Annotated in this window: 59 protein-coding genes (2 of these 59 only partly in view); 22 read left to right on the forward strand and 37 right to left on the reverse strand. The window is 62.2% G+C overall.

Annotated features, from left to right (window positions below; all coding sequences use genetic code 11):
* The 16 genes from ACQK2M_RS00585 to ACQK2M_RS00660 form a co-directional block, all read right to left on the reverse strand.
* Positions 1-514 carry the 5' portion of a flagellin gene (locus ACQK2M_RS00585; RefSeq protein WP_223478947.1) on the reverse strand. It extends 407 nt beyond the left edge of the window, so the window shows 514 of its 921 coding nt (coding positions 1-514); the start codon lies at positions 512-514; its stop codon lies off the left edge, out of view.
* Positions 515-1,014: 500 nt separating this feature from the next.
* Complete coding sequence (locus tag ACQK2M_RS00590) at positions 1,015-1,935, reverse strand: flagellin (RefSeq protein WP_425416177.1); 921 nt, start codon at positions 1,933-1,935, stop codon at positions 1,015-1,017.
* A 208-nt stretch (positions 1,936-2,143) separates the two neighbouring features.
* Complete coding sequence (fliP, locus tag ACQK2M_RS00595) at positions 2,144-2,884, reverse strand: flagellar type III secretion system pore protein FliP (RefSeq protein ID WP_223478949.1); 741 nt, start codon at positions 2,882-2,884, stop codon at positions 2,144-2,146.
* Positions 2,881-3,426 (reverse strand): flagellar basal body-associated FliL family protein, encoded by a 546-nt coding sequence (locus ACQK2M_RS00600; RefSeq protein ID WP_425416178.1) that lies wholly within the window; start codon positions 3,424-3,426, stop codon positions 2,881-2,883. Before ACQK2M_RS00600 ends, fliP begins: the two co-directional genes overlap by 4 nt.
* 12 nt (positions 3,427-3,438) lie before the next feature.
* Positions 3,439-4,146 carry a flagellar basal body L-ring protein FlgH gene (gene flgH / locus ACQK2M_RS00605; RefSeq protein ID WP_425416179.1) on the reverse strand — a complete coding sequence of 236 codons (708 nt, stop codon included), beginning with the start codon at positions 4,144-4,146 and terminating at the stop codon, positions 3,439-3,441.
* Positions 4,143-4,691, reverse strand: a complete 549-nt coding sequence (locus ACQK2M_RS00610; protein ID WP_425416180.1) for a MotE family protein — start codon at positions 4,689-4,691, stop codon at positions 4,143-4,145. Before ACQK2M_RS00610 ends, flgH begins: the two co-directional genes overlap by 4 nt.
* A complete protein-coding gene (locus ACQK2M_RS00615) occupies positions 4,688-5,788 on the reverse strand; it encodes a flagellar basal body P-ring protein FlgI (protein WP_425416181.1) in 1,101 nt (366 codons plus the stop codon). The genes ACQK2M_RS00610 and ACQK2M_RS00615 overlap by 4 nt, the downstream gene beginning before the upstream one ends.
* Positions 5,785-6,258 carry a flagellar basal body P-ring formation chaperone FlgA gene (gene flgA / locus ACQK2M_RS00620; protein ID WP_223478953.1) on the reverse strand — a complete coding sequence of 158 codons (474 nt, stop codon included), beginning with the start codon at positions 6,256-6,258 and terminating at the stop codon, positions 5,785-5,787. The genes ACQK2M_RS00615 and flgA overlap by 4 nt, the downstream gene beginning before the upstream one ends.
* Position 6,259: 1 nt before the next feature.
* Complete coding sequence (gene flgG, locus ACQK2M_RS00625; RefSeq protein WP_425416182.1) at positions 6,260-7,048, reverse strand: flagellar basal-body rod protein FlgG; 789 nt, start codon at positions 7,046-7,048, stop codon at positions 6,260-6,262.
* A gap of 10 nt (positions 7,049-7,058) precedes the next feature.
* On the reverse strand, positions 7,059-7,373 hold the full coding sequence (locus ACQK2M_RS00630) for a flagellar hook-basal body complex protein FliE (protein ID WP_425416183.1): 315 nt from the start codon (positions 7,371-7,373) through the stop codon (positions 7,059-7,061).
* Positions 7,373-7,789, reverse strand: coding sequence for a flagellar basal body rod protein FlgC (gene flgC, locus ACQK2M_RS00635; RefSeq protein ID WP_223478956.1), 417 nt, complete (start codon positions 7,787-7,789; stop codon positions 7,373-7,375). The genes ACQK2M_RS00630 and flgC overlap by 1 nt, the downstream gene beginning before the upstream one ends.
* On the reverse strand, positions 7,789-8,169 hold the full coding sequence (locus tag ACQK2M_RS00640) for a flagellar basal body protein (RefSeq protein WP_425416184.1): 381 nt from the start codon (positions 8,167-8,169) through the stop codon (positions 7,789-7,791). Before ACQK2M_RS00640 ends, flgC begins: the two co-directional genes overlap by 1 nt.
* Positions 8,170-8,240: 71 nt before the next feature.
* Positions 8,241-8,774: a hypothetical protein gene (locus tag ACQK2M_RS00645; protein ID WP_425416185.1), complete on the reverse strand. Its 534-nt coding sequence runs from the start codon at positions 8,772-8,774 to the stop codon at positions 8,241-8,243.
* Entirely contained in the window at positions 8,761-10,095 is a 1,335-nt protein-coding gene (locus tag ACQK2M_RS00650; RefSeq protein WP_425416186.1) for a FliI/YscN family ATPase, read from the reverse strand. The genes ACQK2M_RS00645 and ACQK2M_RS00650 overlap by 14 nt, the downstream gene beginning before the upstream one ends.
* A gap of 5 nt (positions 10,096-10,100) precedes the next feature.
* A complete protein-coding gene (gene flgF / locus ACQK2M_RS00655) occupies positions 10,101-10,823 on the reverse strand; it encodes a flagellar basal-body rod protein FlgF (RefSeq protein WP_425416187.1) in 723 nt (240 codons plus the stop codon).
* Between the two features lie 9 nt (positions 10,824-10,832).
* Positions 10,833-11,612 (reverse strand): DUF1217 domain-containing protein, encoded by a 780-nt coding sequence (locus ACQK2M_RS00660; protein WP_223478961.1) that lies wholly within the window; start codon positions 11,610-11,612, stop codon positions 10,833-10,835.
* A gap of 128 nt (positions 11,613-11,740) precedes the next feature.
* On the opposite strand from ACQK2M_RS00660, the gene motA reads away from it, so the two are divergent.
* From motA to ACQK2M_RS00690, 6 genes are read left to right on the forward strand one after another with little or no spacing between them, the layout of a single operon-like run.
* The gene (gene motA, locus ACQK2M_RS00665; protein ID WP_425416188.1) at positions 11,741-12,607 is read left to right on the forward strand and encodes a flagellar motor stator protein MotA; all 867 of its coding nucleotides are present in this window, start codon (positions 11,741-11,743) and stop codon (positions 12,605-12,607) included.
* A gap of 2 nt (positions 12,608-12,609) precedes the next feature.
* The gene (locus tag ACQK2M_RS00670) at positions 12,610-13,566 is read left to right on the forward strand and encodes a FliM/FliN family flagellar motor switch protein (protein WP_425416189.1); all 957 of its coding nucleotides are present in this window, start codon (positions 12,610-12,612) and stop codon (positions 13,564-13,566) included.
* On the forward strand, positions 13,559-14,011 hold the full coding sequence (locus ACQK2M_RS00675; RefSeq protein ID WP_425416190.1) for a FliM/FliN family flagellar motor switch protein: 453 nt from the start codon (positions 13,559-13,561) through the stop codon (positions 14,009-14,011). The genes ACQK2M_RS00670 and ACQK2M_RS00675 overlap by 8 nt, the downstream gene beginning before the upstream one ends.
* A 42-nt stretch (positions 14,012-14,053) precedes the next feature.
* The gene (locus ACQK2M_RS00680) at positions 14,054-15,055 is read left to right on the forward strand and encodes a FliG C-terminal domain-containing protein (protein WP_425416191.1); all 1,002 of its coding nucleotides are present in this window, start codon (positions 14,054-14,056) and stop codon (positions 15,053-15,055) included.
* 20 nt (positions 15,056-15,075) lie between these two features.
* Positions 15,076-16,146, forward strand: coding sequence for a flagellar biosynthesis protein FlhB (gene flhB / locus ACQK2M_RS00685; protein ID WP_425416192.1), 1,071 nt, complete (start codon positions 15,076-15,078; stop codon positions 16,144-16,146).
* A 5-nt stretch (positions 16,147-16,151) separates the two neighbouring features.
* Positions 16,152-16,625, forward strand: a complete 474-nt coding sequence (locus tag ACQK2M_RS00690) for a hypothetical protein (RefSeq protein WP_425416193.1) — start codon at positions 16,152-16,154, stop codon at positions 16,623-16,625.
* A 4-nt stretch (positions 16,626-16,629) separates the two neighbouring features.
* On the opposite strand, the gene ACQK2M_RS00695 is transcribed toward ACQK2M_RS00690, so the two are convergent.
* On the reverse strand, positions 16,630-17,094 hold the full coding sequence (locus ACQK2M_RS00695; protein ID WP_425416194.1) for a hypothetical protein: 465 nt from the start codon (positions 17,092-17,094) through the stop codon (positions 16,630-16,632).
* A gap of 267 nt (positions 17,095-17,361) precedes the next feature.
* Here ACQK2M_RS00695 and ACQK2M_RS00700 point away from each other — a divergent pair, with 267 nt between their 5' ends.
* Together ACQK2M_RS00700 and ACQK2M_RS00705 are read left to right on the forward strand one after the other, a co-directional pair.
* Positions 17,362-17,604, forward strand: coding sequence for a hypothetical protein (locus tag ACQK2M_RS00700; RefSeq protein WP_425416195.1), 243 nt, complete (start codon positions 17,362-17,364; stop codon positions 17,602-17,604).
* Positions 17,605-17,649: 45 nt separating this feature from the next.
* Complete coding sequence (locus ACQK2M_RS00705; RefSeq protein WP_425416196.1) at positions 17,650-18,318, forward strand: FAD-binding oxidoreductase; 669 nt, start codon at positions 17,650-17,652, stop codon at positions 18,316-18,318.
* A gap of 21 nt (positions 18,319-18,339) precedes the next feature.
* On the opposite strand, the gene ACQK2M_RS00710 is transcribed toward ACQK2M_RS00705, so the two are convergent.
* From ACQK2M_RS00710 to ACQK2M_RS00720, 3 genes are all read right to left on the reverse strand, one after another.
* On the reverse strand, positions 18,340-18,828 hold the full coding sequence (locus ACQK2M_RS00710) for an RrF2 family transcriptional regulator (protein WP_223478971.1): 489 nt from the start codon (positions 18,826-18,828) through the stop codon (positions 18,340-18,342).
* Positions 18,829-19,035: 207 nt separating this feature from the next.
* The gene (locus ACQK2M_RS00715) at positions 19,036-19,959 is read right to left on the reverse strand and encodes a helix-turn-helix transcriptional regulator (RefSeq protein WP_425416197.1); all 924 of its coding nucleotides are present in this window, start codon (positions 19,957-19,959) and stop codon (positions 19,036-19,038) included.
* A 19-nt stretch (positions 19,960-19,978) separates the two neighbouring features.
* The gene (locus tag ACQK2M_RS00720) at positions 19,979-20,719 is read right to left on the reverse strand and encodes an SDR family NAD(P)-dependent oxidoreductase (RefSeq protein WP_425416198.1); all 741 of its coding nucleotides are present in this window, start codon (positions 20,717-20,719) and stop codon (positions 19,979-19,981) included.
* Positions 20,720-20,966: 247 nt separating this feature from the next.
* On the opposite strand from ACQK2M_RS00720, the gene ACQK2M_RS00725 reads away from it, so the two are divergent.
* On the forward strand, positions 20,967-22,271 hold the full coding sequence (locus ACQK2M_RS00725; protein ID WP_425416199.1) for an SUMF1/EgtB/PvdO family nonheme iron enzyme: 1,305 nt from the start codon (positions 20,967-20,969) through the stop codon (positions 22,269-22,271).
* A gap of 16 nt (positions 22,272-22,287) precedes the next feature.
* On the opposite strand, the gene ACQK2M_RS00730 is transcribed toward ACQK2M_RS00725, so the two are convergent.
* Genes ACQK2M_RS00730 through ACQK2M_RS00750 form a run of 5 tightly spaced genes read right to left on the reverse strand, consistent with a single transcriptional unit; the run spans position 22,288 to position 26,574 of the window.
* On the reverse strand, positions 22,288-23,595 hold the full coding sequence (locus tag ACQK2M_RS00730; RefSeq protein ID WP_425416200.1) for a TRAP transporter large permease: 1,308 nt from the start codon (positions 23,593-23,595) through the stop codon (positions 22,288-22,290).
* On the reverse strand, positions 23,592-24,074 hold the full coding sequence (locus ACQK2M_RS00735; RefSeq protein WP_223478976.1) for a TRAP transporter small permease: 483 nt from the start codon (positions 24,072-24,074) through the stop codon (positions 23,592-23,594). Before ACQK2M_RS00735 ends, ACQK2M_RS00730 begins: the two co-directional genes overlap by 4 nt.
* A 57-nt stretch (positions 24,075-24,131) precedes the next feature.
* Positions 24,132-25,196 carry a TRAP transporter substrate-binding protein DctP gene (gene dctP, locus ACQK2M_RS00740; protein WP_425416201.1) on the reverse strand — a complete coding sequence of 355 codons (1,065 nt, stop codon included), beginning with the start codon at positions 25,194-25,196 and terminating at the stop codon, positions 24,132-24,134.
* A gap of 29 nt (positions 25,197-25,225) precedes the next feature.
* The gene (locus ACQK2M_RS00745) at positions 25,226-26,023 is read right to left on the reverse strand and encodes an alpha/beta fold hydrolase (protein ID WP_425416202.1); all 798 of its coding nucleotides are present in this window, start codon (positions 26,021-26,023) and stop codon (positions 25,226-25,228) included.
* A gap of 2 nt (positions 26,024-26,025) precedes the next feature.
* On the reverse strand, positions 26,026-26,574 hold the full coding sequence (locus ACQK2M_RS00750; protein ID WP_425416203.1) for a hypothetical protein: 549 nt from the start codon (positions 26,572-26,574) through the stop codon (positions 26,026-26,028).
* A 145-nt stretch (positions 26,575-26,719) separates the two neighbouring features.
* Between ACQK2M_RS00750 and ACQK2M_RS00755 the strand changes: the two genes are divergently transcribed.
* The 6 genes from ACQK2M_RS00755 to ACQK2M_RS00780 all read left to right on the forward strand — a co-directional run bounded on the left by ACQK2M_RS00755 (position 26,720) and on the right by ACQK2M_RS00780 (position 34,306).
* Positions 26,720-27,640 carry a LysR family transcriptional regulator gene (locus ACQK2M_RS00755; RefSeq protein ID WP_425416204.1) on the forward strand — a complete coding sequence of 307 codons (921 nt, stop codon included), beginning with the start codon at positions 26,720-26,722 and terminating at the stop codon, positions 27,638-27,640.
* A gap of 212 nt (positions 27,641-27,852) precedes the next feature.
* Complete coding sequence (locus ACQK2M_RS00760; RefSeq protein WP_223478981.1) at positions 27,853-28,812, forward strand: TAXI family TRAP transporter solute-binding subunit; 960 nt, start codon at positions 27,853-27,855, stop codon at positions 28,810-28,812.
* A 93-nt stretch (positions 28,813-28,905) separates the two neighbouring features.
* A complete protein-coding gene (locus ACQK2M_RS00765; RefSeq protein WP_425416205.1) occupies positions 28,906-31,653 on the forward strand; it encodes a TRAP transporter permease in 2,748 nt (915 codons plus the stop codon).
* A 15-nt stretch (positions 31,654-31,668) separates the two neighbouring features.
* On the forward strand, positions 31,669-32,094 hold the full coding sequence (locus tag ACQK2M_RS00770; protein WP_425416206.1) for a universal stress protein: 426 nt from the start codon (positions 31,669-31,671) through the stop codon (positions 32,092-32,094).
* A 110-nt stretch (positions 32,095-32,204) separates the two neighbouring features.
* Positions 32,205-33,524: an aspartate aminotransferase family protein gene (locus ACQK2M_RS00775; protein ID WP_425416207.1), complete on the forward strand. Its 1,320-nt coding sequence runs from the start codon at positions 32,205-32,207 to the stop codon at positions 33,522-33,524.
* A gap of 2 nt (positions 33,525-33,526) precedes the next feature.
* The gene (locus ACQK2M_RS00780) at positions 33,527-34,306 is read left to right on the forward strand and encodes a 3-keto-5-aminohexanoate cleavage protein (RefSeq protein ID WP_425416208.1); all 780 of its coding nucleotides are present in this window, start codon (positions 33,527-33,529) and stop codon (positions 34,304-34,306) included.
* Positions 34,307-34,447: 141 nt separating this feature from the next.
* On the opposite strand, the gene ACQK2M_RS00785 is transcribed toward ACQK2M_RS00780, so the two are convergent.
* The 4 genes from ACQK2M_RS00785 to ACQK2M_RS00800 all read right to left on the reverse strand — a co-directional run bounded on the left by ACQK2M_RS00785 (position 34,448) and on the right by ACQK2M_RS00800 (position 38,046).
* Positions 34,448-35,734, reverse strand: a complete 1,287-nt coding sequence (locus ACQK2M_RS00785; protein WP_425416209.1) for a TRAP transporter large permease — start codon at positions 35,732-35,734, stop codon at positions 34,448-34,450.
* Position 35,735: 1 nt separating this feature from the next.
* Complete coding sequence (locus ACQK2M_RS00790) at positions 35,736-36,218, reverse strand: TRAP transporter small permease (protein ID WP_425416210.1); 483 nt, start codon at positions 36,216-36,218, stop codon at positions 35,736-35,738.
* A gap of 79 nt (positions 36,219-36,297) precedes the next feature.
* Positions 36,298-37,323: a TRAP transporter substrate-binding protein DctP gene (gene dctP / locus ACQK2M_RS00795; protein ID WP_425416211.1), complete on the reverse strand. Its 1,026-nt coding sequence runs from the start codon at positions 37,321-37,323 to the stop codon at positions 36,298-36,300.
* A 21-nt stretch (positions 37,324-37,344) separates the two neighbouring features.
* Positions 37,345-38,046 carry a GntR family transcriptional regulator gene (locus ACQK2M_RS00800; RefSeq protein WP_425416212.1) on the reverse strand — a complete coding sequence of 234 codons (702 nt, stop codon included), beginning with the start codon at positions 38,044-38,046 and terminating at the stop codon, positions 37,345-37,347.
* A 342-nt stretch (positions 38,047-38,388) separates the two neighbouring features.
* Here ACQK2M_RS00800 and ACQK2M_RS00805 point away from each other — a divergent pair, with 342 nt between their 5' ends.
* The 3 genes from ACQK2M_RS00805 to ACQK2M_RS00815 are packed head-to-tail and all read left to right on the forward strand — an operon-like array spanning position 38,389 to position 43,029.
* Complete coding sequence (locus ACQK2M_RS00805; RefSeq protein ID WP_425416213.1) at positions 38,389-40,470, forward strand: hydantoinase/oxoprolinase family protein; 2,082 nt, start codon at positions 38,389-38,391, stop codon at positions 40,468-40,470.
* A complete protein-coding gene (locus ACQK2M_RS00810) occupies positions 40,463-42,247 on the forward strand; it encodes a hydantoinase B/oxoprolinase family protein (protein WP_425416214.1) in 1,785 nt (594 codons plus the stop codon). The genes ACQK2M_RS00805 and ACQK2M_RS00810 overlap by 8 nt, the downstream gene beginning before the upstream one ends.
* On the forward strand, positions 42,244-43,029 hold the full coding sequence (locus tag ACQK2M_RS00815) for an SDR family NAD(P)-dependent oxidoreductase (RefSeq protein WP_425416215.1): 786 nt from the start codon (positions 42,244-42,246) through the stop codon (positions 43,027-43,029). Before ACQK2M_RS00810 ends, ACQK2M_RS00815 begins: the two co-directional genes overlap by 4 nt.
* Before the next feature lie 57 nt (positions 43,030-43,086).
* Here ACQK2M_RS00815 and aldA read toward each other — a convergent pair whose 3' ends face one another.
* Entirely contained in the window at positions 43,087-44,658 is a 1,572-nt protein-coding gene (gene aldA, locus ACQK2M_RS00820; RefSeq protein WP_425416216.1) for an aldehyde dehydrogenase, read from the reverse strand.
* Between the two features lie 153 nt (positions 44,659-44,811).
* Here aldA and ACQK2M_RS00825 point away from each other — a divergent pair, with 153 nt between their 5' ends.
* From ACQK2M_RS00825 to ACQK2M_RS00835, 3 genes are read left to right on the forward strand one after another with little or no spacing between them, the layout of a single operon-like run.
* Positions 44,812-45,786 carry a dihydrodipicolinate synthase family protein gene (locus tag ACQK2M_RS00825; protein ID WP_425416217.1) on the forward strand — a complete coding sequence of 325 codons (975 nt, stop codon included), beginning with the start codon at positions 44,812-44,814 and terminating at the stop codon, positions 45,784-45,786.
* A 42-nt stretch (positions 45,787-45,828) separates the two neighbouring features.
* The gene (locus ACQK2M_RS00830; RefSeq protein WP_425416218.1) at positions 45,829-46,584 is read left to right on the forward strand and encodes an aldolase; all 756 of its coding nucleotides are present in this window, start codon (positions 45,829-45,831) and stop codon (positions 46,582-46,584) included.
* Positions 46,585-46,630: 46 nt separating this feature from the next.
* On the forward strand, positions 46,631-47,524 hold the full coding sequence (locus ACQK2M_RS00835) for a dihydrodipicolinate synthase family protein (RefSeq protein ID WP_425416219.1): 894 nt from the start codon (positions 46,631-46,633) through the stop codon (positions 47,522-47,524).
* 79 nt (positions 47,525-47,603) lie between these two features.
* On the opposite strand, the gene ACQK2M_RS00840 is transcribed toward ACQK2M_RS00835, so the two are convergent.
* Both ACQK2M_RS00840 and ACQK2M_RS00845 read right to left on the reverse strand, forming a co-directional pair.
* Positions 47,604-47,804 (reverse strand): 4-oxalocrotonate tautomerase, encoded by a 201-nt coding sequence (locus ACQK2M_RS00840; protein ID WP_425416220.1) that lies wholly within the window; start codon positions 47,802-47,804, stop codon positions 47,604-47,606.
* A 74-nt stretch (positions 47,805-47,878) separates the two neighbouring features.
* Positions 47,879-49,381, reverse strand: coding sequence for a UxaA family hydrolase (locus ACQK2M_RS00845; protein WP_425419961.1), 1,503 nt, complete (start codon positions 49,379-49,381; stop codon positions 47,879-47,881).
* Positions 49,382-49,643: 262 nt separating this feature from the next.
* Here ACQK2M_RS00845 and ACQK2M_RS00850 point away from each other — a divergent pair, with 262 nt between their 5' ends.
* A complete protein-coding gene (locus ACQK2M_RS00850; protein WP_425416221.1) occupies positions 49,644-50,300 on the forward strand; it encodes a hypothetical protein in 657 nt (218 codons plus the stop codon).
* 180 nt (positions 50,301-50,480) lie between these two features.
* On the opposite strand, the gene ACQK2M_RS00855 is transcribed toward ACQK2M_RS00850, so the two are convergent.
* The 5 genes in view from ACQK2M_RS00855 to ACQK2M_RS00875 are tightly spaced (at most 50 nt apart) and all read right to left on the reverse strand, a layout consistent with a single transcriptional unit that may run on beyond the window.
* Entirely contained in the window at positions 50,481-51,914 is a 1,434-nt protein-coding gene (locus ACQK2M_RS00855) for an aldehyde dehydrogenase family protein (protein WP_425416222.1), read from the reverse strand.
* Positions 51,915-51,957: 43 nt separating this feature from the next.
* Positions 51,958-53,031, reverse strand: coding sequence for an ABC transporter ATP-binding protein (locus ACQK2M_RS00860; protein WP_425416223.1), 1,074 nt, complete (start codon positions 53,029-53,031; stop codon positions 51,958-51,960).
* Positions 53,032-53,081: 50 nt separating this feature from the next.
* On the reverse strand, positions 53,082-53,765 hold the full coding sequence (locus ACQK2M_RS00865; RefSeq protein WP_425416224.1) for a GntR family transcriptional regulator: 684 nt from the start codon (positions 53,763-53,765) through the stop codon (positions 53,082-53,084).
* A 40-nt stretch (positions 53,766-53,805) separates the two neighbouring features.
* Positions 53,806-54,666: a carbohydrate ABC transporter permease gene (locus ACQK2M_RS00870; RefSeq protein ID WP_223479002.1), complete on the reverse strand. Its 861-nt coding sequence runs from the start codon at positions 54,664-54,666 to the stop codon at positions 53,806-53,808.
* A protein-coding gene (locus tag ACQK2M_RS00875) for a carbohydrate ABC transporter permease (RefSeq protein WP_223479003.1) crosses the window boundary here: on the reverse strand, positions 54,663-55,574 show its 3' portion. The gene runs 15 nt beyond the window's last position; only the last 912 of its 927 coding nucleotides appear in the window; its start codon lies beyond the right edge, outside the window; its stop codon occupies positions 54,663-54,665. Before ACQK2M_RS00875 ends, ACQK2M_RS00870 begins: the two co-directional genes overlap by 4 nt.

The raw sequence follows: 55,574 nt of genomic DNA on the forward strand, positions 1-55,574 counted from the left end.
CGGTGATGTCGATGGCGATCGTCGAAACAGACACCGTGCCGTCATTGGCGCGGGTGAAGGATGAGACGATGTTCTTGGTCGCGGAGTAGTCGGCCGCGCCAGTGTCGACGGAAAGCCAGTTCTCGCCGGAGAACGATGCCGATTCCGCGATCGCGGTCAGCTGATTCTGAAGCTCCTTGATTTCCGACTGGATCTTCGTGCGGTCCACGCCGGGCTCTCGCGCGGCGACCAGTTTTTCCTTGATCTCGCCGGTAACCTCGATGGCGCTGTTCATGGCCGTGTAGGCGACGTCAACCTTCGCGGAACCGAGACCCAGAGCGTCCTGGACGGTGGAAAGCGCGTTGTTGTCGGAGCGCATCGTGGTTGCGATCGACCAATAGGCGGCGTTGTCGGATGCCTCGGCGACCGAATAACCCGTCGAAATACGAGACTGCACCATCTCGATATTCCGGGTTGTGGCTTGCAGCGACTTGAGTGCGGTCATCGCTGCCGTGTTGGTCATAATACTGGACATTGCGTGTCCCTCTCAAAATCTCGAAACAAGGGACATTCCGGGTCAGCCGGTACAGTGGCCGGGCATCATGCCCTATCGTTCGATATCCACTGTGCTTGGCCTGCAGCGTGGCCAATATGCGGTTCCATTCGCAACTAATTCGAATGTCACTCGACGCCGAACTTTCCCGGACCGGTTGGCAACCCTGCGTTCCATGCGGATATGCGGACGCGCTCCCAAAGTGCGGGAACGGTGAAATCGCTGGAACTCAAACAGATTACCAGGCCGAAACAGGGCCACTCGGCGAAACGCGTACTAATCCAACCGGCAGGTTACGCACCGAAACTTGCGCGAGACTAATCGCCACAAGGAAACTCAAAACACTGTCGCCGACGCCCGAAGGCCTATGCGGCGGAAAACAACACTAGGATTTAAGGAAAATGCTTAACAAATCGCAAAGAAAAGGCCGCCCGGAGGCGGCCTGATCGAAAATCCAGCGAAAAACTCGCGTTTTCAGGCTGTTAGCGGAAGAGCGAGAGGATCGTCTGAGCGTTCTGGTTGGCCATCGACAGAGACTGGATGCCGAGCTGCTGCTGGACCTGGAGGGCCTGCAGGCGAGTCGATTCCTCGCTCATGTCGGCGTCGACGAGCTGGCCGACACCGCGGTCGATGGCATCCATCAGGTTGCCGACGAAGTCGCTCTGCATGTCGATGCGCTTCTTGGAAGCACCGAGCGTCGTGCCAGCCTCCGTCATTTCGGTCAGGGCCGCATCGACAACTTCGATCATGTCGTCGAGTTCGGCATCCGTGGTCGTTCCGTCGATCGTGATGTCGTTGGCGCCGCCGGCAATCGAAATGACGTTGGCGTTCGTGCCGGTCCGATCCTGGGACAGGATGCCGTTCGCGGCAGTGTCGACATCGGTGAGGACGGTGGCCGTCGTGTCGACGTCGATGGTCTCGATGGAAACATTGCCCGATGCATCACGCGTGAAGGACGCGACGACCGATTCCGTACCTGCGGTCAGGCCTGTCGCCGTGTGCAGGTAGTTTTCACCGTTGAACGATGCCGAAGTCGCGATGCCTTCGAGCTGAGCCTGCAGTTCGGTGATTTCGGACTGGATCTTCGCCTTGTCGACGCCCGGCTCTTTCGCGGCGACGAGCTTCGTCTTGATCTCGTCTACGACCTCGATGGCCGATTCCATGCCGGTGTATGCGACGTCGAGCGTGGCAGCGCCAAGACCGAGAGCGTCCTGAACAGTACCGAGAGCCGAGTTGTCGGAACGCATGGTGGTCGCGATGGACCAGTAGGCAGCGTTGTCGCTGGCGGAAGAAACCGCGTAGCCGGTCGAGATCCGGGTCTGGGTGGTTTCGATTGCTTTATTGGTGGCGGCGAGGGTCTTCAGAGCCGTCATCGCCGAGGTGTTGGTCATAATACTGGACATAGTGTCCCCTTCCCAAAAACTAACAAAGGAGGGACATTCCGGATCTTCCGGTACAGCGGCCGGGCATCATGCCCCTATCATCACGGATAGCCGATGTGACTGGGCGCAAGATGCCGGGGAAACATTAAAAAAGCATTGAGTCCGCTTTTTCTGAGAAATCCGGGCCTAATTACTAATATTTATGGTAAATAAAAGGTAAATACTGTCTTTAAACGACAGACCGAACCATGCTGCCGACGAGAACGTTCCAGCCGTCGATCATCACGAAGAAAAGGATCTTGAACGGCAGGGACACGACGGAGGGCGGCAACATCATCATCCCCATCGCCATGACGATGGTGGCGACGACAAGGTCGATGACGAGGAACGGAAGAACGACGAGAAAGCCGATCTCGAAGCCGCGCCGGATTTCCGAGATCATGAAGGCGGGCACGACGACGCGGATATCGATGTTCTCATCGACGGTCACCGTCTGGCCGCGCTCGCGGGCAAGATCAGCGAAGAGCTTAAGGTCCTGATCGCGCACATTGTTGAGCATGAACTCGCGAAATGGCTGCGCAATGCGGGGGAACGCCTCCTGCTCGGATATCTCTTCGTTGACCAGCGGCTGGACGCCATCGCTCCAGGCGCGGTCGAAAACCGGCGCCATGACGTAGAAGGTCATGAAGAGCGCAAGGCTGACCAGGACGATGTTGGCCGGCGTCGTTTGCAGGCCGATGCCGGACCGCAGGATCGAGAACACAATGACGAACCGTGTGAAGCTCGTCACCATGATCAGTAGTCCCGGCGCGACCGCGAGTACGGTCAGCAGACCGAAAAGCTGCACGATGTAGCCGCTGGTCTGGCCGGTCAGCCCCTCGGGGAGGGCAAAGCCCGGCTGGTTCTGCGCAAGAGCTGGAAACGCGACCAGCGCCATCACGACAGCAAGAAGAACGGCGCAGCGTCTCATTCGAGGATCAGCGAGCGGACCAGCACCCGCTTGACGCGTCCTTCGGTGCGGATAGCGGCACGTTCCTGCAGATCCTCGATCAGGTGCTGATAGCCGCTTCCTCCTCGCAGATTGTAGAGTTTCATCGTGTGGACATAGGCGAGGATATCCTGATGAACCTCCATCGCGACTTCCTGGTCGGCCTTCTCGGTAAAGACCAGTGACAATTCCATGCGGATCCAGGCATCCGAAGGATCGACAAGGTTGGTGGTGATCGAGGGGATGTCGACGACGACATATTCATGTGCCGGTTTTCCGGAATCGGCACTTTCCGCGCCGTGGCCGGACGCCGGCGCGCCATGCCCGCTTTCGCCGCCATCGAAGGCCGCTCCGCCATCGTTCGCCACCTCCGAGGACGGGAACGTCGCCGGTCCGATCATCGTCGCGCTGACGCCAAATCCCGCGCCGGCCGCGACGAGCGTGATGACCGCGCATGCGATCAGGAACGCGACCATGGAAGGTCCGCTCTCGCTGTCCGTCTGGTGTTCAATGGTTGATGCCATCGCCGCGCGCCGTCAGAAGGGAAGATAGAGATCGAGCGCCTGCTGGCCGTAGGGCGGCTGCTGTACCTCGGTGATCCGGCCCTTGCCGCCATAGGAGATGCGCGCTTCGGCGATGCGATCGTAGTTGATTGTGTTCGCCGGCCCGATGTCGGAAGGCCGCACGATGCCCGAGATCGTCAGAACCCGCATCTCGGCATTGACCCGCACTTCCTGGGAGCCCTGGATCAGAAGGTTGCCATTGGCCAGTTCATCGACGACGACGGCGGCCACCGACAGATCGATGGTTTCCGCCCGTGTCGTGCCGCCGGACCCGGCGAAGTCGGTCGAGGAGTTCATCGAGGCGTCGGCGGAGAGGCCGCCGGTTATCGCATCGGTGCCGTATCCGGCGCCCAGACCGATCTTCTTGTTCGCGGTGCGGTTGCGCGCGCTCTGATTGTCCAGCTTCGCGCGGTCGTTGATCGCGATCTTGATGGAGACGATATCGCCCTTGGCAACGGCACGGTGCGCGGTGAACAGGCTCGCGGCGCGATCGTTCCAGACCGAGTAGCGATGCCCGGATGGCTTGGCAGGATACTCCGTCGGCTTGACGACCATCTGATCGGCCGCCAGATCGCCGCCCACCGGCGACAGCGCAGGTGTCTTGCCGATTTCGCGCGGATGGGTCGCACAGCCGCCGAGCGCAACGGCCCCGGCCAACAAAAGAAGAAGCACCGGCCTCATTTCCGCGTTTCTCCCTTGTCGGCGACGGCCGCCATGATCACGGCCACCAATGCGGCGCGGTCGGGCGACATTTCGTTGAGGATCGTTCCGGCCGTTCGCGCACTCAGCTTGGTCAGCAACGCGGCCGTCAGTTCACCCGGCAGTTTCTCCATGCGCTGCGCGGCGGCGTCCGGGCGCATCTTCGCAAAGACCTCGACGAGCCCTTCATTGGCCGCGTCGGAAAAACGTTCCCGCTTCTCGACCCATTGCTGAAGTTCGGTCCGCTTCTTTTCGAGAACGACGATGCGATCCTCGATCTCCGTCTGCAACGCCTCGAGTTCCTCGCGCTGGATCGCATAGCGGCGTTCGCGGGCGGCGTCGGCGATGTTGGAGCAAAAACGCTGGATTTCATCCGAACTGGCGCGTGGTGGCGGCGCATCCAGCAAGGTCGGCAACGAAGATTGCGCCGATGCCGGCGCGGCAAGGGCCAGGATCGCGGCCGCCGCGAAGGCCGGTCCGATGTGGAACGCGCCGGGCTTCATGGAAATCGGGCATAGCCGGGTCATTGCACCACCACTTCGGCCTGCATGGCGCCGGCGCTCTTGATTGCCTGAAGGATGGCGATGATGTCGGTCGGACCGACACCGAGCCTGTTCAACCCTTCGACCAGATTTTGAAGGTCGGTGCCATCGACGGTTCCGAGTTGCGTGCCGACCTCGGAGACATCGATGAAAGTGTTTGGCTCGACGGCGGTTTCGCCATCGGAGAATGGCCCTGGCTGGACGACTGTCGGTGTCTCGGTAACCCGCACCGTCAGCGTGCCATGGCTGATGGCCACCTTCGAGATGCGAACATCCTGACCGATGACCACGGTACCGGTGCGCTCGTCGAGCACAACGCGGGCCGGCGAGGCCGTCTGCACCGTCAGATTCTCGATTCCCGCGATGAACCGCGCTGCGGATATGTTCTTCGGCTTGGTGATCGCGATGGTGCGCGAATCGATCTCGCGGGCCGGGTTCATGCCGTATTGCACGGTACCGAAGCTGTTGATCGCGTCGGTGATGGCGATCGCCGTGGTGAAATCTGGATTGCGCAGTTGCAGGGTCAGCGCGTGTTCGGCGGAGAAGTCGGCCTCGACCTCCCGTTCCACGATCGCGCCGCCGGAAATGAGTCCGGCGGTCGGCGTTCCGCGCGAAACGGTCTCGGCCTGACCCTGGGCCTGGAAACCGGAGATCGAGACAGGGCCCTGAGCGACGGCATAGATCTCGCCATTGGCGGCGCGCAGCGGCGTCATCACCAACTGGCCGCCGCCAAGCGATGTCGCGTCGCCGAGCGAGGAGACAGAAACGTCGATCCGCGAGCCCTGACGGACGAAGGCAGGCAGGTTTGCGGTCACGATCACCGCGGCGATGTTCTTCAGGCGCGCCCGGCCCTCGGCTGTCGCGATGCCGAGATTATCCAGCATCGAGCGCATCGACTGTTCGGTGAACGGCGCGTTGCGCAGGCTGTCGCCGCTGCCCTGTAGACCGACGACGAGACCATATCCGACAAGCTGGTTGTCGCGCGCGCTTTGCAGCGTGGCTATATCCTTGACGCGCGACTGCGCCCAGGCGGCGGGCGCAGTGACGGCGAGCATGGCGAGCATGAGAACAAAGCGTTTCATCGCGCCTCCACGAGCACGTCGCCATCCGGCATCACAATACCGGTCACGGTGCGCCCGCTCGAAATGTTGCGCATGCGAACCGGCTTGCCGAAGCCGGCGGACTGAAGGGCGACCGCATCCATCGCGATGGTCAGCGACCCCTTTCGATAGTAAATCGTTGCCGTCTCGCCGGCCTCGACCGCATAGGCCTCGCGCAGCGCGCTCGGCGCGATCAGCCGGCGCGGGAGGATGGTTTTCGCGGCAACCATGCCGATCACCTCTCCGGCGTCGTGAATGGCGACCGTGCCACGGCGCAACGGCTTGCGCAGCCGCGTCTCGACGACAGCATCGGCGGGAACGGTCTGGCCGGGATAGATGACGCGGTTGACGGTGATCACGATATCGGCGTTTTCCGAAGCGGTCGCGGGACCGCTCCAGACCAGCAGCGCCGCCAGGACGGCGACAACAGTGCCTTTCCACCGATCAATCATTCTAGCGCAACCCGGTCGAGACGACGCTGGCCATCTGGTCGGCCGCCTGGATCACCTTAGAGTTCATCTCGTAACCGCGCTGGGCGGCGATCAGTTCGGTGATTTCCTTGACCGGATCGACATTGGACGCCTCGAGATAGCCCTGTTCGACAGTGGCGAAGCCGGGATCGCCGGGAATGCCGACCACCGGTGCGCCCGACGCTTCGGTCTCGGAGAACAGATTGCCGCCGAGCGGCTTCAGGCCGGCGTTGTTGGCGAATGTCGAAAGCGTCAACTGCCCGATATCCTGCAGGGCGACCTGGTCCTCGAGGCGTGCGAAGACCTGGCCCGTCTTGTTGACGATGACCTCCACGGACCCCTCGGGGATCGTGATCGCCGGCGTCACGAGGAACCCGTCGACCGTGACCAGCTGGCCGAGCGCATTCGTATTGAAGGCACCGGCACGGGTATAGACGGTTTCGCCGGCCGCGCCCTCGACCTGGAACCAGCCCTCGCCGGTCAAAGCCATGTCGAATCGGTTGCCGGTGCTGGTCAGCGCGCCCTGAATATGAACGTTGCGGATGGCGGCGGTGCGGACGCCGAGGCCGATATTGGCGCCTTCGGGGATCACGGCCTGGTTGCCGCTGTTCGGCGTGCCGGCCAACCGCTCCGTCTGGTACAGCAGATCGGAGAACTCGGCGCGGGCGCGCTTGAAGCCGGTGGTGTTCACATTGGCGATGTTGTTCGCGATGACCTCAAGATTGGTCTGCTGCGCGGTCATGCCGGTGGCGGCGATGGACAGGGCCTTCATGGCTTACTCCTCAGATTTGCATCCGGCTGACTTCAAGGAAGGCAGTCACGATCTTGTCGCGGATGGATATGGCCGTCTGCAGTTTCTGCTCGGCACTCATGACGGCGTCGGTGACATCGCGAATGTCGGCCTCACCGGACAGGGCCTGCAACGAAATGCGCTCGGCGCCCTGCAACTCGCCGATCGTGCCCTGCGCCACGTTCTGCAGCGTCTCGGCGAAACTTGGCCCGGTCTGCCGCACAACCGATGTTGCCGCGGCGGTCGTTCCGGTTTTACCGGTGGAAGCGAGGGAGCTCAGAGCCCCAATGGTAAAATCGACTGCCATCAGCGCGCCCTCATCAGGTCGATCGTCATCGAGATCAGGTCACGCGCCTGTTTGAGAACCTGCAGATTGGCCTCGTAAGACCTGTTGGCATCGCGCATGTCCGCCATCTCGACGAGCAGATTGACGTTCGGAAATTTGACGAAGCCCTCGGCATTGGCGGCCGGGTGGGCCGGATCGTATTCCAGCTGGAAATCGCTCAGGTCGCGCTGCACGTTGCTGACGCTGACCTCGGCGGTATTGGAAGCGCGATCCACTTCGGAGGCAAAGGCGACAACCTTGCGCTGGTAAGGATCACCGCCCGGGATGTTGGATGTCGACTGGGCGTTGGCGATGTTCTCGGAGACGACACGCAGCCGGACGTTTTCGGCGTCCAGCCCCGATGCGGCTACCTTGATGGCGGAACTGAGATAATCCATTACGACCCCTTCGCCGTCATCAGGATCATGCGGTGAAATGCCGATACGATCGCCGTGTTCATCTCATAGGCGTGGCGGATCTCGCTGGACTTGACCAGTTCGTCTTCCATCGAGACGGACTTGCCCGATGTGGTCAGGCCGGCCGGTTCTTCATCGAGAACCCGGAAGCCGCCATTGTCCTGCTGGTTGCCGAAATGTACGGAGTCGGTTGCCGCCAGCCGCACGGCCTCATTGGAGACCGCAGCCTCGAACGGCTCGACATCGACCGCGCGATAGCCTTGCGAGTTGGCGTTGGCGATATTGTTGGCGACCGTTGTCTGACGCAGCGAAAGCCATTTCGCCTGGGTCGAGGCCAGCTTGAAAAGATTGACGGCGTCCATGTCGTATCCTTCTCTCGGAGGGACACTAGTGGCCGTTTCTTGCGTGTGCCTTGTCGCAGTCGGTTCGCCGGTCAGTCCGGCCGCAAAATCGTCTCGCGCGACGTCACGATGTACCAGCCCTTTTCATCCTGCCGGAAGGCTTCGGCGATCGAGCCGTCGGGCAGGCGCGACATGGCGCGCACCAGGTAGACCCCGCCGGCATCGCCAACCAGCGCACGCGCGCCGTCGACCGCCAGCACCTTGAAGGTCTTGATCGCCTCCGGAAAGGGCTGCTCCGGTTCGACCGTGCGAACCTGGGTGCGGTCCACTTTGCCGGTCGTGACCGGGTCGAGAACCTGTCGCGGCAGCCGCGACGCGACGCGGTCAGACGTATCCGTCTCGCGAACCGGCCCGCGCGGTGACTGCGCGACAATCTCCTCCTCCGGAATCACGCCGCCACGCGAGAATGTCATGCGGGGCGGCCCGTATGAATCCGGATGAAGATAGACATGCCACGGAAACAGAGCGGCGGCCGTGCCGAGACACAGGCCGATGGCGCTCAGTATATAGTCTGCCGGCTCCATGTCGGTAAACCAGCGGCGGCGTTGCTTCTTAGGTTTTGCCATCGTCTCTCATTCGGTCTGCCAGTGCGGCGAAGGGGTCGCTGTCGGGCGGATCGGCGACGGACTGGGTCAGCGCGTCATAGATACGCGGCACCGCCATCACCGCCTGATCGAGGTCGGGATTGGTGCCCTGCTGCCAGCCGCTCATCATGCGCAGGTCACGGGTTTCCTCGAACAGCGAAATCATCGCGCGCAACTGGCCGACCAGCGCGCGCTGCTGTTCGCTCCACGCCTTGTCTGCGAGCCGCGATACGGATCCCAACGGATCGACGGCCGGAAAGCGGCCGCGATTGGCGATCGCTCGCTGCAGGACAAGGTGCCCGTCGAGGATGCCGCGCAAGGTGTCGGAGACCGGATCATTGTGATCGTCGCCATCGACGAGAACCGTCGCGACGGCGGTGATCGAGCCGCCTTCGGGCCCGCCGGGTCCGGCCCGTTCCAAAAGACGCGGAAGGTCGGTGAAGACCGAGGCCGGATAGCCGCGCGACACCGGCGGCTCTCCCACCGAGATCGCGACCTCACGCAGCGCATGGGCAAACCGGGTCACCGAATCGAGAAGCAGCAGGACCCGCTTGCCGCGGTCGCGAAACCATTCGGCGACGTCCATTGCGCTCGATGGCGCCCGTCGGCGCATGATCGCGCTTTCGTCGCTGGTCGCCACGACGGCCACAGCCTTCTTCATGCCGTCCGAACCGAGCGTGTCCTCGAGAAATTCACGCACTTCGCGGCTGCGCTCGCCGACAAGCGAGACGACGACGACATCGAAGGCGTTTGCCCGTGCGAGCATGGCGAGAAGCCTCGACTTGCCGACGCCCGACCCCGCGAAAACTCCGAAGCGCTGGCCAATGCAAAGCGGCGTGAAGATGTCGATCACGCGCACGCCAGTACGAAAATGCTCGCCTACCCGGCCACGCATCATCGGCGAGTGACGCTTGCTCTCGACCCGTCCTGTATCGGATGGAACCAGCGGCCCCATGCCATCGACCGGCTCGCCGAGCGCATTGACGACCCGGCCGAGCCATCCCGCATCGGGATGGACGTGAACGGGGCCCTTGTGCATCACCGCATCGTTGATCGAAAGCGCGTTGGCGTTGCCGCAGGGTGCGATCACGACGCGGCCCGGCTCGATCTGCACCACTTCGCCGCGCGTCGCGCGGGCGCCGCGTCCGATCGATACGAAGTCGCCCAGCGCCGAATAGCCGGCCATACCCTCGGCGACGACGACATTGGGATTGATCGCCGACACGATCCCGCCGCGTTCCAGCGGCCGGGTTTCGACGCCGGACGATTCGATGGCGTGGCGCAGCCGGACAAGAGCATTCATGCCGATCAGCCGCTGTTGAGGGCTCTAATGAGCTGCTTCATGGAATCCTCGGAGGTCTCCATCAGCGAGGCCGCCTCCTCGAAGGAACGCTGCACCATGATGAGCTGGGTCATCTCCTGCAGCGAATCGACGTTGGACAACTCGACATGCGCCTGGACGATGCCGACGTCGGGATTGTCGACGATCGGCTCGGGTTCGCCGCCGACAACGATGCCGGAATTGCCGAAGCGCTGGAAGTCGGGACCGGGCTCGAAAGCGAACAGGCCGAGCGCCGCGACCTGGCGGCCGTTCTGCCGGATGAAGCCGTCATCGCCAAGTTCCGGAACGCCACCGGCCGGATCGAGCGTGATCGGCGCGCCGCCCGGATCAAGCACCGGATAGCCGGACAGGGTGACCAGGTCGCCATTGTCGATCATGGTGAAGCGGCCGTCGCGCGTGACCACGGTACCCGCCGGGGTCTGGATGCCGAACCAGGCATTTCCGCGCACGGCGAAGTCCAGCGGATTTCCGGTCTGCTCGAGGCCACCGGATGCCGGATCGAGATATTCGACGCCGTCGGACGCGAAGGACACGTCCTCGCCGGACACTTCCTGCACGACCTCCTCGAAACGCACGAACCCGGCCTTGAAGCCGACCGTCTGGGAGTTGGCGATGTTCTCGGCGATGGTCGTCAGCCGCGCCTCACGCGTCATCTGCGCGGAAAGACTGACATAAAGCCCCGTTTCCATGATCCGTGCCTATCGTTTCATCTGTGCGATCTGCAGCATCAGATCCTGGCTGATGCCGAGTTGCGGGCCGGTATTGAAGAGCTGAGCGATCTGCGAGACCGCCTGCGACTCGGTGCTGTGATCCACGTCCCAGAGCGCGGTGAAACGCTCCAGCAATTTGTCCAGCTTGTCCGGATCGGCCAGCGTTTCGAGATCGATCCGGTCCGAGATGAGCTCCACCTGCTTGTCGATATCGACAGTGGCGAAGGACTCCGGCAATCCAAGCGTTGTACGCACAACCTGCGACAGGGCGGGGTCCGCCAGGATCTGGTAGAAATTCTCAATCGTGTCGGCCTTGCGCTCGAAGTAAAGCGCCAGTCGCACGCCCTGGTTCTCGTCGCCTGCCTGCTCTTCCAGCGTCTGGCGCAGATATTTGTCCACCACGCCCTGCTGGGTCTTGGTGAAGGATGTCGTCGCCTCTCCGAAGGATTTGAAATTGAAGGTCTTGGCGAACTCGGCGTAGCGTTTGTCGGACAGCGTATTGGCGAAGGCGCGGTCGTCGTCGATACCCTCTTCCAATACCTTTTCCATGAACGCCTTGGCATAGGTCATGTCGCTCAGGCCGTGCGCCTTCATGGCAAAGCTGAACAGCCGATAGTCCGAGGTCAGGTCCTCGATCGTGTCCACATTGCCGATGTTCTCAAGGTAATATTCGACGTCGCGCGACACCACCGGCTGTTCCGAGACGCGCTTGATCGTCGTGGCGATATCTTCGGAAGCGAGCTTGTAGGAAACCAGCGTGCTGATCATCGAATTGGTCCCGGTGGCCTTTGCCTTTCAATAGCCCGGGCATCTTGCGCGAGCCTGTCGCGACGCCTGCCAGCCCCGTGCAAGGTTTGGCCACTAGCTTGCCGGCAGGACAAGAGCGGAGATGGCCTGTGGGCGTTATTATCGGAATGGTCGTTACGCTGGGATGCGTACTCGGCGGGTTCATGGCCATGGGCGGCCATATCGAAGTCCTCATGCAGCCGTTCGAGTTCGTCATCATCGGCGGCGCTGCAATCGGAATCTTCATCATCGCCAACCCCATGTCCACGGTGAAGGACAGCGGCAAGGCCGTGATGGAAGCGGTCAAGAACAAGGTGCCGTCGCGCGAGGAGTATCTCGAACTGCTCGGCCTGCTCCACCAGTTGCTGCGCGAGCTGAAGACCAAGCCGCGCAACGAGGTCGAAAGCCATATCGACAATTCCGACGAATCACCGATCTTCCAGGAGTATCCGCTGGTCCTCGCCAACAAGGACCTGACCAGCTTCATCTGCGACTACTGCCGGCTGATCATCGTCGGCAATGCGCGCCCGCACGAGGTCGAGGCGCTGATGGAAGAGGAAATCGGCACGATCCGCCACGACAAGCTGAAATCGGCGCATGGCCTGCAGGGCATGGCCGACGGGCTGCCGGCCCTCGGCATCGTCGCCGCCGTTCTCGGCGTGGTGAAGGCGATGGGCGCGATCGACCAGAGCCCGGAAGTTCTCGGCGGGCTGATCGGCGCGGCGCTGGTCGGCACCTTCGTGGGCATCTTCCTCGCCTATGCCGTGGTCCAGCCGATCGCGACCAAGATCGGCATCATCCGCGAAAAGAACATCCGGCTCTATTTCGTCGCCAAGCAGACGCTGATCGCCTACATGAACGGCTCGCTGCCGCAGGTCGCGCTGGAATTCGGCCGCAAGACGATTTCCAACCACGATCGCCCGTCGCTCGATGACGTCGAGAACGAGGCGATGGGCGCCGGCGAAAAAGCCGCGTGACAATGAGCGTCTCCTCTTACCCGAAGGACTACGACCGCGAGGTCTTCGACCGAATACTCGGCCGGAAAGGGGATGCCGCGCGTCTTGAACCCGCCTGCAAGGCGATCAAGAAGTTCCTGGCGCAACGCCTGCAAGCCATTCTTCAGAAAAACGGGCTCGACGTCGCAGCGGAGTTCTCGGACTCCCACAATTCCAGCGCGACGGCGCTTTTCGCACGCTACAAGAGCGGCGCGGCCTGTGTCGTTCTGTCCGCTAAGCCGCCATCGGCGGCCGCCTATGTGATCTGCGACTATCCCGCTGCGGGCATCCTGTCGGAAATCATGCTCGGCGGCGACCCGGAGTTCGCGGCGCTGTCGTCCAACCGCAAGCCGACGGCGACGGAATGCGATCTCATGCGCCAGTTCGCCGATCTCGTCGGGCAGGCACTCCAGACCAGCTTGTCAACGAAGGACCTGCCCACCGGCGTGCGCGTCGCCTTCAATGCCGACGATTTGCGCGACGGCGGCAATGGCGGTTCGGTTGTTGCCTTCGACCTGACGCTTCAATTCGGGGACGCAAGACCCGTCATCTCCGTCGCCATCACCCATGCCTACATGCTGCAGATGGCGCGCGAAGAGCCGGAGACGATCCGCAAGCCCGCGGCGCGTGGCCATGCTTCGACCAATCGCAGCGCCCTGACGATCAAGGTTCCGGCGTCCGGCTCCGTGACGATGCCGCCGATGACGCTTGGCGAACTGGCAATGCTGCGACCTGGCGATGTGCTGCCGCTCTCGGAATCCGGCGACGCGACTGTTCGCCTGAGAGTGAAGGGTCAACCGCTTTACGAGTGCAGCCTCGGGCGCAAAGGCGCCAATTACGCACTGTGCCTGCAACGTCCGCACCGGGCGATGTCCGAGGCGCTCAATGGCATCGGAATTCCGCTGCCCGACGACGATTCAGAGGAGACTTACGATGAGTGAGCCTGAACTTTCCCCGCTCGAAGAGCTCGGGCTGACAGACGACCTCACGGCGGAAGGCGATCCGCTGAACGAGGCGATCGCCGAATTGCAAGGCGTGATGGACAAGGATCACGCATTGGGACCGCTCGAGGATATCGGACTGGACGACCCGTTCGAAACGCCGCCCGCACCGGCGGAGGAACCGCCTGCCAACCATGACAGCAACCTGCAGAAGCTGGTCATGTCTATCCCGGTGCAGCTGGACGTGGTGATCGGCTCGGCCGAGATGCCGGTGTCGGACCTGATCGGCATGGAGGCCGGTTCCGTCGTGATGCTCAACCGGAAGATCGGAGAAGCGGTGGATATCTGCGTGAACGGAACGAAAGTCGCCACCGGCGAGATACAGTCGATGGAAGACGATCCGTCGCGCCTCGGCGTGCGAATCGTCGCACTCGAGAAGTCCTGACACTGAGGGCCTGTGGGCGGTTGCGACCGCCAGGTGCATGAGATGGCGAAACGATACACCCTGACAAAACCGCAAAGAGCTGCAGCCGTGCTCGTGGCCATGGGGAAAACGCGTGCCTCGCAGCTTCTCAAGTTCTTCAAGAGCGAGGAGCTGCGTGTCATGATCGACGCGGCCCATACGCTCAAGAACATCCCGCAGCCCGACCTGGAAGAACTGGTCAAGGAGTTCGAAACCGAGTTTACCGTCGGTGTCGGATTAATGGATTCGGCGGAATCCATGGAGATGATCCTCAATGAGGGGCTGAGCGACGAAGAGCGCTACGCCCTGACCGGCATGTCGACGGAGACGGTTGAACAGGAACCGGAACAGACTGTCTGGGAATTGCTGACGAAGGTCGACATCGACGAACTGGACGCTTTCTTCGCCGGCGAATCGCCGCAGCTCTGCGCCGTCGTCCTGTCGCGGCTGAATTCGCGGACATCGGCATCGATCATCGAAAAGCTCGATCCGGAACTGCGCAAGGCCACGGTGGCGCGCCTCCTTTCGTCCAAGCCGGTGCCGCAGTCGGTGATCGAGGTGGTCGAGAAGCGTCTCGACGAGGCATTCAATCTCAGCGACCAGTCCGCGTCTAGCGGTGGCGAAGGCGCATCGCGGCTCGCAGATATTCTCAACGAGATGAAGAAAGACGTTTCCGACGATCTGCTTGCACAGCTTGCGCCGGTGATCGGCGACCGCAAGGTCGAGGGCGTCAAATCGAAGATTTTCCGTTTCGAGGATATTTCCAGCATTTCCAAGGAAGCGCGCACGCTTCTCTGCGACGGCCTGTCGACCGACGTGCTGACGCTGGCGCTGCGCGAGGCAGACGGCGACCTGAAGGAGGTCATCCTGTCCTCGATCAGCCAACGCACCCGCCGAATGATCGAGTCCGAACTCAGCGCCGGCAAGGCGAAGGTTTCGGACATCGAACAGGCACGCAAGTCGATCGCCGCACTGGCGCTGCGTATGGCCGCCGAAGGCCGTATCGAACTGCAAGCCGCCGCCTGACGGTCACATAAGAGAGCATCATGGCGGACGATCAGGACAAGGAAAGTAAAACCGAGGAGGCGACGGAGAAGAAGATCCGCGACGCTCTGGACAAGGGTCAGACACCCTTTTCCCGGGAAACGCCGATCCTGTTTTCTCTGCTCGCCATCCTGTTTGTCGCCACCTTCTTCATGCCGGGACGGATTTCGGCGACGGCGCAGCAACTTGCCGCCATGATGGACCAGTCCTTCGAATACCATCTCTACGGAAGCGGCGACGTCTACTGGCTGATCCAGCGCGTGGTCCTGATCGCATCGGCCGTAACCCTGCCCCTGTTCGCGGCACTCATACTTGCCGGCGTCGCCGGTTCGGCGGCGCAGAACACGCCGCGTTTCGTCGGCGACCGGATCAAGCCGCAGCTCTCGCGGATCTCGCTGATCAAGGGTTGGGAGCGGATCTTCAGTGCGAAGGGTTTCGCCGAGTTCCTCAAATCCGTGGCCAAGCTGCTGTTCGCCAGCGTCCTCGTCGCACTGATTCTGCATGACCTCGTGCCGCGCATGCTGGAAGGCATGGGCAGCGAGGTCGGCGCCTTCCTGTCGACCGTCAACGGGCTGATGCTGAAGATGTTCGGCGCGATCATTTTCGCGATGGTGCTGATCGCAACGGCAGACTGGTTCTGGACCCGCTTCCAGTGGCGCACCGACCTCAAGATGACCCGGCAAGAGGTCAAGGACGAGCTGAAACAGTCGCAGGGCGACCCGATCATCAAGGCGCGGCTCCGGTCGGTCGCCTATGACCGGGCGAGAAAGCGCATGATGAACGCGGTGCCCACCGCCTCATTGGTCATCGCCAACCCGACCCATCTGGCGATCGCGCTGCGCTACGAACCCGGCAAGGACGCCGCGCCGGTCGTCGTCGCCAAGGGACAGGACCTGATCGCGCTCAAGATCAGGGCCATCGCCGAGGAAAACGGCGTTCCCGTCTTCCAGAATGTCGAGCTTGCACGCGCCATGTACAAGCACATCTCGCTCGACCAGATCATTCCACCCGAGTTCTTCAAGGCCGTCGCGGAGCTGATTTCGGTTCTTCGCCGGCGAGCACGGAAAAGCTGATTACGATGCTGGCACAAGATATCTGTCTTGAACTTGAACCCCATGTCGCCGATGCGTTCGCGAATCTCGCGGCCGAACTGCGGCTCGTCGATATCAGCGATTACATCGCCTATCTGCGCATGGAACAATATGGCTGCGTCGCCGATATCGTGCGCGATGCCGCGGACCTCTATTTCACGCCCGGCTACGTCGAATTCGCGATGGATGGCGAGACCTCGGCGGAATGGGGCGTCGCGCCGGAAGTCACCCTCATGCTGGTGATCAACAGCGCCCGCGCCAAGGCGCATGTCGCGCTGAAATTGTGCGAGAACCACGCCGAGGTCAAAATGGGCTATGTCAGCTTCGCCTCGGAATTCGAGGCCCGCCATGACAGGGCCTGGATGCTGCTGAACGACATCGCCGTCAACAGGACGGGGCCAAGGGGCAGGCTGTCGCGACCCTGGCAGTATAACGGCTTTTCGGGTTATCCGACCGCCTGAACGTTCACGAATTTTCGGAGCGGACGGGCATGCGGTCATGTGCGCGCAGTTCGTGACGCGACATCAAAAGCGTTCCGCTCCAGTCGCCGCGCGATTGCCCGGCCTCGTTGGACGGGACGATGAAACCGTGAACGAACGCACCCTTCGGAAACGCCAGCCGGGCCGTGAAGTGAAACGGATGCCCCTTACCGGACAGCATTTCGAGCAGTTCGAGCAACTCCCGGCGGCAAGCGGGATCATAGGCCTGGATGAAGCGGCGTATCCCGACATGCTCTTCCTGCGGAGCGAAACCGTGGAATTCGCGTGCAACCGGGCCGACCGAAATCATCGCGCTGTCCAGGTCGAATGAAAACCAGTCCACCCGCACATGCGGCGAAAGTCGCTTCAGTTCGGTCTCGGTATCGATGGCAGTGTTCGTGTCGCCCGTGTTCATTGGAACGATCGCACCGCCGAATAACATGTGTGTCATCGGTCAGTCCTGTACTTGATATCCGCTGCATCGGTTTTTTGCTCGGCGCCGGCACATCATGCAGGCGGGCGCGCCCGGAAGTCGGAATACTATTGCGGCGCACTAATCCCGAAATGGGAATGTCCTGCAATCTTTATCCTTTGTTAACCTGAATACCGCGCATTTTAGGCGAATACCCGCTAGCGGCAGATTTCCCGCGCAGGCTGGAACCATGCGATTTCTGCTCCGTTGTGTCCGAATGAAATTCAGGACAGCACGGAGTGCGCCATGACCAGCAACAATCGAAAATCAGACAATGACCGGCTCAACCGGGCGGACATCGCCAATGAAGAAATGGGCCGCAACAGCCTGCAGGGGAACGATCAGGAGAACGTGCGCAATCAGCGCCAAGCGGTTCCCGACGTGAAGACCGAACCGGACTGGATCATGGAAAGCTTCAAGAAGCTCGACAAGGAAAAGCGGGCCCGCGAAGACCTTGGAAAAGGCAACCGGAGTTCGCGGGAAGGCTGAAACCGGCCACGACGTTCGAACGGGAAGTCAAGCAAGGAAAGCCATATGACCAGCACGGTAACGATCCGGGCGATCACGCCCGTCGCCCACAATGTATTTTCATACGACCTCGACAAGCCCGAGGGCTATTCCTTCGAGCCCGGACAGGCGACCGAAGTGGCCATCGACAAGGATGGCTGGCGCGACGAGAAACGTCCCTTCACCTTCACCTCGCTTCCCGGTGACGAGCGCCTTCAATTCACCATCAAGTCCTACCCGGACCATGACGGCGTGACCGACCAGTTGCAGAAACTGCCGGTTGGCGACCGGCTGATCATCGACGAGCCTTGGGGCACGATCTCCTACAAGGGTCCCGGCGTGTTCATCGCGGGCGGCGCCGGCCTGACGCCGTTCCTCGCGATCCTGCGCGAACGCAACAATTCCGAGGGGCACCTCGCCGACCACACACTGCTGTTTGCCAATCGCCGGGAGCGCGACATTATCCTGCGCGACGAGCTGGAAACCATCCCGGGCCTGACGGTACGGCATATTCTCAGCGAGGAGGACAAGAGTGGTCTCGATCACGGGATGATCGACCGGGCCTATCTGGAAAGCGTGATCGACGATCTCGACCAGACTTTCTACCTGTGCGGTCCGGACCCGATGGTGAAGGACCTCAAAGCCGTACTGAATGACCTCGGCGCCGACCCCGAAGGACTGGTCTTCGAGAAATAGGTCGAATGAGGCCCCGAGGGCTCAATTCATGACGGCCTGACCGCGACCGTCGCACATCACCGGCGCGAATTTGCGCTCCGGCATGTTGAGCAGTGTCTCCAACTCGCGATTGCCGTCCACGAGGTCCGCCAGGCAAATATCGTCGAGCGAGTTGTAGAAGGCCTCCACCGCCTTCTTCAGCGCTGGCCGCAGCCAGCAACTGCCGATCAGCGGACAATTGTTTTCCTTCTTGTCGAAACATTCGGCGAAAGGCAGATCGGACTCGAAGACGCGAAAGACGGACCCGACACGTATCTCCTCGGCAGGCCGGGCCAGATACATGCCCCCATTGCGGCCGCGCATGGCCCGGATATAGCCCAGATGAGCGAGTTGACGGATCACCTGGCCAAGATGGTTCTTGGAGGCGTTGCACTTCTCCGCGATTTCGGCCTTCGTGATACTGTAGCCGGGATTGACGGCACAGGTCATCAGCACGCGCATCGCGAGATTTGTTCTAATGGTTAGGCGCATGACTTCGTCGCGTCCAGCCGCATTGTTCCACCGTTTCAGTCTGGATCGTACACCGCCCGATACAAACGCTACTTGATCGAGATCATACGATCCTGTCCTCCCGACAAGCGGTAGCCGCTTTAAATAGCGGGGAACCGGCGGTTTTTCCAGTCTATTGCCGCAAATGGCGCCATTTGTAAGCCACGAGGGCTATGGCAAGGCGCAGGATCAGCCGTGTGAAATCTCCCGGAACGAAGTCGGCGTCATGTTACAGGCACGCAGGAAATCACGCTGAAAATGTGCCTGATCGGCATAGCCGCAGCAATAGCCGATCTCGGCAAGCGGCACCTCGGTCCGACGCAGCATTCGGCCCGCCTGTCCATAGCGGATTTCACGTACCACGCTGGAAAAGCTGCGATTATCGGCGGCAAGCGCCCTTTGCAATGTACGGCTGGACAAACCCAGTGCCCTCGCCGCCTCGCCGACATGCCAGTTACGACCCGGATCGCGGCCGAGAAGGCCGCAGAGACGCTGATGGAGAGAGCCGTCCGCATCACCGATCGGCGCTTCGGATGCGTCGCTTTCGATCGCTTCGAAGCTGCCCCAACGGACGTGAAACAGCGATGTTTTCGCGTCATCGAGCGGTCGCATTTCGAAATTCAGGGCCGATTCGGCCTGTCTTCCGCCGATCTCCACCACGATGGCGCGGGCCCCGATCATGGACAGGAGACCGGCGATCACACCGCAGATCAGGACATTCTCGCTTGCAGTCGGCATGCCGCTTTGCGCGCTGCGCCGGCAATCGAAGCCTTTCTCCCCGATCACGATCGCGGTCCGGTTGGCGGAGTGGTGATAGCTTTCGAAGCGCATCCATTTCTGCGCGAGTACCGCCGGATCGGGCGATGCGACGAGCGCGGCAATGGTGGGATCCCGTGCATGATCGGCCAGCGATCGCCCGACCCGCAGCAACGGCGCCGCGCCGCCCTTGCGATAGGCATGACCGATGATGGAGCGCTTGGCGGCGGGATCGACCAGCGCATCGCGCATCGGGTCGACCGGTAAGGCGTCCGGCGGCAGCAGGCCCCGGTCCTCTCGGGACAGCGCCGTGACGACGAGGGCGACAAGCTTCGCGCTGGCAAAATTACCGGGCATTCGCCGCGCCGCCATCGGCCTATTGCCGTCCGATGATGCGCGCCAGCAGGGCGGGCGCGATCCGGTTTAGGGCGAGCGCCATCCGTCCGATGCCCGGTGCGATCCTTTCCCTGTGATCGGCAAGGCCTTGAAGCAGCGCGGCCGCCATGTCCTCGGGCGTCAGTTTCCTCCGGCCGCGTCCCGTCGTCATCGCAGTGTCGACCAGCGGCGGCATCACCTCGACGACGCGAAGGCCGTGCGGCTGCACCTGCCGGCGGAGTGCTTCGGTGAAACGCTGAAATCCCGCTTTCGATGCCGAGTAAGCAGGCGCCGACGTCTTGGCCTGAAGAGCGACGAGCGAGGTGACATTGACGATCGTGCCGCCCGGCCGCGCCATGACGGGCATCAGCTGCGCCGTCAGACATATCGGCGCGACGAGATTGACCGCGATTTCGGTTTCCATCGCGTCGCACAGTGCACCGGGATCGTCACCGGTCAAGTCCAGCGACTGCTGGATGCCGGCATTGTTGACGAGGATATCGAGCGGTCTGCCGAGCGCGCGAATCGAATCAGCCAGAGCCGCACGCTGCACGCCGGATGCGATATCGCAGGCGATCCACGTCACATTCCTGTGCGATTTTTGACGGTCTCCATCGACCGGCGTGCTGCGGGCGACGGCCACGACGCGCGCGCCTTCGGCTAGGAATGCCTCGACGAGGGCGCGGCCTATACCCCGGCTAGCCCCGGTGACCAGAACCGTTTTTCCCTTGAATTCCGGCATGTCTCGTCTCCTGCAGTCGGTCGGCTTTTCCGTTCCGGCCGGAGATAAGACGGCCAGCCTCAAGCGTATTGAACAATCGCGCCAAAATCCGGGGCCGTCATGCCCGCCATCGCGACTTGACGGGGGCGCTGTTCAATCGGAAACTTCCGAAAAAAGGGACACTCGGGCCATGTTCGCGAGGACAGGGCGTTTCGGAATTGCCGAAACGCGAAGTGGTCTCGTACCCTCTCAATGACGGGAATATTCGATGCGTCCAGACCGCTTTTCAGCAATCCTTTTCACCATGATTTTCTGCGCGCTTTCCGCGTGCATCACCCCGGCGGGCGCCGCCGGCGCGGATACGCCCGAATTGCGCCAGGCGATCCAGCAAAACCTCAACGACAAAGGCTTCCCGGTCGGAACGCCGGACGGGATTTTCGGGCCGAAGACGGAAGCCGCGATCCGCGCCTACCAGGAGTCGATCGGCCAGCCGGCGACCGGTACGCTGTCGGACGGGCAGATCGACGTATTGCTCGGACGCGCCGCCGCGAAGGCAGAACCGAAGGCGCCGGAACCGCAGCCGGAGGTTACCGCGGGCACTGTCTTCCGCGATTGCGAGCAATGTCCGGAAATGGTCGAAATCCCGCCAGGCACCTTCGCCATGGGCGCGACCGACACGGAGCAGGAACATCCCTTTATCGGCTTCGTCCCGGAGGAGCAGCCACGCCATTCGGTGACGATCGAATATCCCTTCGCGATCGGGCGCTACGAAGTCACGGTCGCCGAGTTCGACGCCTATGTTCGCGAAACGGGCGCATCGGTCGGCGGGACATGCGGCGTGCGCCTGATCGAAAGCGGACCGCAGGAAGGCAAGTTCGAAGGTACCCGTCATCCTGAGTCCAGCAAGGAAATCTACGGGCCCTATTTCGTCTACATCACCGATGGCTCATACGCCCAGCCGGGCTTGCCCGTTACGCAGCGCCAGCCGGCAGTGTGCGTTTCGCGCAAGGAGGTCACGGCCTATATCGAGTGGCTGCGCGAGAAGACCGGGCGCGCATACCGGCTGCCGACCGAGGCGGAATGGGAATATGCGATGCGCGCAGGTACCGACACCGTGGCCTTCTGGGGCGATGACCTCGACCATGCCTGCGGCTACGCCAATTTCGCCGACAAGGCATCGGGCTACCAGGCCGGGGCGGCCGCGCCCTGCGCGGAGGCCGTGCAGCCGGAATGGACGGCTGAGGTCGGCAGTTACCGGCCCAATCCGTGGGGGCTCTACGACATGGCCGGCAACGCTCAGGAGATGCTGGAAGATTGCTGGAGCCCAGGCTACGAGGACGCTCCGACCGACGGCTCGCCGGTGCGCCGGAACCGCTGCCAGCTCTTCATTGCGCGCGGCGGCGACTACGAACACCTGCATGTCTCCATGCGTGCGTCACAACGGCTGACCTTCGGCTACGATCCGCAGGTCGACATGGTGCAGGGCCCGGACGAGGCGCTCGACATCCGCAGCAACGTCGTCGGTTTCCGGCTTGCCCTGTCGCTCGGCAGCCGTGCCTGGGACAGGCAGTAGCGGGGGAATATCCCCGCTACATGAGGGACGGAACGAATGTCGCCAGCGACGGGATGCAATAGACCGCGAGCGCGACGATCAGGATCATGATCCAGTAGGGTGCGAGCCCGACGAAAACTTCCGTCAGCCTCAGATCCCTGTCCGGTATCGCGGACAGGACCACGAACGCGCCGATCCCGAAGGGAGGCGTGAGCACGCCGGCCTCGATCACGAGGATGCCGACCAGCGCGAAGACGATCGGGTCGATGCCGGTCGCCTGCGCGACGGGCCAGAAGAGCGGCACCGTCAGCAGCATGATCGAGATGCTGTCGACGAAACAGCCAAGCAGCAGCCAGATGGCGCACATCACCAGGATGATGCCCGCCGGTCCGAGTTGCATCGCGTCGAAGAAGGTGCCGACAAGCTGCGGGATTCCGGCAAGGGCCAGCAGTTTCGAATACATGGCCGCGCCGAGAAGCAGCAGCAGGATCGGCGTCACCACCATTCCGGCCTCACGGGCCGCATCCCAGATTTCCCGGATGCTCATCTTCTTGACGAATCCGAGCACCACGGCACCCATCAGGCCGACCGCGCTGCCCTCCGTCGGCGTGAAGAAACCGCCCCAGATGCCGCCAAGCGTCAGGATCACGATCGCGGTCACGCCGAGGATGCCGACGGGGTCCGGCCGCTCGAGGTCGGGGCTACCGCCTGCCTCCGCGTCGCCGGCGATGACGGCGGGTGTAACGAGCGCACGGATCACGCAGTAGAAGCCGAAGAGCGACGCCAGCAATATGCCAGGCAGGAGACCACCCGCGAAGAGCCGTCCGATCGACTGTTCGGTCAGAATCGCCCAGACGATCATGAAGACGGAGGGCGGTATCAGAAGGCCCAATACGGACGACCCGGCGATGCACCCGGCCGCGAAATCCCGGCGGTACCCGTGCTTTTTCATCGGCGGATAGGCAATCTGGCTGAACGTCGCCGCGGCCGCCACGCCGACGCCGGTGACGGCAGCAAAAAACGCGTTGCCGGCGACAGTCGCGACGGCGAGGCGCGCCGGCACCATGCGCAAGGTTCCATTGGCGGCGGCGAACAGGTCATGCGCCGCCCCGGATCGCGCGATGATCAGCCCCATGACCGCAAAGAGCGGAATCACCATGAGATTGTAGTCGCGAAGGCCTTCGAAAGCCGTCTGTTCGAGGATGCCGAGCGTGATGCTCCAGTCGCCGAACAGCATGAAGAGGCCGGCTGTAGAGCCGATGACGAAGGCAAGCGCGATATGGACGCCGAGCAGGGCGAGACCGAAGATCAGGCCGAGCGCGACGATTGCGGAAAGTTCGATCATTGAGGTAGCTCCCGGCGACGGTCGAACGCCTTGACGAGAAAGGCGATGCCGAGCACGACCCACAACACGGCCACGCTGATGCGGATCGGCCACGCAGTGACCCGAAACGCATCGGTGCCGAAGAATTCATGGTTCTCGATCGACTGCCTGATCGGCTCGATCGAGATATAGGCGAGGCCGATGAAGAGACCGGCTCCGACGATATTCGCCGCGACCATGGCGGCCTGCTGCAGTTTCAAGGGCAGCTTGTCGAGGAGCAAGGTGATTTGCAGCAACCGGCCCTGCAGGAGGGCTTTGCCGGCCTGAAGGAATGTCACGAGCACGAGGGCAATCGCAACGAGGTCGGCGGTACCCGCGAAGGGAGAGCCGAACACCATTCTCAGGACGACGTCTACGACGATGAGCGCGCCGGCGACGAATACGAGGATCGCTCCGAGATCCGCGAAGAGGCTGCAGATCCACTCGACAGGTCTGTTCATGATTTCGCACTCTGGCTGGAGGCGGGAAGGCCGGGCCTTCCCGCCGTCACGCGATGATCAGAATTGGTAGTTCGTCGGGAAGGTATATCCTTCCTCGCCGAGAATGCGAATGTAGGTCTTGAGCACATCCACGGTGGGATAGTCACGATCCTTCAGGCCATCGACCGAGTTCGCCGGAAGACCCGCGACCGACCGCGCCCATTTCTCGCGCTCCTCGGGAGCGAGGTCGCGAACGATGATGCCTTCGCTCTCAAGCTTTTCGGCGACTGCCTTGTCGCGTTCCGCGCTTTTCTCGGCGATGATGAGGGCCGCTTCCCCGGCAACCTCGTCGATAATGGCAACGACGTCTTCGGGCAGCTTGGCGCGGGTCTTCTCATTCATGAAGGCAACGAAGGTCGCGAGCGATCCGAAACCGGTCCGTGTGAAAGTTGAAGAGACTTCCTTGAGGCGGAACGCCTCCATGCCGGAGATGAAGAACAGGCTTCCCTCGGCGAGGCCCGTCTGCATCGCCTGGTAGTGCTCGCCAATGCCCAGATTGACCGGTACCGCGCCGATCGGCAGGAAGAGCGGCGCATTGGTGCCGGCCATCGCGATGCGGCGACCTTTCAGTTCGTCGATCGTGGTCCAGTCGAAATTCGTCGCCAGTCCGTAGGCCTCTGTGACCATCATCGACAGGATATGGGCGCCGTAGGGCTCCATGCTTTCCTGCAAAGCGGGCACTTCATTGAGCATCCGCGTCGCGACACGACCCTGGAGGACCGGATCCGCGGTGGTGAACGGCACCATTGCGGAATAGTTCAGAAGCGCGGCGCGCGACTGCTCGAAACCGATCGGGGAGAGGCCGATGTCGAGCGTCCCCTTCTGGACTGCCTCGATGGCGCCATCGACCTTGGCGACGCTGCCGCCCCAGGCCGTGATGAAGCGGATCGTGTGACCGGTTTCCTCTTTCACCCGTTTCGTGACTTCCTCCTGGAAGAAGCCGTCATAGGTTGCGACATAGGTCAGTGCCGTCGTGTGACCGCCGCCCATGCGCAACAGGAACGTGTCTGCATGGGCCGCGCCGACCGCCAGCGCACAGACACAGCCGCCGAGAATAGCGGAGAGTGTGGATTTGAAGTTCATTGTGTTCCTCCCTGAACCCTGAACGCGCCTTACTCCAAAAGCGCGCTGACTGCCCGGACAAAACCATCCGGATTATTGACGTAGGGATAATGCCCGCCGCCGATTTCGATGTGTGGCGCCCCGGACCACGCAGTCCGGAAACGCGTTCTTGCCATTGCGCCGACCAGCGCGTCGTCTTCGCAATCGATGATCGCGGCCCTGCCAGAAGGTGCCTGTCGCGGTAATGCCTCAGATCGGGCCACATGCAACAGCCGGCCCTTCAGGTCTTCCGCCGGAAGCCAGGCGCTCATCGCCTGGCAAAGCAGATAGGCCAAAGGTCCCTGTTGTCCCTGCGCCCTTTCCAGCCACTGTACCTGCAATTCGTCAGCAGGCGTTGCGTCGATGATCGCCGCATCGAACAAGGGATTCGGCAAAAGGTCAGCGACTTCCACGAAGCCGTTGCTAAAGATCAGCGTCGCCTCTTGCGCGAACTCCGCGGGAAGAAGCTGCATCCACCAGGCGCTGTAGGAGCAACCCAGTATGACCGGCGCCTCGAGTTCGGCTGCCTTGACGAAATCCGCCAAGGCGGACGCCAGACGGCCGGGCGCGACGGTGCCCGCATAGTCGATCGTGATCGGGTCGAGCCCGAGTTCACGAAGCGGCTCCACCACGAGGCTGAAGAATTCCGCGGTACCGCTCGCACCCGGCATCAGCACGATGGGCCGGCCTTGCCGGCCGTCTTGGCGGCGAACCTTGAAAGGCGCGCCGTCCAATCCGTCCACCAGCGGGTAACGGTCCCGAAAACTCGCGACCGCGTCCTTCAGCGCTGCGTGCTGGTCGTGTTGCATGGTCAGGTGACCAGCCCTTTTTCGCGCAGTTCTTCCATCGCTTCCGGCGAGAACTCGGCCTTGGGGCCGTTGCCACCGATCACGAACATCAGCAGGTGCTCGTCTTCGGGTTCGTCGAAGGTGATGTTCTCGAAGCGGCGCTGAACGCCGGCGGGAAAGGAGATGACGTCGTGCGGCCCGAGTTCGAACGCCTCGACCTTGCCGTCGACTTCCCAGGAGCAGCGCCATTTGCCGGTCATGGGAATGAAGGTTTCGTTGGTGTCGTGATTGTGCATCATCGGGCCGCAGCCGGGTTTCGCCTTGCAGTAGCCCAGATTGAAGCCTTCGGAGATCTTGATGGCGGCGTTCTTGGCCGCGTCGTCGCCGACCGGCGAGGTTACAGCGCCCGAGTCGCGCTCCGGCGGCTGGAAGCCGACCACATTATAGAGGGTGCGCTTTGCCGACGGGTGGTTGCTGTCCGGCAGGCCGCCGTCGAAACCCTTGATCTCGGAGAAAAGTGCAACCCGTTTGCGCATTTCCTCGCGCGGCACTCTGATCGTCTTCAACGCCATTATCGTCTCCTCCTTGTGCGCTGTTGCGCCGGATCGCATTACGCCCGGTCGCTATAAAGAGATACGATAACGTCTGGATTTCACGCCCCACAATGCACTAGGAATGATATCGTTTATTACAAAATCGAATAATGCTGGGCCGGGAATGGACCGTAATTACAGCCTTAAAGACCTGAAAGCGCTGAACGTCCTGCTGAGCGAACGCCATGTCAGCCAGGCCGCCGACCGGCTGGGCATCAGCCAGCCCGCCATGAGCATGCTCTTGAAACGGCTGCGCGCAATGTTCGACGACCCGCTGCTGATCCGCAACGGAAACAGCCACTCCCTGACCGATGCCGCCGAGGATTTGCGCCCGCGCATCCGCGACATGATCAAGGACATGGAAGACCTGCTGGAGCACGGGAGCCATTTCCGGCCCGACCGATCCGACCGATCGTTCACGCTCATCCTGACCGATTATATCGACGCCATCCTGGTGCCCACGCTGCACCGGCGGTTTCGGGAAATCGCGCCGGGCATCGAACTCAAGATCGTCGGGCCCGACCCGTTTCGCCTCGGCCGCGCCTTCGGCGAGGGCCATGTCGACCTGACGGTGTCCTATTTCCCAAGCCCGCCCGGCGACCTGGTGACGCGAAGCGTCTTCACCGACCAGATGGTGTGCGTCACGCGCAAAGGCCACCCGGCGCTCGCCAAGACGATGGATCTCGACATCTTCTGCAAGCTGGACCACGTGGCCATCGAGCCCGGGCAGGCGTCGATGTACCGCGCCGTCCTCGACGAAGCGCTTGCGCGCGAGGGCTTCGCGCGGCGCGTGACGATTTCGAAGCCGGACTTCCTGGGCGTACCGTTCCTGCTTGAGGAAAGCGACTTCATCGCAACCATGCCGGAGAAACTCGCGACGCTGTTCACCCAGCGCTTCGACCTGGTGACCTTCCATCCTCCGATCCACCTGCCGAAGCTGGATATCCGGATGATGTGGAACCGCAGCACCCACCGTTCGGCGGCCCATGTGTGGCTGAGAGAACAGATCCTGGAAATCTGCCGGAAGAAATTTGCGGCAGGCTGACCACCATCGGGGCAACGGGCGGTATCGTTCACGTCGTGCGTGCCATGCGGCTCACCGTTGCGCTTTGAGCGGCCGTGTTTCACGTCCGAACCAAAATCACAACCAATTGAAATTGCTTTGCTTTTCCCTTGAAGAAACCAAAAGAAAAGGCGGAAGTTGCTTTCTCGGGACGTTCGCGCAATCCTGATCGTTTCATGCAAAGGGAGAAAGCCATGAAATTGTTACTTCGCACGATCGCCGCAGGCGCTCTGGCCCTCGGAGCCCAGTCCGCGGTTGCCGAGGAAACCTTCATCACAATCGGCACTGGCGGACAGACCGGCGTGTACTACGTCGTCGGCCAGTCGATCTGCCGGCTGGTGAACCGCGGAACGGCGGAGCACAACATCAAGTGCACGGCGCCTTCGACCGGCGGATCCATCGACAACATCAACGCCATCAAGAACGGCGACCGCCAGATGGGCGTCGCACAGTCGGACTGGCAGTTCCATGCCTATAACGGCTCCTCGCAGTTCGAAGGCGACAAGTTCGACAAGCTGCGCGCGGTCTTCTCCGTGCATGGCGAGCCCTTCACTGTCGTTGCCCGCGCCGATGCCGGCGTGAAGAACTTCGACGACCTGAAAGGCAAGCGCGTCAATATCGGCAATCCGGGTTCGGGCCAGCGCGCGACCATGGACGTCGTGATGGACGCCAAGGGCTGGTCGCTCGACGACTTCGCGCTCGCGTCCGAACTCAAGGCCGCCGAACAGGCCGGCGCTCTCGGCGACAACAAGATCGACGCCATGATCTACACCGTCGGCCACCCGGCCGGTGCGATCCAGGAAGCGACCACCACTACCGACGCCACGCTCGTCAATGTCGATGGCGATGCGATCGCCAAGCTGGTCGAAGACAATCCCTACTATGCATGGGCGACCATTCCGGGCGGCATGTACAAGGGTAACGACGAAGACACGACGACCTTCGGCGTGAAGGCGACCTTCGTCTCCTCCTCGGATGTTCCCGAGGATGTCATCTACCAGGTGGTCAAGGCGGTGTTCGACAATTTCGACCGCTTCAAGAAACTTCACCCGGCCTTCGAGAACCTGAAGCCGGAGGACATGATTTCCGCCGGCCTCTCCGCACCGCTCCATGACGGCGCTGCGAAATACTACAAGGAACAGGGCTGGATGTAAGCCTTGGTGACCCCGCGGGCTTTCGCCCGCGGGGTTCTTTTTTCGGGGGCGGACTATAGCCGCAATATGCGGCGTGATCGGGGATGATCGAACATGACGGATACGGCGCAATCGCGTGAACATGAGGGACTGACACAGGCGGAGATCGATGAACTCGTCTCGCAGGCCGATACGGGAGGCCGCTCGGCCGGACCGTTTATAGGACGCCTTATCGCCGGTATCGCCCTCGTCTGGTCGCTGTTCCAGTTGTGGTTCGCCTCGCCGCTGCCCTTCGCGTTCGGTTTTGGCGTCTTCAACGATACCGAAGCCCGGTCCATCCACCTTGCCTTTGCCGTCGTCCTGGCGTTCCTGGCGTTCCCCCCCGCCCATACCGCCGTCCAGACGGCGCTCGGGGTCATCGTTCCGCTCGTACTCGGCGGGCTTCTCGCCCTTTCGGCAGGCGATATCTTTCCGGTCTGGGTGGTGTTGCTGGTGACCATCGTCGTCGCCGGTGCCTGCGCGCTTCCGACCCGAAACGACCGCGTCGCCATCCACGAATGGGCCATGGCGATCGCCGGCGGTTTCTGTGCCGCTTATATCTTCCTGTTCTATCGCGACCTCGCCGACCGCGTCGGCCAGCCGATCTTCATCGACTACGTGGTCTCGATCGCCGGTCTGCTGCTGTTGCTGGAGGCCGCGCGGCGTTCGCTCGGCCCGGCGCTTGTCATCGTCGCCTCGGTGTTCCTGCTCTACACGGTGCTCGGCCCGTGGATGCCCGAGATCATCGCGCACAAGGGCAACAATCTGCGCGAAATCATCAACCACCACTGGATCACGACGGAAGGCGTGTTCGGCATCGCGCTCGGCGTGTCGACCTCCTTCGTCTTCCTGTTCGTCCTGTTCGGAGCCCTGCTCGACAAGGCGGGCGCGGGCAACTACTTCATCCAGGTCGCCTTCTCGCTGATGGGCCACATGAAGGGCGGCCCGGCCAAGGCCGCCGTCGTGTCCTCGGCCATGACGGGGCTGATCTCCGGTTCCTCCATCGCCAATGTCGTGACCACCGGCACCTTCACCATTCCGCTGATGAAAAAGGTCGGTTTCTCCTCGGAAAAGGCCGGCGCGGTCGAGGTCGCTTCATCGGTCAACGGACAGATCATGCCGCCGGTCATGGGCGCCGCGGCGTTCCTGATGGTCGAATATGTCGGCATTCCCTATTTCGATGTGGTCAAGCACGCCTTCCTGCCGGCGCTGATCTCCTACATCGCACTGGTCTATATCGTTCACCTGGAAGCCGCGAAGGCCGGCATGGAAGGCCTCCCGCGCGCCTATCAGCCCGGCCCGATCATGCGCCGGCTCGTCGGCTTCGTCTTCGGTGTGCTCGTACTGTGCGCAATCTCCTTCGCCGTCTATTACGGCATGGGCTGGATCCGACCGACCTTCGGTGCCGGCGCGCCCTATGTCATTTTCGCCGTCCTGACCGCAGCTTATGTCGCGCTGGTCGCCTTCGGTTCGCGGTATCCCGAACCCAAGATGGACGACCCGAATGCGCCGGTGACCTCGCTGCCGCTGCCCGGGCCGACGATCAAGTCGGGCCTGCATTTCATCCTGCCGGTGATCGTTCTCGTCTGGGCGCTCATGGTCGAGCGCCTTTCGCCCGGCCTGTCCGCCTTCTGGGCGTCGGCCTTCATGATCTTCATCCTTTTGACCCAGCGTCCGCTCTTCGCGATTTTCCGCGGCGAGAGCGACATGGGCGCGGCTCTCAAGCGCGGCTGGGACGAACTGATCGACGGCCTGATCTCGGGCGCCCGCAACATGATCGGCATCGGCATAGCGACCGCGACGGCCGGCATAATCGTCGGCGCGGTGTCGCAGACCGGCGTCGGCTCGGCGCTCGCCGATGTCGTCGAGGTGCTTTCCGGCGGCAACCTGCTGGCGATCCTGTTCCTGACGGCCATCCTGTCGCTGATCCTGGGCATGGGCCTGCCGACCACGGCGAACTACATCGTCGTTTCCGCGCTGCTGGCGCCGGTTATCGTGACGCTCGGCCAGGAGAACGGCCTGCTGGTGCCGCTGATCGCCGTGCACCTGTTCGTCTTCTATTTCGGCATCATGGCCGACGTGACACCGCCCGTGGGACTTGCCTCGTTTGCGGCGGCGGCCGTTTCGGGCGGCGACCCGATCAAGACAGGTTTCGTCGCCTTCTTCTATTCGCTGAGAACGGCGGCATTGCCCTTCCTTTTCATCTTCAACACCGACCTGCTGCTGATCGACGTAGACTGGATCCACGGAATATTCGTCTTCATCATCGCGACGGTGGCCATGCTGCTGTTTGCGGCAGGAACCCAGGGCTGGTTCCTGGCGCGCAACAGGATCTGGGAGACCGCCGCGCTGCTGCTGCTCGCCTTCACCTTCTTCCGGCCCGGTTTCTGGATGGACATGGCCTTCCCGCCCTATGAGGAGGTGCCGCCTGCCGAGATCGCGGCTGCGGCCGGAGAGGTGCCGTCCGGCGAGAGCCTGCGTCTGCGCATATCCGGCATGGATGCGGTGGGCGACGTACGCGAATGGGTCGTGCTCCTCGAGCTTCCGGACGGTGCGACAGGCGAGGAACGTCTGGAGGCCGCCGGCCTGACGCTGGTCGATCGCGACGGCAAGACGATCATCGACGATGTCGCGTTCGATTCCGCCGCCCAGAAAGTCGGGCTCGACTGGGATCAGGAAATCATGCGCGTGCTCAAGCCGGCGAACCCGCCGACGAAGTACCTGATCTACATTCCGGCCTTGCTGCTTCTGGCGCTTGTCGTGTGGGCGCAACGACGGCGTGCGCCCGCGCCGCCGAAGCGGGAACAGGAAGCGACGGCCTAGAGAAGGAACACCGAGATGTACAAAGCAATCATGTTGCCGATCGACCTTTCCCATGAAAGCTCATGGAAAAAGTCCATTCCGGTCGCAGTGAAGATGGCCGAAACATTCGGCGCCAAACTGCACGTCATCACCGTCGTCCAGGACATTCGCGATGCGATGGTGGCGCAGTATTTCCCCGACGACTACGAAACGACGATGGCGCGCCAGGCCGCCGAAAAGCTCTCCGATCTGGTCGGGCGCGAACTGGCGGGCGTCGAGGTAACCGAGCATGTCGCCGCCGGTCAGGTCTATCGCGAGATCGTCCGCGCCGCGGAAAAAAATGGCTGCGATCTGATCGTCATGGCGTCGCACCGGCCGGAGCTCGCCGACCTGCTGATCGGGCCGAACGCCGATCATGTCGCGCGCCACACGGCGGCATCGGTGATGATCGTCCGCGAGTAAGCGGCAATGACGTCTTCGCGCACGCATTTCGGCCCCAATTTCGGCGCATCCGCCGCCTTGCATCTGATCGGCGGAACTGCCTGCCGGATCGGTCTCAGGGGATGGCCTACATGACATCGCATATTTTCGGCCGCTCGACCGCGGGTTCGCTACCCGTGGCCGCGCGGGGTGACGGCTGCTACATCGTCGACACGAACGGCAAACGCTATTTCGACGGATCCGGCGGCGCGGCGGTTTCCTGCCTTGGCCACTCCGACCCGGACGTCACCGCCGCCATCAAGCAGCAGGTCGATCGCATCGCCTTCGCCCATACCGGCTTCTTCACCTCCGAACCGGCCGAAGATCTCGCCGACCTTCTTGTCCAGCATGCGCCGGAAGGGATCGACCGCGTCTACCTCGTCTCCGGCGGCTCCGAGGCCGTCGAGGCGGCAATCAAGCTGGCGCGGCAGTACTTTCTCGAGATCGGGCAGGACCGCTACCGCGTTATCGCACGCAGGCAGTCCTATCACGGCAACACGCTCGGCGCGCTCGCTGCCGGGGGCAATGAATGGCGCCGGCGCCAGTTCGCGCCGATGCTCGTCGAGACCTCGCATATTTCACCCTGCTACGAATATCGCGGCCGCGAGGACGGCGAGAGCGCGTTCGATTACGGCCAGCGCGTCGCCAATGAACTGGAAGCCGAGATCGAACGGCTCGGGCCGGAATCCGTGCTCGCCTTCATCGCGGAACCGGTTGTCGGCGCGACGGCCGGCGCGGTTCCGCCAGTCGAGGGCTATTTCAAGCGTATCCGCGAAATCTGCGACCGATACGGCATCCTCCTGATCCTCGACGAGGTCATGTGCGGCATGGGCCGCACGGGGACGCTGTTTGCCTGCGAACAGGAGGGTATCGCACCCGATATCGTCACGATCGCCAAGGGACTCGGCGCAGGCTACCAGCCCATCGGCGCAATGCTGTGCACGGAAAAAATATATGATGCGATCGCCACCGGCTCCGGCTTCTTCCAGCACGGCCACACCTATATGGGCCATCCCGTCGCGACCTCGGCGTCGCGCGCGGTGATCAAGGCGATACTCGGCCGTGATCTCCTTTCGAAAGTACGCGACCAGGGCACCCGCCTGACGTCGGAGTTGCACAACGCCTTCGGGCAACATCCCAATGTCGGCGACATAAGGGGACGCGGTCTCTTCCTCGGGCTCGAGTTCGTCGAGGACCGTGAGACCAAGGCGCCTTTCGATCCGAAACGCGGCATCGCGAAGGCCCTCAAGAAACACGCCTTCGAGGCCGGACTGATCTGCTACCCGATGAGCGGCACGATCGACGGGGCCAAGGGCGATCACGTTCTTCTCGCGCCGCCCTTCATCATCGAGGATGCGCAAATCGACGAGGTCGTGGGCAAGCTCGATACCGCCATCCGCGCGGTGTTCTGACGATGGGCGTCCAACCGCTGCCGAGGATCATGGTCGCGCCCAACGGCGCACGGCGCACCACCGCCGACCACCCGGCCCTGCCGGTCAAGATTCCCCAGATCATCGAGACGGCGAAGGCCTGTTTCGCGGCAGGAGCAGGCGGCATCCATGCCCATGTTCGCAATGCCGGCCAGCACCATGTTCTCGACGCCGGTCTCTACAGGGAACTCGTGACGGAACTGGCGCGAGAGGTTCCGGAGATGGCGGTACAGATCACCACCGAAGCCGTCGGCCGCTACACACCGGAAGAACAACGCGCGGTCGTGCGTGCCGTGATGCCGGACATGGTCTCCGTCGCCCTGCGCGAAATGATCCCCGATGCGGATACCGGCGAGGCCGCCCGTTTCTACGCCTGGGCGCATGAAGCGCAGATCGCCGTCCAGCACATTGTCTACGGACCCGACGAACTGGACCGGCTCGCCGGCCTGATCGGGCAAGGCGTCGTGCCAGCCGAAAACCTGCAGTTGCTCTTCGTCCTCGGCCGCTATGCGAAGGACCAGGAAAGCGATCCGCGCGATCTCCAACCGTTCATCGACGCGCTTCGTATGGCGGATATTTCCGCCGACTGGGCGGCCTGCGCCTTTGGCCGCAACGAGACGGCATCGCTTGCCGCCGCCTTCGCCGCCGGCGGGAAAGCGCGGGTGGGATTCGAAAACAGCCTGTGGAACGCCGACGGCACGGTCGCGACCGACAATGCCGAGCGCGTACGCGAAATCGCCGCGTTGCAGGCACGCTCCGGATAGGCAGTTTCGGCGCGAGGAGGCCTTACGGGGCCCGCGCAGCGTCGAGTGAACGGCGACTATCATTCGCATCCACCGCTCGAGGATGCGAAACAATCGGTTTGGCGCGAATACGCTCTGGTCGCGTATTCGTTTGCCTACACGCTAGTAGCCAGCAGCCCTCGGAATGAACAGCACCAGATCCGGGAAAAGGATGATCAGCAACAGCGCCACCAGAAGGGTGACGATAAAGCCCCATATTTCCCTGATTATTTCGGCAAGCGGGATCTTGGACACGCCGCTGATCAGGAACAGCAGTTCCCCATAGGGCGGCGTGATCAGGCCAATCATCATGTTGACGATCACGACGACCCCGAAGTGCACCGGGTCGATTCCCAGCGCATGGACCGAAGGCAACAGGATCGGCACCATGACCAACAGCATCAGCAGAGTATCGAACACCGCGCCGAGCAGTAGGAACAGGAGCGCTGTCACCAGCAGGAACGCCATCGGAGACAGCGACATGGAGGCGATCCATTCGGCCACCATTCCGGGAATGCGCTCACCGGCGACGACATAATTGAAGAAAAGCGCGCCCACGACGGTGATCGCGACAATGGCGGTGCCTCGCGCCGAAGCCAGCAGTGTTTGCCACATGGCGGAAAACGTCATGTCCCGGAACACGAACGCGAGAATGATGGCATAAAGCGCCGCCACCGCGGCCGCCTCGGTCGGTGTCACTGCGCCCGAATAGATGCCACCCAACAGGATAACCGGCAGCATCAGAGGAGGCACGGCCCGGATCGAGGTCACCCGCGCCTCGGAAAACGTGAAACTCTCCTCGACAGGGAAGTTCTTGCGCCGCGCAACGAAGAAGGACTGCACGGCAAGCACCAACCCCATAAGCAGTCCCGGTACGATACCGGCCAGAAAGAGCGCTCCGATCGATGTCCCCGAAATGGCGCCGTAGATCACCATCGGAATGGAAGGCGGAATGATAGGACCGATCGTGGCCGACGCCGCCGTCAGCGCACCGGCGAAGGCCCGCGGATAGCGGTTGTCGCGGGTCATCATGTCGATCATCAGCTTGCCGGGACCCGCTGCGTCGGCGAGCGCGCTGCCGCTCATGCCGGCAAAGATGATGCTGACGATGATGTTCACATAGGCCAGCCCGCCGCGCACCCGGCCGACGATCAGAACGACGAAATTGAGCAATCGCGTGGAGATGCTCGATACGGTCATGACTTCGGCCGCGAATATGAACAGCGGAACGGCAAGAAGGATGAACGAGGAAAACAGGCCGTTTATCCCCTGGGCGGCCACCAGCCCGATGTCCTTGCCTGTGACCAGAAGATAGGCGAATCCGCTGACGATCATGGCAAAGCCGATCGGCATGCCGATCGCACCGGCGACCACGAAGAGGAGCAGCATGAATGCGGCGGCGACGCTCATCTCAGGGCTCCTTGTCCCAGGTGTCACGTGCGAGGCGGATCATCCGGAAAGCGGAATTGAGGATCAGCAGCACCAGGAAAACACCAAACGCGCTGAACACGACCGTCATGGGCAATCGCAGCGTCGGCGATGACTGACGTCCGGTGAAAACGATGTAGTCGTAGTTTCCGTAGAGCGAGAGGAGCAGAACAACGAGGATCAATCCTGTCCCCACCAGGGCGAGAACCCGTCGCACGGCCGGACGCGCCGCGTGGTACAAGAGATCAAAGGAGACGTGCTCGCGTTCCTTGACGATCGACGCCGCGCCGACGCAGACGATCCAGACATACAGAATGCCCGCAACTTCCTGTGTCCACGACAGCGGATCGTTCAGCACGTAGCGGAAGAAAACCTGCAACACGAAAACGATGAAAAGGGCGGCAAACCCCAGAACGCAGAATATCTCGCACAGCTTGGATATCAGTGCCCAGACCGTCTTTACCACTCAGCCTGCTCCATTGCGAAGGTGAAGCCGCAGCCATCCTTGGCCGCGGCTTGTCCGAGTTTCCCCGAGTGTCGGTGACTTAGAGAGCGTTGATCCGCTCGAGCAGGCCTTCCGGCCACTCCTTGGCGTAATCGCTTTCGAGATAAACGCCCTGAACATGGCTCCGGAATGCATCGAGGTCCGGCGTCGTCACTTTCAGCCCGTTCGATTCGAGCAGGCTCGTCCCGTCCGCTTCCGTGGCGAGCGTGCCCTCGTCGACGAAGACCGCCTGGGACTTGGCCGCATCGCTGACCACGGCCTTTTCGTCATCGCTCAGTTCGTTCCAGAACGAATTGGACATGGCGAAGAAGAGCGGCGCGACCATGTGGCCGGTCAGCACGAGCTGTTCGCTGACTTCATAGAATTTGGCGGCGATCATGTCGCTGATCGGGTTTTCCAGGCCGTCGACCGTGCCGGTGGAGAGGGCAAGATACACCTCGTCGAAGGCAATCGGCGTCGGGTTTGCGCCAAGCGCCTTGCCGAGGAACTGCCAGGTGTCGGAGCCCGGAACGCGCAGCTTGAGGCCGGCGAGATCCGCGGGCGTCTGCACGTCCTTCTCCTTGCGCAGGATGACATGGCGCGTGCCGAGATACTGAGAGCTGAGGATCGTGACATCCATTTCACTGGACACGCGGCCGCGATATTCCGTGGCGACATCGCTGTCGTCGAAGACCTTGTGCATGTGCTCGGCATCGCGAAGCAGATAGCCGGCCGTGAAGATGGAGTATTCGGGGATGTAGCCGGCGATATCCTGCGGCGAGATCATGCCGACTTCGAGATTGCCGCGTTGCATGGCGGGAATTTCGGTGCCCTGATCGAAAAGAGTGGCGTTGAGATGGATTTCCACGCCCAGTGTCGGTGCATTCGCCTCGACCATTTCCTTGAATTTCATCAGGCCTTTGGCCTGCCACTCCGCCTCAGGGCTGGGCGTCGAGATCCTGATCACCTTCTTGTCCTGAGCGAAGGCCGATCCGGACAGGAAGGCCGGCGCCGCGAGGGCCGCGCCCGATGCGGCGAGAAGCGTTCTGCGTGAAATGTTGGTCTTGCTGTGCTTGCTATGTTTCACCGTATTCTCCCTTGGTTGAAACTAACCGGGACTATCCCGGCCTGCTGCTGCGGATTTCTCCTTGACCGACTCGGCAAGCAGGCGCTCCACTTCGGCGCTGTTATGGGTTCGCGCGAGTTGCTCGGCCTTGTCGGCATCGCCGCTCGCGACGGCATCCTTCAAAGCGCGATGGTCCTCCAGAAGATGATGGTAGTCGCGCGCCGTCAGCCCGATATGGGTCATCTGGAAACGGACCTGCTGGATCAGTCGCTCATGCTGCTGGATCAGCCTTCCATGGCCGGACATACCGATGACGGTCCGGTGCAGATTGAAATCCGCATCGACGATCGCCTCGCGGTTTCCCGCTTTTGCGGCCTTCTCGAGTTCGCTGAAGGCTTTCGCGAGTTGGGTACGACTCGCCGGTGTGGCGCGTTCAGCAGCAAGACGCGCGCCAAGACCTTCCAGTACGGCGCGCAGCGTGTAGAGCTCCCACGCTTCATGGACCGATGCGGGCGCAACTTCCCATTTCGTGAAGGCTACCTGGCAGACAAGGCCCTCCGAGGTCAGCTGCATCAGCGCGGAACGGATCGTGCCACGGCTGACTTCGAGGTTCCGCGCCAATTCCGTCTCCAGAAGACGATGACCAGGGGGCATCGTGCCGCTAACGATCTGTCGGCGGATACTGCTGGCCGCCTGGCGGTCCAGAAGCCTGTCCTGGGTTTTTAGACTTTCGAGAGCTACCATTCTTGCGCCTCTCCTTTCTGGTGATTGCAAGCAAGCGCATCGTTCATACGACACATGCTCGCGATACCAAAGAGAGACCTCAGCCCCGGTCCGCGCAATCGGCATGCATTTCCGAACTGTCCTACCGGCTTCTCCGGTCGACCGCGGTTCGGCATGGCTGCATCCCCTTTATTGCACCGTCCGGCATCCGCTGATCGGAGCCGACGTGACAATGAGAAGACACATTCAGTCAATTGTCAACAATTGATTATAGATTGACATAGGTCGGCTGAAATCGCACGTCGATTGACAAGATAGAAGATTGCTGACAATAAACTATCACGTTTCAATGAAGTGAGAGACATGGCAGCCACTGCGCGAATAGGTGTCGATATCGGCGGCACGTTCACCGACCTTGTCCTTGTCGCCGATGACGGGCGACGTCTTGCCAAGAAGGTCGCCTCGACACCGGATCACCCGGAGGCGGCGGTCCTGTCGGGCGTCTCCGCACTTCTGGACGCCGCCGAATTGAAGCCGGGCGACATTACGGCGGTTCTGCATGGCACCACGGTCGGCTCCAACGCCATTCTCCAAAAGCGTGGGGGTCGCATCGGCCTGCTGACGACGCGGGGATTCCGCGATGTGCTGGAGATCGGCCGACTGCGCACGCCGGACATGTTCGACCTGACCTGGGACAAGCCCGTGCCCCTGGTGCCGCGCCATTTGCGCTTCGAGGTGACCGAAAGGATCGCGGCGGACGGGCAGGTCGTGACAGCCCTCGCCGAACAGGAACTGGAGGCGCTGTGCCACGAGTTCGCGCAGGCGCGGCTTGATACGCTGGCGCTGTGCTTTCTCAACTCATACTGCAATCCGGAGCATGAGTTGCGGGCCGAGGCAATCATCCGCGCGGCGGTGCCGGATCTGCCGGTGACCACCTCGGTCTCCATCCTTCCCGAACAGCGCGAGTATGAACGCACCTCCACGACCGCCGTGAATGCCTATGTGCTGCCGGTCATGCGAGACTATCTGATCGCGCTTCAGGAAGGCCTACGGAAAGGCGGCGTGACCGCCCCCCTGTTCATCAGCAATTCGAACGGCGGGTTGGCTCCCGTGCATGTCGCCCAGAAAAAGCCCGTCATGTTCATCTCGTCCGGTCGGGCCGCGGGTGTGGCCGGCGCCGGCCATGTCGGACGGCTCTCGGACATCGCGAATCTCGTCGCCTTCGACATGGGCGGCACCACCGCCTCGGCATCGCTCATCAAGGACGGCGAACTGACCCGCACGACCGAGTACGAGTTTCGAGACGGTATCTCCACGCCAAGCCGATTCATCAAGGCGGGCGGCTATCTCATGCGCGTTCCCACGGTCGATGTCGCCGAAATCGGCAACGGCGCGGGATCCATCGCGCATGTGGATGATGGCGGCCTGATTCACGTCGGGCCGGTGTCGGCCGGCGCCAGCCCCGGACCGGCCTGCTACGGCGCGGGCGGCGGCCGCCCCACACTCACCGACGCCAACCTCGTGCTGGGCTACCTGCCTGACAGGCTGGCCGGCGGAAGCATGGCGCTGTCACCCGAACTCGCAGCCGCCGCGATCGAGGAACATGTCGCGAAACCCGCCGGTCTGACCGTGATCCAGGCGGCGCTTGGCATGCGGGCAATCGCCAATTCGAACATGTCGCGCGCGATCAGGGCCGTGACCGTGGAGCGTGGGCAGGATCCGCGCGACTTCGTTCTTTTCGCCTTTGGCGGCGCCGGCCCCAACCATTCCTGCGATCTGGCCAGAAGCGTCGGCATACGAAAGGTCGTGCTCCCGCCGGAACCCGGCGTGTTCACGGCGTCCGGCATGCTCGAGGCGGCTGTCGAATATTTCTTCATTCGCTCCTTCGCATGCGAACCCGGCGCGATAGACTTGGCCGGGCTTCGCGAAACGGCACGGTCGCTCTCAGCGCAGGCCGACGAGGAATTGCGGCAGGAAGGGTTCGACGCCGCCGCGATCCATTTCGACTTCGAACTCGACATGCGTTTCGCCGGGCAGGATTCCGAACTTCAGGTTCCGGTCGATCCTTTCGCCGACGACCTGTCGGTCGAGGATCTGACGGCCCGCTTCCTTGCCATGTACGAAGACACCTTCGGCTACGTGTCGTTGGACGGCGTCGAAAGCGTCAACCTGCGCATGCGCGCTTTCTGGCCACTGCCCGGCACCGGCGAGCGCACGTCGGAAAACCCTGGCGGAACCGCGCCTGAGCCTGTGTCGCGGCGCGCAGTCCACTTCGAGGCTGACGCCGCGCCGGTCCTCACGCCCGTCTACGACCGCCACGCGGTGACGGCTCCCGTCGAGGGGCCGGCGATCTTCGAAAGCGCGGATACGACCTTTACGATTCCGCCCGATGCCATGGCGGAACCCGACCCCTACGGCAATCTCGTGGTGACCTTCCGTGACTGACACTTCCCAAACGCCCCAGGCCGACGGCTTCACTCCCGATCCGGTCACATTCGCCGTCATCAAATCGGCGCTCGATGCGATCGTGGACGAGATGGCCGGCACGGTCATGCGCACCGCGCGCTCGCCTATCGTGCGCGACGTGCTCGACTATTCGGCGACGCTTTGCGACAGCAAGGGCCAGATCCTCAGCCAGGCCAAGACCGTTGCCCTGCATCTCGGCGCGGTGCCGGACGCGATGGAGGTCATCGTCGGGAAGTTCGGCGAGACAGCAAAAGAGGGCGATGTCTACGTTCTCAACGATCCTTACGCGGGCGGCATGCACCTGCCAGACATCTTCATGGTCAAGCCGATCTTCTTCGAAGGCCGGCTGCAGGGCTTTTCCGTCGTCGTCGCCCATCACTGCGACGTGGGCGGCCGCGTACCCGGGTCCAATGCCGCCGACTCTACCGAGATCTATCAGGAAGGCGTCCGCATACCGCCGATGCGCCTCTACGATGCGGGAAAGCCCAACGAGACATTGCTCGAACTGCTGCGTACCAACGTTCGCCTGCCGGCCCTGGTACTCGGCGACCTCGATGCCCAATACGCCACATGCCGCACCGGCGAACGCGAACTCATTCGCCTCATCGAGCGCTACGGCGAATCCGGGCTCAGGTCGTATTTCGAGGCGCTTCTCGACTATGGCGAGGTGTTGACGCGCAAATCCATCGCGGCCTGGCCGGACGGGACCTACACCTTCGAGGACGCCATAGACGGCGACGGATTCACCACCGAGCCTATTCCCATTCGATGCGCAATCACTGTGGCAGGCGATTCTCTCGAGATCGACTTCGCGGGCTCGTCGTCCCAGGTCCGCGGCGCGATCAACGCCACCTTCTCCTTCACGAAGTCGGCATCCTATCTCGCGGTGCGCTGCGCATTGGAGCGCGATGTTCCGAACAATGCCGGCGTCTATCGCGCCATCACCGTCAAGGCGCCGGATCACTCCATCCTCAAGCCCGACATGCCTGCGCCGGTCGCCGCCCGCGCATTGACCGGATACAGGGTCGTGGACACGGTTCTCGGCGCATTGTCGGAGATTTCCCCTGCCCGCCTGATGGCTGCGGGGGAAGGCGGCAACACGGTTCTTTCCATGGGCGGCTACGACAAGGAGACAGGCGAGCCTTTCGTTCTCGTGGACATGATCAACGGCGCATGGGGCGGCCGGGCCGACAAGGACGGCGTGGAAGCGATCACCAATCCGGCGCAGAACATGTCCAACCTGCCCATCGAGACCCTTGAGAAGCGTTATCCGCTGCGCATGGAGGAGTATTCCCTACGTCCGGATTCATGTGGCGCGGGGCGCTTCCGCGGCGGGCTCGGCCTGACCCGGACCTATCGCATCCTCGTCGATGACACGATGCTGCAGGTTCGCGCCGACCGCATCGCCACACCGCCCTACGGTATCGCCGGCGGGCTGCCCGGCAGCCTGTCGCGCAACATATTGAATCCGGACCGCGAGAACGGCGACTTGCCGGGCAAGCTGACGCGCATCGTCGACAAGGATACCGTCATCCGGCATGAACAGGCCGGCGGCGGCGGCAATGGCGACCCGCTTGACCGCTCGCCGGATGCGATCGCCTTCGACATAAGGGAAGAAAAGATCACCCGCGACTACGCCGCGCGCTTTCATGGCGTCTGTTTTGCCGCCGACGGTTCGATAGACGAGCCTGAAACGCACGAGAACCGGGCGAAAATGCGCGAAGCACGCGACATGAAAAAGGAGAGCGTTCAATGAGCGGAAACAAGACCGCCGTCGTCACCGGTGGTGCGAGCGGGATCGGCGAAGCGACCGTCATGCGGTTCGCCGCCGCCGGATGGACCGTGGTGATCGGAGACATCAACGTCGAGCGCGCCGGGATTGTTGCGGAGGCCGCCCGTGAAGCCGGCGCGGCTGCTGTCCACGTCATTCCGCTCGACCTGGCCGACGAAACGAGCGTGGCGGCATTCGCCGAACGCACGGATGACGAATGCGGATCCGTGGATGCGGTGGTCAATTCAGGCGGCATTCTCCAGAACGGCATCCGTTTCAACGATATGCCGGTGGACGAATTCGACGCCGTCTGGCGGATCAATGTCCGCGGCACGCTTCTGATCAACCAGGCTTTCGGCCGACGGATGACCGCGGCCGGTTCCGGCAGCATCATCAACATGTGCTCGCTGACGACCTATCGACCGTCGCCGCAGCCCGCCTATGCGCCGGCAAAGGTCGCCCTGAAATCCATGACAGAGACGATGGCCGCGGACTTCGGGCCATCCGGCGTCCGCGTCAACGCGGTCGCGCCAGGCTATACGCTGACACCGGCGATGAAGGCACGCATCGACGAAGGCGTGCGCGACCCGCAGGCCATCCTCGACAAGTCGGCCATCAAGCGGCTCGTCGAACCCTCGGATGTCGCCGAGGCCGTGTTCTTTCTGTGCTCGGACGCCGCATCGGCCATCACAGGCGTCGTACTGCCAGTCGATTGCGGCTGGCTCGCCTATTCGGCTTATACCTCTTACGCGTCGCAGCCGGGCTGAAACCGGAAGCCCGCTGCAAGAACAACCGGCCGGAAGCTCCCGGCCGGTTTTTTCGTTCTAGTTGAAGTTGAGATACATCGTCTTCTTCTGGAAATACCCTTCGAGACCGTATTTGCCGTCTTCGCCACCCAGGCCGCTGTCCCGCATGCCGGCATGGTGCGCCTGCACGACATCGCCCCCGGGCTTGTTGACGTAGATCTCCCCGAATTTCAGCTCGCGCGTGAGCCGCATGATGCGGCGCATGTCCCTCGTGAAGACATAGGCCGAAAGGCCGTAACGGCTTTCATTGGCCAAACGCATCGCTTCGTCGAAATCGGCGACCCGCATGATCGGCACTACCGGTCCGAACACTTCGTTCTGCATGATTTCCATGGCGTTGTTGTCGACACTCATGACGGTGGGCTGGAACCAGTGGCCCTTCGAGAACTCGCTTCCGTCCATCCGCTTGCCGCCGGTCAGGAGTTCCGCGCCCGCATCGGTGGCGGCGGCCACCATCGCCTCGACCTTTTCCAGTTCGCCGCGGCTGAACTTCGGGCCGACATCGACCAGTTGGCGCGGATCGCCGACCTTGAGCGCCTCCACCGCCTCGATGAATCGCTCGGTGAACTCGTCGGCTATCTTATCGTGGACATACATGCGCTCGTTGCAGATGCAGATCTGGCCGCAATTCTCGAAACGCGAGAGCACCGCGGCGTTCACCGCCGACGCGATATCCGCATCCTCCGCGACGACGAATGGGGCCTTTCCGCCGAGCTCGAGCCGCAGGATCTTGAGATCGTCAGCGGCGGCGCGGAAGATCGCCTTGCCCGCGCGTACGCTTCCCGTCAGCGTTACGAGACGCGTATAGGGATGCGCCACGAGCGACTGGCCGATCTCTTCGCCGAAGCCGGACACAACATTGATCACGCCCGCGGGAAAGCCGGCCTCCAGCGCCAGTTGCGCGATCTCGAAGCTCGAAATCGGCGTGCCCTCATGCGACTTGACTACCACCGTGTTGCCGGCCAGAAGCGCCGGGCCGATCTTGCGGCACATCAGCGCCGCCGGATAGTTCCATGCGGTCAGCGCGACCACCACACCGTGGGCGACCTTCTGGATCCAGATCTGCTCGTTGGGATTGTCCGACGGGATGATGTCGCCGGTAACGCGGCGCGCTTCCTCGGCGGCATATGTCAAATAGAGAGCCGCACCCTCGATCTCGCCGCGTGCTTCCGCGAGCGGCTTTCCCTGCTCCGCGATCACGATCTGCGCCAGTCTCTCGCGGTTCTGGAGAATGAGGCGGGCAAGGCGCTTGAGCAGCTCCGCGCGCTCGATCGGCGGCAAGGCTTCCCAGTCCGGCTGTGCGTTCCAGGCCGCCGTCAGCGCGCGATCGGCATCGGCCGCGCTGCCCCGCGGTACGGAAGCGATGATCTCCTCGGTGGCCGGGTTCTCTACCTCGATCCATTCCTTGACGGTGGAATCGACCCACTCGCCATCGATGAAATGACGATAGCGGTCAGAACCTTTGACCAGTTCCTTCATAGCCTGCAAAACGTAAACTCCTGTATTCCGGTCGGCCCGATCCGGCGAGATACCACCGTCGGATGAAGTGCGGCATTCCAGGAAAGCTCCGGCGCCGATATGGCGCGACATGTCCCCTCCGGCGATAGCCGCTGGCCGTCCGCGCCTGTCTTCGCCAACACAATCGCCCGACCGCAGATTGCCGTCAAGAAGAATGTTGACAATTATCGATTAATCCTGTCACTTGCCCGCACCACAAACATTGTTGGAGCACACACCCGCGCGATGTCATTTCTGCCGTCATCCAGATACCTCTCGACTGCGATCGCGACGCCGGTCACACCGGCCCTGCGTCCGGATTCGGAACGCCTGATCGCCTTCGCGCGCCACCTGCTGGGCGAGGGCGTTGACGGCATCACCGTATTCGGAACGACGGGAGAAGGTCCGGAGTTTTCGGTTCGTGACCGGATGGCGACGCTGGATGCCTTGGTCTCGGCCGGCATAGCGCCCGAACGCATCACCGTCTCGGTCAGCGCGCTTGCCTTCGAGGATGCGTTGACGCTCGCCCGCCACGCAACCGGGCACGGCGTACATGGCTGCCTGCTCATGACGCCTTGCATGTTTCGCGGCGGGATTTCCGACGACGGTGTATTCGAGTTCTATCGCCAGTTCATAGAGCGGACCGGACGCGACGATATGCGCCTTCTGCTTTATAACTTCCCGGATATTTCCGGCGTCACCATTTCGCTGCGGGTCGTGCGCCGCCTGACCGAAAAATACCCCGGTATCGTGGCCGGCCTGAAGGATAGCGGCGGCGACGCTGACCTGACCCGGCAGTACATCCTCTCCTTCGCCGAGATGGAGATCTATACAGGCAACGAAGTCGACCTGCCGGAACTGAATCCGATAGGCATCGCAGGCACCATATGCGGCCTCGCCAATATCATGCCCGGCTTCATGCGCGCCCTCGTCGATACCCGAAACAGCTATGAAGGGCGGCCGATGATCGAATCGCTGCGAAACGCCGATGCGATCCTGTCGCGCTTCGCTTTCATACCCTCAGCCAAAGCGATCATCGCCGACACGATGAACGACCCGAACTGGCTGCGGGTCATGCCGCCAATGTCGCAGCCCCCCGCCGTACAGCGGTCGCAAATGCTGAGCGCCTACCGGGCCTGGCAGCAATCCGCCGCCGGGCTGGTGCGAACGTCAGACGATCAGGCTTCAACAAGCAACGTGACGCCGATCAGGATCGCCTGAGCGGGCACGTTCAAGACCCACGCAGAACGCAAGGATAACGCAATGCCGGACAATGCGCCGAAACTCGACACGGCCGAGATCCAAAACGCACGCCGTGAACTGGCCGCCTGCTTCAGGATGGCGGCGCGCCTTGGAATGCATGAAGGCATCTGCAACCATTTTTCGGCAGTGGTGCCCGGATATAACGAGCTTTTTCTGGTCAACCCGTACGGCTACGCCTTTTCGGAAGTCACCGCGTCGAACCTTCTGATCTGCGATTTCGAGGGCAATGTGGTGTACGGCGACGGCGTTCCGGAACCGACGGCTTTCCACATCCACGCACAACTTCACAAACTCAAGCCGAGCGCGCGCGTCGCGTTCCATACGCATATGCCATATGCGACCGCGCTTGCCATGATCGACGCGGAACCGCTGAACTATGCCGGCCAGACCGCCGCGCGCTTCTACAACCGCGTTGTCGTGGACGACGATTACAACGGCCTTGCACTCGACAATACCGAGGGCGCGCGGATCGCCAACGCCGTTGGCGACGCCGATATCGTCTTCATGCGCCACCACGGCGTCATGGTTCTGGCGAACAGCATCGCGGAAGCCTGGGACGATCTCTACTATCTCGAGCGCGCCTGCGAAGTGCAGGTTCTGGCCATGTCCACCGGCAAGAAGCTGATTCCGATCGACCACGATCTGGTCCGCAAGACAGGCGAGCAGATCATGAGCGAAGCGGCGGCGGGCGCCGGTCTTCACCTCGCCAGCATCCAGCGCCAGCTCGATCGCCTGGAGCCCGATTACCGCAATTAGCAGCGCGGCCGCAGGCCGAGAGCACTCCCACAACAAGGAAACAACCATGGCCTGGACCGGCGTATTCCCCGCAGTGACCACGAAACTGAAAGCCGATGGCAGTTTCGATCCCGACGCAATGGCGCACAGCATAGAACGGCTGATCGAGAACGGCGTCTCCGGCATGATCGTGTTGCCGATGCTCGGCGAGAACGCCTCGCTGAGCCAGAAGGAGCGCGATGAAGTGCTCGACCTGTCGGTCTCCGTCGTCGCCGGGCGCGTGCCGCTGCTCTCCGGACTGGCCGCGATTTCCACCGCGGATGCGACCTTCATGGCGAAGAACGCGGAGCGGCGCGGCCTCAAGGGGCTGATGGTCTTCCCGAGCCTGGCTTACAAGACAGACAGGCGCGAAACCATCGCGTGGTACGAGGCCATCGCTGCGGCAAGCAGCCTTCCGATCATGATTTACAACAACCCGATCGCCTACAAGGTCGATGTGGACGTTCCGACGCTGGAAGGCCTGCGCGCAGTCGATACGATTACCTGCATCAAGGAAGAAACCGGCGACATCCGTCGCGTAACGGACCTCTATAATGCCTTCGGGGACCGTTTTTCGGTCTTTTGCGGGGTCGACGATCTCATTCTCGAAAGCCTGGCGCTTGGCGTGACCGGCTGGGTATCGGGCATGACGAATGCCTGGCCCAAGGAGTGCGTCGAAATCTTCAACGGCGGCCGCGACGGAAAGTTCGACGCCGTGCGCGCCCTCTACAGGCTGATAACTCCCGCCTTCCACCTCGATACCGACGTCAAGCTGGTGCAATACATCAAGCTGGCCGAGAACATCGTTTACGGCGCGCCGGCCGGCGTACGCCCGCCGCGCCTGGAAATCGAGGGCGAGGAACTCGCCCGCGTCACGGCCGTCATCGAAAAGACCGTAGCGGACCTGGCGAACTACCGGTAACTCCGAAGCGGTTCCGACGGGTAAACCCACCGGCGCGGGCAACTCGCCCCGCCGGCATTCCCTAATACGCGCGGCGGCATCAGGTCTCGTCGGACACTTTGTCCGATTCCAGCCGGCCGCCATTCGCCCAGTTTTCGGGCGTAATGTCGTCGAAGACCACGGCAACCGCGGCGGCGCCGCAACCCAGAATCTCGGAAGCCGCCCTTGTGACCGCTTGAGCGAAGTCGCGCTTTTGCTCGACGGTGCGCCCGGACAGAAGTTCCACACGTATCATCGGCATGTTTCAGTCTCCGTATTCAGTATTTTGTCGATCGATTTGACGGCAATCGAAACAGGCATTCCTCGCGGTCCGCCCTATAGCCATGCATTGATATGCCAGGGAGCGAACTCGTCGTCGCCATAGCCGAGGTCTTCGCTGCGCGTGGCTTTGCCGGAGGCGGTTTCGAGCATCAGCTGGAAAATCCGCTCTCCCATCTCCTCGAGGCTTTCCTCGCCATCGAGAAGCGTGCCGCAATTGAAATCCATGTCCTCCCGCATCCGATCGAACATCGGCGTATTGGATGCGAGCTTGACGGACGGCGTCGGACGGCAGCCGAAGCATGATCCCCTGCCTGTCGTGAACATGATGAGGTTCGCGCCGGACGCCACCTGCCCGGTCGCGGAAATGGGATCGAAACCGGGCGAGTCCATGAAGATGAGCCCCTTCTTTTCTGCCGGCTCCGCATAGTGGATCACATCCACAAGATTGGTTGTTCCACCCTTGGCCACCGCTCCCAGCGACTTTTCCAGGATCGTCGTCAATCCGCCTTCCCTGTTGCCGGGCGATGCGTTGCCGTCGAAGCCCTGCGGCTCGCGCCTGGTATAGTCCTGCCACCAATCGATCAACGCGATCAGCCGCTCCCCAACCTCATGGCTGACGGCGCGTTCGAGCAACAGATTTTCAGCGCCGTGTATCTCGGGCGTCTCGGCAAGGATCGCGGTGCCCCCGCATGCGACAAGGCGATCGACGGCCGCGCCAAGGGCCGGATTGGCCGTCAGGCCCGACATGCCGTCCGACCCGCCACACTGCAGGCCGACGACCAGCTCGGATGCCGGGATCGGTTCGCGTTCGGCCTTCGCCGCCTCGACCAGCATTTCCTCGACATCGGCGACACCCGCCGAGATCGCCGCACGGGTTCCGCCGGCATCCTGTATGGAAATCGTGCGCAGCATGGGCCCCGGCACGAAGTGCTGATCCTTGAGCAAGGCGCTGATCTGATTGTCTTCGCATCCAAGCCCCACCAGCAGGATACCGGCGAAGTTCGGGTGGCGCATATAGCCACCAATCGTACGACGCAGCATGTCCATGCTGGTCGAGCCATCGGAGACACTGCAGCCGGATTTGTGGGTGAGCGGCACGACGCCATCGACGCCGGGATATGGGTCCAGCGCTCCTGGCATGCTGAAGTGCTCCGCTATCTTCTTCGAGACCAGGCTGGAGCAGTTCACCGAGGCGATGACCCCGATGTAATTGCGGGTCCCGACCTTCCCGTTGGAGCGGCGATATCCCTGGAAGACGGGCACGCGGTCGGCATCGACATACCGGGTGTTGCGCAGGCGTGCGCCAATTTCCAGCGCGGCGTGGGACGGTTCGTAACCAAGATTGTGTTCGTGCACCCAGCCGCCCGGCAGTATGTCCTTACGCGCGCGCCCGATGACCAACCCCATCCGGCGAACCTCCTCACCCGCCTTGATCGGAGCGATGGCGATCTTGTGCCCTGCCGGCGCCGCTTCGATGGCGACGAGTCCGAATCCGTCCAGCGGGTCTCCAATATCGAGACCGTCTATCGCGATGGCGACCTGGTCGTCCTGCTGCATGTGTAGGAGTCTTTTCAAGGCGGTCTCCAGCTGAATGAAAAAGGGTGAGGAAACGTCGGCGTCTGCCCGCCGCGTGCGTAGAGGGCGTGAGCCGTATCTAATCACACATACCTAATGTTAACAATGATTGTCAGCAATCATTCAAAGATTGTAGCTAGGCTTTTCACGGGCTACTTTATGAGCCGGGGCTGCGTATGCATGGCGCCCAGACGATTTTGTTTTCGCGCGCGACGAACGGGCGATATGGAACAGGAAAAGCAACATGCGCCAACGCCTGGACGGGTCTGCCATGCCCTTTGAAGGCATGAGGATCGAGACGCTCGACGGCCTGGCACAGAGACTGCCTCGACGTGACACCATTCTTTGCCTCGGCAACGGCCCATCATCGGAAGATCCGCGCCTTGTCAATTTCGAAGACCCGATCCTGTTCCGCGTGAACTGGATTTGGTCGGAACGCGACTGGCTGAACAAACCCGATCTGGTGCTGACCGGTGATCCGGATCTTGTTGCCCTCGCGAAACAGCCTGTCGTCGTCTTTCCGACACTCGAGATCGGCCAACCAATTCTTCGAGATCACGCGGAGCGAGGCCATTTGCCGAATTCCGGCTATGTATTCCTCAGCCGCTTCAGCCCGATCCTGGCAGACCTTTCAGGACCGCAGATCCCTACCAACGGCGCTCTCATGATCGCGCTTTCCGTAGCCCTCCGACCGACACGAATCGTCATCGCCGGCATTGATCTCTACCGCCACCCACAGGGCAAGTACCCGGGCGCACCGGACGATTCCGAGGGGTATACCAGCCAGCATAGCGCTGAGATTGACCTCGCCTTGATCGACTACGCGCTCGCCGATTTCTCCGGCGAAGTGACGATACTCAGTGAAAACCTGCGTAACGCTCTCGCTTCCCACCGGGACTGACAATACCGGTCTCAACGAAAGCAAAGCGCAGATACATCTGCCTCGCCGTTGGAGTGATGCCGACGATCGAGGAAAACCTGCGTGAGACCAGAGCCTGCAAAGCAGCGAGCTTACGCATGAGAGCGAAGCAAATCACTTTTTTCTCGTCGCTTCCGAAATCACGCTTTGTATGAGCATCACTCAACCCCAGCCCGAAACCGACTTGACGACCAGGTATTCCTCGATCCCCCATGTGCCGCCTTCGCGGCCTCCGCCCGAATGGCGAACGCCTCCGAAGGGAGAGCCGGCGCCGCGCGGCTGGCCGTTCATCTCCACCATGCCGGATCGCAAGCCCTTCGCCATCCTGTTCCTCCGTTCGCCATCCGCGCTCTGCACGTAATTCGTCAGGCCGTATGGCGTGTCGTTGGCGATTTGCAGCGCGTGTTCCTCGTCCTCGAAGGGGATGATGGAAAGCACGGGGCCGAAAATCTCCTCGCGGGCGATCGTCATGTCGTTGGAGACGTCGGCGAAAACCGTCGGTTGGACGAAAAAACCGCGGTTGAATCCCGCGGGCCGGCCGGGGCCGCCAGCCACCAGCCTGGCGCCTTCGTCCATGCCCTTTTCGATGAGTGCCTGGACGCGTTCATACTGCCGGCCATTGACGACCGGCCCGATATGCGCGCCCTCCTCCCGCGACGGACCGACGGTCACGGTTTCGGCGACCTGGCGAGCCTTCTCGACCGCCTCTTCATAGAACGGGCGCTCCACCAGCATCCGCGTCGGCGCATTGCAGCTCTGGCCGCTGTTCATCATGCAGGCCCGAACACCGCGCTCCACCGCTTCGTCGTCCGCGTCGGCGAAGATCAGGTTGGCGCCCTTGCCGCCGAGTTCCAGCGCGACGCGCTTGAACGAGTCGGCGGCTCCCTTCAGGACGCTGGCGCCGGCACCTGTGGAACCGGTAAAGGAAATCATTGTGACGTGAGGGTGCTCGACCAGCCGGGCGCCCGCTGTCGCGCCGTCGCCCTGAACGAGATTGAAAACGCCCGCGGGCACTCCTGCCTCGTCGATGATCTCCGCGAGCAGCGCCGAAGACAGCGGAGCGAATTCCGACGGCTTGAGCACCATTGTGCAGCCGGCAAGCAGGGCCGGAATGACCTTGAGCGCGACCTGGCTCATCGGCCAGTTCCATGGCGTGATCATGCCGACCGCGCCAATCGGCTCCATCAGGATCCTGTCGTCGGGCGCATGCGGAGCAAGCGGGCGGACGAACTCGAAATCCGTCATCGCGGCGAGGAAGTTCTTCATGTGCCGCAAGGCCGCAGGCGCCTGGCGCGTCCGCGCCAGATCGATCGGCGCACCCATTTCCTCGCTGATCGCCAGCGCCATCTCCTCGCTTCGTCGTGCGTAGACCTCTTGAATGCGCTCAACGACGGCGATGCGCTCTGCGGGTGCAGTCGCTGACCAGGCAGGAAAGGCCGCGTTCGCTGCAGCCACAGCGGCATCGACATCCGACGCATTCGCAAGGGAAATCGATCCCGTTGTCTGTTCGGTCGAGGGATCGACCATGACATGTTCGGCATTCGAACTCGCGGCAACCCAGCGGCCGCCGATATAGAATTCACGCAGATCGCGCACGTTACTGATCTCCTTGATGTTCGCTCGGCTCAGTTGCCCGAATTCAGGCGACGTCTTCCATTTCGGCCACCTCCGGCACAGGTGCCGCGTCGAAGATATGAATGAGGTCCGGCGCGGCACTCAGATGGATTGTCTCTCCGGGCCTGACCCCCGTTCGTCCACGGACCAGAACGCGCACGACATTCCCGGCAAGACGAGCGGTTATCTGTGTTTCAGACCCGGTCGGCTCGACGACAGACACGGTTGCGGGCCAGCCGTTATCGGTCAGTTCGAAGTGCTCGGGGCGCACGCCGACGGTGATGCGTGACCTGCCCTTGGGATCGCCTGCAGGAAGCTCGAGCCGCGTTCCATCCGAGAGGACGAGACAGGTGTTGTCGACGAGTTCTCCTTCCAGGAAATTCATGGGCGGTGAGCCGATGAAAGCGGCGACAAAGAGGCTCGCGGGATTGTCATACAGTTCGAGCGGCGGACCCTCCTGCTCGATTACCCCGCCGTTCAGGACAACGACCCGATCGGCGAGAGTCATCGCCTCGATCTGATCGTGGGTCACGTAAATCGTCGTCGTCTTCAGGCGCTGGTGAAGTTCCTTGATTTCGGATCGCATCTGGACGCGCAACTTCGCGTCGAGATTGGACAAGGGCTCGTCGAACAGAAAGACGTTCGGGTCGCGAACGATCGCCCGGCCCATGGCGACGCGCTGGCGCTGACCGCCGGATAGTTGCCGCGGCTTGCGGTCGAGCAGGTGTTCCAGTCCGAGAATGCGCGCCGCTTCGGTCACGCGTTGTTCGATATCGGCGCGCGGCACCCTGCGCTGCCGCAGCGCAAAGCCCATGTTCTCGCGGACATTCTTGTGCGGATAAAGCGCGTAGTTCTGAAACACCATGGCGATGTCGCGATCCTTCGGCGCGACATCGTTGACCACGCGGTCTCCGATATGGATCTCACCGCCGGTGATGTCTTCCAGGCCAGCGATCATGCGAAGAAGGGTCGACTTGCCGCATCCGGACGGGCCGACCAACGCGACGAACTCCCCGTCCTCGATATCGATGGAAACGCCGTGAAGCACCTCCACCGAACCATAGGATTTGCGTGCGTCGCGTATGTTTACGGTACCCATTGGGATCTCCTCCTTCGAAGGCCGCCGATACAAGGCGGCGGCCGGCAGGTTCAGGCCTGCCTGCGTTTGTCGATTGCCGGTATCTCGCTGATCATGCGGATCAGGAAATCGCCGGTGTTCTTTTCGTGCTGTTTGACCAATTCGGCGGCGCCCTTGAAGTCGCCGGCGCGCAGCATGTCGCGAATGCTCTTGTGCTCCGTCAGCGCGTCGCAGAGCCGGTGATGCTGGGGCGGAATGCCGTGCCGTTGCGCCGACATCTGGCCGTGCATGTTCTCGATCAGCTTGTGGCACCATGGCGATTGCGGGTTGTCGCAAAGAAGCTCGTGAAACTCATAGTTCTTCTGTGCGACGAGGTCGTAGTCCTTCCGGTCGAGAGCCTCCGCATAGGCCTCGATGTTCTCGTCGATCGTCGCGAGGCGCTCGGCGTCGAAATTCGGTGCTCCGAGTTCGATCGCGAGGCCGCAGACCCGTCCGCGCAAAGCGCTGATTTCCCGGATCTGATCGGCCCTCAACCCCTGGACGACGGCGCCAATGTGGCTCTGGATATCGAGCCACCCCTCTGAAGCGAGCCCGCGGATGGCTTCGCGGATCGGGGTTTCGCTTATTCCCAGTGCCGTCGAAACCTCGCGCGTGGTGATCCTGTCGCCGGGGCCGACGGCTCCGCTCAGGATCATGGACTGGATGTGGCGCCGGGCCATCTCCGCCTTGGTCATGTAGGTTTTCGGGTTTTCCATGGTTCGATCCAGTTCCGGTAAGAAAGGCCGATTGCGGCGACTATCCCTTGGTCGCTCCATCGGCCAGACCCTTAATCAGCCACTTCTGGACCAAAAGCGCAAAGATGACGACCGGAACCACGGTGATCGTGCCGACCGCCGTGAGCGCCGCCCAATTGGCGCCGTTGACAGTATCGCCAGCGATCCCCGCAATGGCCACCGGAATGGTGGAGGCGTGACGGTTGGTGAGAACCAGTGCGAAGAGCAACTCCTCCCATGCGAGGATCATCGAGAATATCAGTGTCGACAACAGGCCGGGAATGGATATCGGCACGATGATCTTGAAGAAGGCTCCGTAGCGCGAACAGCCGTCGATCATCGCGGATTCCTCCAATTCGCGCGGCAACGAGAGGAAGAAACTGCGCATCAGCCACATCACATAGGGAACCAGAAACGTGCTGTAGGCGAGGATGAGGGTGATGTGCTTGTCGGTGAGACCGAGATTGCGGGCGACGAGGAACATCGGCACGGCAAGCGCGATCGGCGGAACGCCGCGCGACAGGAGAATGAGGACGCCGATGGTGGCTGCGCCGCGCAGCCTGATGCGGGCAAGCGCGTAGCCGGCCATCGTTCCCACGACGATGGACAACAGACCGGAGCCCGTCGCCACGATGATCGTGTTGATCAGGCGCGGCACGATGTCGGCGCGCGTCATGTACTCGATATAGGCGTCGAGCGTCGGCTTGAAGAAGAATGTCGGCGGGCTGGTGAAGATGTCGACCTGGTCCTTGAAGGAGGTCAAGACCATCCAGTAGATCGGAAACAGGAAGACGATGCTGACGATTACGCCGCCCGCAATGCGAAGATTGTGTCCGAGCGAGCGGCGCAGACGCTTCGGCGCCGGAGTGACGATCGCGCTCAAAACAGTTCCTCCAGCTTGCGGCTGCCGCGCAGGAACAGGCCAGTCAGCACCATGGTCAAGATCAGGACAATCACGGCCATCGCGGCCGATTCGGCGAAACGCAGAGAGCGAAAAGCTTCCTCGTAGATGAACAAATTGACCACGTTGGTCGCCTTGCCCGGCCCGCCATAGGTGGCCGCCAGAACGATATCGAACATCTTCACCGCCCCAAGCCAGCGGATCACGAATGTCGCGGCGATGACCGGAACCAGCAGCGGCACCGCGACCGACCAGAGTGTCGACCACCAGTTCGCGCCATCGATCCTTGCCGCCTCGAACACATCCTTGGGAAGCGCCAGCAAGGCGGCCGTTGCGATGAGGACAATGAAGGGCGTCCACCGCCATGTGTCGATGATGATGATCGACGCCATCGCCAGCGTCGGATCGCCGAACCAGTCCAGCGGACCGATCCCGATAAAGCCCAGCCAGTAGTTCATGATGCCCCAGAGCGGATCGAGGATCATTCGCCACATGCCGCCCGCCACTACCGGCGCGACGACCATCGGGATGATGAAAAGCGCCCGGACCAGGCCCCGTCCCTTCCACTCCGCATTGATGAGAAAGGCGATACCGAAGCCAAGGACAACCTGCAGAGGAAGGGCGATCACCAGATAGATCAGCGTCACCTCGAGGGAATCCCAGAAACGATAATCGCTCATCACCTCGCGGTAATTTTCCCAGCCGACCCATTCACCGGCGCCGAAGGTTGCGATGTCGAAGCGCGAGAAGCTGATGTCGATCGTGTAGAAGATCGGATAGGCCAGAAGGGCGATCAGGAGCACGATCGACGGCGCCATGAAGGACCAGCGCACGAAAAGATCGCCGATCCGTCTCCGACGGCGCGGGGCGGCATTCGGTCCTGCCTGTGC

Source organism: Oricola indica, from assembly GCF_965227485.1.
GTDB lineage: Bacteria > Pseudomonadota > Alphaproteobacteria > Rhizobiales > Rhizobiaceae > Oricola > Oricola indica.

Coding starts and splice junctions, on each gene's coding strand:
- ACQK2M_RS00590 (WP_425416177.1), bottom strand. CDS start 1,935: ATGTCCAGTATTATGACCAACACCTCGGCGATGACGGCTCTGAAGACC.
- fliP (WP_223478949.1), bottom strand. CDS start 2,884: ATGAGACGCTGCGCCGTTCTTCTTGCTGTCGTGATGGCGCTGGTCGCG.
- ACQK2M_RS00600 (WP_425416178.1), bottom strand. CDS start 3,426: ATGGCATCAACCATTGAACACCAGACGGACAGCGAGAGCGGACCTTCC.
- flgH (WP_425416179.1), bottom strand. CDS start 4,146: ATGAGGCCGGTGCTTCTTCTTTTGTTGGCCGGGGCCGTTGCGCTCGGC.
- ACQK2M_RS00610 (WP_425416180.1), bottom strand. CDS start 4,691: ATGACCCGGCTATGCCCGATTTCCATGAAGCCCGGCGCGTTCCACATC.
- ACQK2M_RS00615 (WP_425416181.1), bottom strand. CDS start 5,788: ATGAAACGCTTTGTTCTCATGCTCGCCATGCTCGCCGTCACTGCGCCC.
- flgA (WP_223478953.1), bottom strand. CDS start 6,258: ATGATTGATCGGTGGAAAGGCACTGTTGTCGCCGTCCTGGCGGCGCTG.
- flgG (WP_425416182.1), bottom strand. CDS start 7,048: ATGAAGGCCCTGTCCATCGCCGCCACCGGCATGACCGCGCAGCAGACC.
- ACQK2M_RS00630 (WP_425416183.1), bottom strand. CDS start 7,373: ATGGCAGTCGATTTTACCATTGGGGCTCTGAGCTCCCTCGCTTCCACC.
- flgC (WP_223478956.1), bottom strand. CDS start 7,789: ATGGATTATCTCAGTTCCGCCATCAAGGTAGCCGCATCGGGGCTGGAC.
- ACQK2M_RS00640 (WP_425416184.1), bottom strand. CDS start 8,169: ATGGACGCCGTCAATCTTTTCAAGCTGGCCTCGACCCAGGCGAAATGG.
- ACQK2M_RS00645 (WP_425416185.1), bottom strand. CDS start 8,774: ATGGCAAAACCTAAGAAGCAACGCCGCCGCTGGTTTACCGACATGGAG.
- ACQK2M_RS00650 (WP_425416186.1), bottom strand. CDS start 10,095: ATGAATGCTCTTGTCCGGCTGCGCCACGCCATCGAATCGTCCGGCGTC.
- flgF (WP_425416187.1), bottom strand. CDS start 10,823: ATGGAAACGGGGCTTTATGTCAGTCTTTCCGCGCAGATGACGCGTGAG.
- ACQK2M_RS00660 (WP_223478961.1), bottom strand. CDS start 11,612: ATGATCAGCACGCTGGTTTCCTACAAGCTCGCTTCCGAAGATATCGCC.
- ACQK2M_RS00670 (WP_425416189.1), top strand. CDS start 12,610: ATGAGCGTCTCCTCTTACCCGAAGGACTACGACCGCGAGGTCTTCGAC.
- ACQK2M_RS00675 (WP_425416190.1), top strand. CDS start 13,559: ATGAGTGAGCCTGAACTTTCCCCGCTCGAAGAGCTCGGGCTGACAGAC.
- ACQK2M_RS00680 (WP_425416191.1), top strand. CDS start 14,054: ATGGCGAAACGATACACCCTGACAAAACCGCAAAGAGCTGCAGCCGTG.
- flhB (WP_425416192.1), top strand. CDS start 15,076: ATGGCGGACGATCAGGACAAGGAAAGTAAAACCGAGGAGGCGACGGAG.
- ACQK2M_RS00690 (WP_425416193.1), top strand. CDS start 16,152: ATGCTGGCACAAGATATCTGTCTTGAACTTGAACCCCATGTCGCCGAT.
- ACQK2M_RS00695 (WP_425416194.1), bottom strand. CDS start 17,094: ATGACACACATGTTATTCGGCGGTGCGATCGTTCCAATGAACACGGGC.
- ACQK2M_RS00700 (WP_425416195.1), top strand. CDS start 17,362: ATGACCAGCAACAATCGAAAATCAGACAATGACCGGCTCAACCGGGCG.
- ACQK2M_RS00705 (WP_425416196.1), top strand. CDS start 17,650: ATGACCAGCACGGTAACGATCCGGGCGATCACGCCCGTCGCCCACAAT.
- ACQK2M_RS00710 (WP_223478971.1), bottom strand. CDS start 18,828: ATGCGCCTAACCATTAGAACAAATCTCGCGATGCGCGTGCTGATGACC.
- ACQK2M_RS00715 (WP_425416197.1), bottom strand. CDS start 19,959: ATGCCCGGTAATTTTGCCAGCGCGAAGCTTGTCGCCCTCGTCGTCACG.
- ACQK2M_RS00720 (WP_425416198.1), bottom strand. CDS start 20,719: ATGCCGGAATTCAAGGGAAAAACGGTTCTGGTCACCGGGGCTAGCCGG.
- ACQK2M_RS00725 (WP_425416199.1), top strand. CDS start 20,967: ATGCGTCCAGACCGCTTTTCAGCAATCCTTTTCACCATGATTTTCTGC.
- ACQK2M_RS00730 (WP_425416200.1), bottom strand. CDS start 23,595: ATGATCGAACTTTCCGCAATCGTCGCGCTCGGCCTGATCTTCGGTCTC.
- ACQK2M_RS00735 (WP_223478976.1), bottom strand. CDS start 24,074: ATGAACAGACCTGTCGAGTGGATCTGCAGCCTCTTCGCGGATCTCGGA.
- dctP (WP_425416201.1), bottom strand. CDS start 25,196: ATGAACTTCAAATCCACACTCTCCGCTATTCTCGGCGGCTGTGTCTGT.
- ACQK2M_RS00745 (WP_425416202.1), bottom strand. CDS start 26,023: ATGCAACACGACCAGCACGCAGCGCTGAAGGACGCGGTCGCGAGTTTT.
- ACQK2M_RS00750 (WP_425416203.1), bottom strand. CDS start 26,574: ATGGCGTTGAAGACGATCAGAGTGCCGCGCGAGGAAATGCGCAAACGG.
- ACQK2M_RS00755 (WP_425416204.1), top strand. CDS start 26,720: ATGGACCGTAATTACAGCCTTAAAGACCTGAAAGCGCTGAACGTCCTG.
- ACQK2M_RS00760 (WP_223478981.1), top strand. CDS start 27,853: ATGAAATTGTTACTTCGCACGATCGCCGCAGGCGCTCTGGCCCTCGGA.
- ACQK2M_RS00765 (WP_425416205.1), top strand. CDS start 28,906: ATGACGGATACGGCGCAATCGCGTGAACATGAGGGACTGACACAGGCG.
- ACQK2M_RS00770 (WP_425416206.1), top strand. CDS start 31,669: ATGTACAAAGCAATCATGTTGCCGATCGACCTTTCCCATGAAAGCTCA.
- ACQK2M_RS00775 (WP_425416207.1), top strand. CDS start 32,205: ATGACATCGCATATTTTCGGCCGCTCGACCGCGGGTTCGCTACCCGTG.
- ACQK2M_RS00780 (WP_425416208.1), top strand. CDS start 33,527: ATGGGCGTCCAACCGCTGCCGAGGATCATGGTCGCGCCCAACGGCGCA.
- ACQK2M_RS00785 (WP_425416209.1), bottom strand. CDS start 35,734: ATGAGCGTCGCCGCCGCATTCATGCTGCTCCTCTTCGTGGTCGCCGGT.
- ACQK2M_RS00800 (WP_425416212.1), bottom strand. CDS start 38,046: ATGGTAGCTCTCGAAAGTCTAAAAACCCAGGACAGGCTTCTGGACCGC.
- ACQK2M_RS00805 (WP_425416213.1), top strand. CDS start 38,389: ATGGCAGCCACTGCGCGAATAGGTGTCGATATCGGCGGCACGTTCACC.
- ACQK2M_RS00815 (WP_425416215.1), top strand. CDS start 42,244: ATGAGCGGAAACAAGACCGCCGTCGTCACCGGTGGTGCGAGCGGGATC.
- aldA (WP_425416216.1), bottom strand. CDS start 44,658: ATGTCGCGCCATATCGGCGCCGGAGCTTTCCTGGAATGCCGCACTTCA.
- ACQK2M_RS00825 (WP_425416217.1), top strand. CDS start 44,812: ATGTCATTTCTGCCGTCATCCAGATACCTCTCGACTGCGATCGCGACG.
- ACQK2M_RS00830 (WP_425416218.1), top strand. CDS start 45,829: ATGCCGGACAATGCGCCGAAACTCGACACGGCCGAGATCCAAAACGCA.
- ACQK2M_RS00835 (WP_425416219.1), top strand. CDS start 46,631: ATGGCCTGGACCGGCGTATTCCCCGCAGTGACCACGAAACTGAAAGCC.
- ACQK2M_RS00840 (WP_425416220.1), bottom strand. CDS start 47,804: ATGCCGATGATACGTGTGGAACTTCTGTCCGGGCGCACCGTCGAGCAA.
- ACQK2M_RS00845 (WP_425419961.1), bottom strand. CDS start 49,381: ATGCAGCAGGACGACCAGGTCGCCATCGCGATAGACGGTCTCGATATT.
- ACQK2M_RS00850 (WP_425416221.1), top strand. CDS start 49,644: ATGCGCCAACGCCTGGACGGGTCTGCCATGCCCTTTGAAGGCATGAGG.
- ACQK2M_RS00860 (WP_425416223.1), bottom strand. CDS start 53,031: ATGGGTACCGTAAACATACGCGACGCACGCAAATCCTATGGTTCGGTG.
- ACQK2M_RS00865 (WP_425416224.1), bottom strand. CDS start 53,765: ATGGAAAACCCGAAAACCTACATGACCAAGGCGGAGATGGCCCGGCGC.